General features: G+C 66.3%; 46 protein-coding genes (2 of these 46 only partly in view). 30 read left to right on the forward strand and 16 right to left on the reverse strand.

Annotated elements, in window-relative coordinates:
* Positions 1-8: the end of a 2-isopropylmalate synthase gene (leuA, locus tag WBG56_RS09320; protein WP_424267544.1), read on the forward strand. It extends 1696 nt beyond the left edge of the window; the window shows 8 of its 1704 coding nt (coding positions 1697-1704); its start codon lies beyond the left edge, outside the window; the stop codon is at positions 6-8.
* Between the two features lie 84 nt (positions 9-92).
* On the opposite strand, the gene WBG56_RS09325 is transcribed toward leuA, so the two are convergent.
* Positions 93-410 carry a hypothetical protein gene (locus tag WBG56_RS09325; RefSeq protein WP_424267546.1) on the reverse strand — a complete coding sequence of 106 codons (318 nt, stop codon included), beginning with the start codon at positions 408-410 and terminating at the stop codon, positions 93-95.
* Between the two features lie 12 nt (positions 411-422).
* Entirely contained in the window at positions 423-767 is a 345-nt protein-coding gene (locus tag WBG56_RS09330; protein WP_424267548.1) for a DUF1840 domain-containing protein, read from the reverse strand.
* A 93-nt stretch (positions 768-860) separates the two neighbouring features.
* Between WBG56_RS09330 and WBG56_RS09335 the strand changes: the two genes are divergently transcribed.
* From WBG56_RS09335 to WBG56_RS09350, 4 genes are all read left to right on the forward strand, one after another.
* Positions 861-4625 (forward strand): phospholipase effector Tle1 domain-containing protein, encoded by a 3765-nt coding sequence (locus WBG56_RS09335; RefSeq protein ID WP_424267550.1) that lies wholly within the window; start codon positions 861-863, stop codon positions 4623-4625.
* Positions 4626-4903: 278 nt separating this feature from the next.
* Positions 4904-6586: an arginine--tRNA ligase gene (gene argS / locus WBG56_RS09340; protein ID WP_424267860.1), complete on the forward strand. Its 1683-nt coding sequence runs from the start codon at positions 4904-4906 to the stop codon at positions 6584-6586.
* A gap of 2 nt (positions 6587-6588) precedes the next feature.
* Entirely contained in the window at positions 6589-7299 is a 711-nt protein-coding gene (locus tag WBG56_RS09345) for an SPOR domain-containing protein (protein WP_424267552.1), read from the forward strand.
* Positions 7300-7397: 98 nt separating this feature from the next.
* Entirely contained in the window at positions 7398-8024 is a 627-nt protein-coding gene (locus tag WBG56_RS09350) for a thiol:disulfide interchange protein DsbA/DsbL (RefSeq protein ID WP_424267862.1), read from the forward strand.
* A 676-nt stretch (positions 8025-8700) separates the two neighbouring features.
* Here the strand turns inward: WBG56_RS09350 and WBG56_RS09355 are convergent.
* Together WBG56_RS09355 and WBG56_RS09360 are read right to left on the reverse strand one after the other, a co-directional pair.
* A complete protein-coding gene (locus WBG56_RS09355; RefSeq protein WP_424267554.1) occupies positions 8701-9924 on the reverse strand; it encodes a trans-sulfuration enzyme family protein in 1224 nt (407 codons plus the stop codon).
* 59 nt (positions 9925-9983) lie between these two features.
* Complete coding sequence (locus WBG56_RS09360; RefSeq protein ID WP_424267556.1) at positions 9984-11060, reverse strand: MBL fold metallo-hydrolase; 1077 nt, start codon at positions 11058-11060, stop codon at positions 9984-9986.
* 163 nt (positions 11061-11223) lie between these two features.
* On the opposite strand from WBG56_RS09360, the gene WBG56_RS09365 reads away from it, so the two are divergent.
* The 6 genes from WBG56_RS09365 (at position 11224) to WBG56_RS09390 (ending at position 19706) form a co-directional block, all read left to right on the forward strand.
* A complete protein-coding gene (locus WBG56_RS09365; protein WP_424267558.1) occupies positions 11224-11655 on the forward strand; it encodes a MerR family transcriptional regulator in 432 nt (143 codons plus the stop codon).
* A 31-nt stretch (positions 11656-11686) separates the two neighbouring features.
* On the forward strand, positions 11687-12865 hold the full coding sequence (locus WBG56_RS09370; protein WP_424267560.1) for an isovaleryl-CoA dehydrogenase: 1179 nt from the start codon (positions 11687-11689) through the stop codon (positions 12863-12865).
* A 4-nt stretch (positions 12866-12869) separates the two neighbouring features.
* Positions 12870-14726, forward strand: coding sequence for a bifunctional isocitrate dehydrogenase kinase/phosphatase (aceK, locus tag WBG56_RS09375; RefSeq protein ID WP_424267562.1), 1857 nt, complete (start codon positions 12870-12872; stop codon positions 14724-14726).
* A 9-nt stretch (positions 14727-14735) separates the two neighbouring features.
* Positions 14736-15917, forward strand: a complete 1182-nt coding sequence (locus WBG56_RS09380; protein ID WP_424267564.1) for an acetyl-CoA C-acyltransferase — start codon at positions 14736-14738, stop codon at positions 15915-15917.
* A 107-nt stretch (positions 15918-16024) separates the two neighbouring features.
* Positions 16025-17626: a carboxyl transferase domain-containing protein gene (locus WBG56_RS09385; protein ID WP_424267566.1), complete on the forward strand. Its 1602-nt coding sequence runs from the start codon at positions 16025-16027 to the stop codon at positions 17624-17626.
* Positions 17627-17636: 10 nt separating this feature from the next.
* Positions 17637-19706 (forward strand): acetyl/propionyl/methylcrotonyl-CoA carboxylase subunit alpha, encoded by a 2070-nt coding sequence (locus WBG56_RS09390; RefSeq protein ID WP_424267568.1) that lies wholly within the window; start codon positions 17637-17639, stop codon positions 19704-19706.
* On the opposite strand, the gene WBG56_RS09395 is transcribed toward WBG56_RS09390, so the two are convergent.
* The 5 genes from WBG56_RS09395 to WBG56_RS09415 all read right to left on the reverse strand — a co-directional run bounded on the left by WBG56_RS09395 (position 19703) and on the right by WBG56_RS09415 (position 26317).
* Positions 19703-21853 carry a TIM-barrel domain-containing protein gene (locus WBG56_RS09395; RefSeq protein WP_424267570.1) on the reverse strand — a complete coding sequence of 717 codons (2151 nt, stop codon included), beginning with the start codon at positions 21851-21853 and terminating at the stop codon, positions 19703-19705. The two genes, WBG56_RS09390 and WBG56_RS09395, sit on opposite strands and share 4 nt — an antisense overlap.
* A 6-nt stretch (positions 21854-21859) precedes the next feature.
* Positions 21860-22891 (reverse strand): ABC transporter ATP-binding protein, encoded by a 1032-nt coding sequence (locus WBG56_RS09400; protein ID WP_424267572.1) that lies wholly within the window; start codon positions 22889-22891, stop codon positions 21860-21862.
* Between the two features lie 33 nt (positions 22892-22924).
* Positions 22925-23974, reverse strand: coding sequence for a carbohydrate ABC transporter permease (locus WBG56_RS09405; protein ID WP_424267574.1), 1050 nt, complete (start codon positions 23972-23974; stop codon positions 22925-22927).
* 3 nt (positions 23975-23977) lie between these two features.
* Positions 23978-24955, reverse strand: coding sequence for a carbohydrate ABC transporter permease (locus tag WBG56_RS09410; protein WP_424267576.1), 978 nt, complete (start codon positions 24953-24955; stop codon positions 23978-23980).
* A 90-nt stretch (positions 24956-25045) separates the two neighbouring features.
* Positions 25046-26317 (reverse strand): ABC transporter substrate-binding protein, encoded by a 1272-nt coding sequence (locus WBG56_RS09415; RefSeq protein ID WP_424267578.1) that lies wholly within the window; start codon positions 26315-26317, stop codon positions 25046-25048.
* Between the two features lie 288 nt (positions 26318-26605).
* Here WBG56_RS09415 and WBG56_RS09420 point away from each other — a divergent pair, with 288 nt between their 5' ends.
* Positions 26606-27073: a DUF494 family protein gene (locus WBG56_RS09420; RefSeq protein WP_424267864.1), complete on the forward strand. Its 468-nt coding sequence runs from the start codon at positions 26606-26608 to the stop codon at positions 27071-27073.
* A gap of 33 nt (positions 27074-27106) precedes the next feature.
* Complete coding sequence (gene gluQRS, locus WBG56_RS09425) at positions 27107-28018, forward strand: tRNA glutamyl-Q(34) synthetase GluQRS (protein ID WP_424267580.1); 912 nt, start codon at positions 27107-27109, stop codon at positions 28016-28018.
* Positions 28019-28081: 63 nt separating this feature from the next.
* Here the strand turns inward: gluQRS and WBG56_RS09430 are convergent, their stop codons facing one another.
* Positions 28082-30601 carry a GDYXXLXY domain-containing protein gene (locus WBG56_RS09430; protein ID WP_424267582.1) on the reverse strand — a complete coding sequence of 840 codons (2520 nt, stop codon included), beginning with the start codon at positions 30599-30601 and terminating at the stop codon, positions 28082-28084.
* Between the two features lie 64 nt (positions 30602-30665).
* Between WBG56_RS09430 and WBG56_RS09435 the strand changes: the two genes are divergently transcribed.
* On the forward strand, positions 30666-33320 hold the full coding sequence (locus WBG56_RS09435; protein ID WP_424267584.1) for a DNA topoisomerase III: 2655 nt from the start codon (positions 30666-30668) through the stop codon (positions 33318-33320).
* Positions 33321-33401: 81 nt separating this feature from the next.
* On the opposite strand, the gene WBG56_RS09440 is transcribed toward WBG56_RS09435, so the two are convergent.
* A complete protein-coding gene (locus WBG56_RS09440) occupies positions 33402-34460 on the reverse strand; it encodes a LacI family DNA-binding transcriptional regulator (RefSeq protein WP_424267586.1) in 1059 nt (352 codons plus the stop codon).
* Between the two features lie 108 nt (positions 34461-34568).
* Between WBG56_RS09440 and WBG56_RS09445 the strand changes: the two genes are divergently transcribed.
* Genes WBG56_RS09445 through WBG56_RS09460 form a run of 4 tightly spaced genes read left to right on the forward strand, consistent with a single transcriptional unit; the run spans position 34569 to position 37948 of the window.
* Positions 34569-35135 (forward strand): gluconokinase, encoded by a 567-nt coding sequence (locus tag WBG56_RS09445; protein ID WP_424267588.1) that lies wholly within the window; start codon positions 34569-34571, stop codon positions 35133-35135.
* Positions 35122-35592 carry a TRAP transporter small permease gene (locus WBG56_RS09450; protein WP_424267590.1) on the forward strand — a complete coding sequence of 157 codons (471 nt, stop codon included), beginning with the start codon at positions 35122-35124 and terminating at the stop codon, positions 35590-35592. Before WBG56_RS09445 ends, WBG56_RS09450 begins: the two co-directional genes overlap by 14 nt.
* A gap of 14 nt (positions 35593-35606) precedes the next feature.
* Positions 35607-36887 (forward strand): TRAP transporter large permease, encoded by a 1281-nt coding sequence (locus WBG56_RS09455; protein ID WP_424267592.1) that lies wholly within the window; start codon positions 35607-35609, stop codon positions 36885-36887.
* Positions 36888-36940: 53 nt separating this feature from the next.
* The gene (locus tag WBG56_RS09460) at positions 36941-37948 is read left to right on the forward strand and encodes a TRAP transporter substrate-binding protein (protein WP_424267594.1); all 1008 of its coding nucleotides are present in this window, start codon (positions 36941-36943) and stop codon (positions 37946-37948) included.
* 296 nt (positions 37949-38244) lie between these two features.
* Here the strand turns inward: WBG56_RS09460 and WBG56_RS09465 are convergent, their stop codons facing one another.
* From WBG56_RS09465 to WBG56_RS09480, 4 genes are all read right to left on the reverse strand, one after another.
* Positions 38245-39522, reverse strand: a complete 1278-nt coding sequence (locus WBG56_RS09465; RefSeq protein ID WP_424267596.1) for a TRAP transporter large permease — start codon at positions 39520-39522, stop codon at positions 38245-38247.
* Between the two features lie 8 nt (positions 39523-39530).
* On the reverse strand, positions 39531-40019 hold the full coding sequence (locus WBG56_RS09470) for a TRAP transporter small permease (RefSeq protein WP_424267598.1): 489 nt from the start codon (positions 40017-40019) through the stop codon (positions 39531-39533).
* A 224-nt stretch (positions 40020-40243) separates the two neighbouring features.
* Positions 40244-41224 carry a TRAP transporter substrate-binding protein gene (locus tag WBG56_RS09475; RefSeq protein WP_424267600.1) on the reverse strand — a complete coding sequence of 327 codons (981 nt, stop codon included), beginning with the start codon at positions 41222-41224 and terminating at the stop codon, positions 40244-40246.
* A 216-nt stretch (positions 41225-41440) separates the two neighbouring features.
* Positions 41441-42136, reverse strand: coding sequence for a GntR family transcriptional regulator (locus WBG56_RS09480; protein ID WP_424267602.1), 696 nt, complete (start codon positions 42134-42136; stop codon positions 41441-41443).
* 163 nt (positions 42137-42299) lie between these two features.
* Between WBG56_RS09480 and WBG56_RS09485 the strand changes: the two genes are divergently transcribed.
* From WBG56_RS09485 to WBG56_RS09520, 8 genes are all read left to right on the forward strand, one after another.
* Positions 42300-43571, forward strand: a complete 1272-nt coding sequence (locus tag WBG56_RS09485; protein ID WP_424267604.1) for a pyridoxal-phosphate-dependent aminotransferase family protein — start codon at positions 42300-42302, stop codon at positions 43569-43571.
* A gap of 69 nt (positions 43572-43640) precedes the next feature.
* The gene (locus WBG56_RS09490; protein WP_424267606.1) at positions 43641-44684 is read left to right on the forward strand and encodes a TRAP transporter substrate-binding protein; all 1044 of its coding nucleotides are present in this window, start codon (positions 43641-43643) and stop codon (positions 44682-44684) included.
* Positions 44681-45367: a TRAP transporter small permease subunit gene (locus tag WBG56_RS09495; protein ID WP_424267608.1), complete on the forward strand. Its 687-nt coding sequence runs from the start codon at positions 44681-44683 to the stop codon at positions 45365-45367. The genes WBG56_RS09490 and WBG56_RS09495 overlap by 4 nt, the downstream gene beginning before the upstream one ends.
* A complete protein-coding gene (locus tag WBG56_RS09500; protein ID WP_424267610.1) occupies positions 45364-46656 on the forward strand; it encodes a TRAP transporter large permease in 1293 nt (430 codons plus the stop codon). The genes WBG56_RS09495 and WBG56_RS09500 overlap by 4 nt, the downstream gene beginning before the upstream one ends.
* 16 nt (positions 46657-46672) lie before the next feature.
* Positions 46673-48082, forward strand: coding sequence for an amidase (locus WBG56_RS09505; protein ID WP_424267612.1), 1410 nt, complete (start codon positions 46673-46675; stop codon positions 48080-48082).
* Positions 48083-48139: 57 nt separating this feature from the next.
* Positions 48140-48934, forward strand: coding sequence for a fumarylacetoacetate hydrolase family protein (locus WBG56_RS09510; protein WP_424267614.1), 795 nt, complete (start codon positions 48140-48142; stop codon positions 48932-48934).
* 172 nt (positions 48935-49106) lie between these two features.
* Positions 49107-50564, forward strand: a complete 1458-nt coding sequence (locus WBG56_RS09515) for an aldehyde dehydrogenase family protein (protein ID WP_424267616.1) — start codon at positions 49107-49109, stop codon at positions 50562-50564.
* Positions 50565-50643: 79 nt separating this feature from the next.
* Positions 50644-51402, forward strand: a complete 759-nt coding sequence (locus tag WBG56_RS09520; RefSeq protein WP_424267618.1) for an SDR family oxidoreductase — start codon at positions 50644-50646, stop codon at positions 51400-51402.
* Positions 51403-51429: 27 nt separating this feature from the next.
* Here the strand turns inward: WBG56_RS09520 and ilvB are convergent, their stop codons facing one another.
* Positions 51430-53187 carry a biosynthetic-type acetolactate synthase large subunit gene (ilvB, locus tag WBG56_RS09525; protein ID WP_424267866.1) on the reverse strand — a complete coding sequence of 586 codons (1758 nt, stop codon included), beginning with the start codon at positions 53185-53187 and terminating at the stop codon, positions 51430-51432.
* Between the two features lie 295 nt (positions 53188-53482).
* On the opposite strand from ilvB, the gene WBG56_RS09530 reads away from it, so the two are divergent.
* The 4 genes from WBG56_RS09530 to WBG56_RS09545 all read left to right on the forward strand — a co-directional run.
* A complete protein-coding gene (locus WBG56_RS09530) occupies positions 53483-54010 on the forward strand; it encodes a TRAP transporter small permease (protein WP_424267620.1) in 528 nt (175 codons plus the stop codon).
* Positions 54007-55305: a TRAP transporter large permease gene (locus tag WBG56_RS09535; RefSeq protein ID WP_424267622.1), complete on the forward strand. Its 1299-nt coding sequence runs from the start codon at positions 54007-54009 to the stop codon at positions 55303-55305. The genes WBG56_RS09530 and WBG56_RS09535 overlap by 4 nt, the downstream gene beginning before the upstream one ends.
* 275 nt (positions 55306-55580) lie before the next feature.
* A complete protein-coding gene (locus WBG56_RS09540; RefSeq protein WP_424267624.1) occupies positions 55581-56606 on the forward strand; it encodes a DctP family TRAP transporter solute-binding subunit in 1026 nt (341 codons plus the stop codon).
* A gap of 526 nt (positions 56607-57132) precedes the next feature.
* Positions 57133-57671, forward strand: partial view of a TSUP family transporter gene (locus WBG56_RS09545; protein ID WP_424267626.1) — the 5' portion only. It continues 214 nt past the right edge of the window; 539 of the gene's 753 nt are visible here — the first part of the coding sequence; its start codon is at positions 57133-57135; its stop codon lies off the right edge, out of view.

Genomic DNA, 57671 nt, shown 5'->3' on the forward strand with positions numbered 1-57671 from the left:
CCGCCTGATCAAAAAGGGAACATCCGCCCGCACATCTTCGATCTGACGGGCGCCCCGGCCTATCCGGCGGGGGCCGCCGCGATCGACACCCATCAATACACGATGGCCAGCCCCGGAAGATCCACCGTGACCCGGGGCTTTTCCAATGCCTGCATGGCATGCGTGGCAAAATCCCGGGCCAGATCGGCCTGGGACGACAGCGCGCGGTAGCCCAGGGCATCCGCCACCCCCAGGATCTTGTCCAGCAGCAGGACTTTCCCGCTGACCCGCAAGGGTTCGCATCCCAGGGATTCCCACCGCTGTTCGAACCAATCGCGGGCCGCCTGCGCCAGAGGCGCATCGACCGGCGCATCGACTGTGACTTCCAGCGAACGATGCGCATCGAAAACAATGATCACATGACCCTGCATGGCGCGGCTTCCTTACCAGATGGGAGCGGGTCCCCAGGTGACGTCCTCGCCTTTTTCGCGGGACAGGCGCAGCATGGCCAGCAGCGGCCAGGCCCGCCGGCGCATGCCCACATGCTGGGCGATGGGGTGTTCGGTGGAGTCGTCGTGGTCGCCGGAGTGATCATCGTGACTGTCGTCGGTGGCCACCAGCGATTCGATGCCTGCGATGGCCGCATCCATCTGGTCGCGGGTGATGACCCCCCGTTCAGGCAGATCCGGCGTCTCGAATTTTTTGCCCGCTGCCAGCAGAATGGGTCTTGCGTGCTGGGCGAACATCAGGACTTCGGCGGCCGATTTGGACTGAAACAGTATGAGCATGGTGGGTTTTCCGCAATGGACATAAACATACACTAACCCAAGTTCGGCACCCTGCCAAGTCGGAAAATATCCGACATTGACAGGAGTCGAGCCATGCCCGAAACCCCCGGCCTGCGCCGCTTTCCCCGCATCCAAACGGCCCGGACGGGCCTGGCGTCCTGCCTGCTGGCGGCCCTGATGTTCCCGTGGCCGGGGCCGGCGGACGCAAGCCCGATCCTGACCTGCCCGACGCCGGCGACGGACCCCGGCAAGCTGCCGCCCTGCGGCGCCGGATCCGCCCTGGGCCCCGCCCGGGACGCGGACCTGGACACCGGCATCAGCAACCCCATCCATCGGATCACGGGTGAGAAATTCCTGCGGGAGATCGACCTGCCCGCTCCACTGGACGACGGCCACCCGGGCCTCACCCGCCTGTATCGATCCGGCGCCCGGTCGGCCGGCCCCCTGGGAGCGGGCTGGGCCAGTGAATACGAAGCGGCCCTGGTGCGAGGCCCGACGGGCTGGCAACTCCGGCTGGCCGACGGCCGGGTTGCACGCTACGACGCGGCGGGCAACCCGCTCCGTGCGGGAGACGGGCGCATTCTGGCGGCTCCGGCCCAGTCCCCCACCCCAGCCCCATCGCCGCGCCCAAGGCCATCCGACGACACGCTGGCCGCATGGCTGCCCGCCACCGGCCACCCGGCCCCCAGCCGCCACACGGCACGGCTCTGGTCGGCCCCCGGCGGGCAGCGGCTGGAGTTCGATGCGCGGGGCCGATTGCTGGCCATCCTCAAACCCGGGCGGGCCTCCACCCGGATCGACTACCACCCCGACGGACCGTTCCAGGGGCTCATCGCGCACATCCGGACGGGCGAAAGACACCTGACGCTGCGCTATGCCCGGCATGGAGACCATCGGCTGCTGCAATCGATGGAAACCCCGCTGGGAATCTTCCGCTACGAATACGACATCCCAACCGTTCCTTCGGGCGGCGGCGCGGCCCGTTCCGCCGCGCCGCGCCTGATCCGCGTCCACCGCCCGGACGGCATGCAGCGCCGCTACCACTACGAACCGTCGCGCCAGGCAGGCCGCCCGACCGCCATCACCGGCGTCACGCTGCAAGATCGCGCCGGGCGCACGCAGCGGATGCGCAGCTGGGCCTATGACGCCGACGGGAGAGTCATCCAGGCCATCCCCGGACCGCCGGGACAGACGGCTGGCCGGCTGGACCTGAACTACCCCCTGGAATCCCCTGCAGCGGTGGAACGGGATGCCCGAGGCCGCCTGACGGCCATCGGCGAGCTACGGATCGAGCGCGCCCCGGACGGCCCGCTGCGCCGCCTGAAACAGACGCGCGGCGGCTGGCCGGGCCTGGTCATGGACTACGATGCGCAAGGCCGCCGCAGCGCCTGGGACAGCGCGCTGACGGGACGGACGCAACTGCGCTACGACGTCCAGGGCCGCCTGCAGGCGCTGACCCACGCCAACGGCGATCACATGACCCTGCAACGGGATGCCGCCGGACGGCCGCGCCGCCTGCATTACGCGGGCAACGACAAGGCCGGCCTGCCGGTCGCGCTGGACTGGCACGGCCGGCACCTGCGGCGCCTGGACCATCCGGCGGAAACCGAGACTCTGGTGACCGGCCCGAACGGCCGGCTGCGTGCCCGGTCCATCCGGCGCCCCCACCCGTCCGGCCCGCTGTCCTACCAGGAAACCTTCGCCTACGACGACATGGGCCGCCTGCTGCGCCACAGCCTGCCCGAGGGCGGCGTCCTGCACACCGCCTGGTCCCCGGACGGACGGCTGAACAGCCTGACCTGGGAAGCTGCCGACGGGTCGCGGCATCCGGTGATCGGCACGACGACAGGCCAGGCCGGCTACCGCTACGGCAATGGCCTGCAGTTGCGCAGCGGCGCCGATGGCCGGGGACGCGCGGACCGGCTGATGGTCAGCGACGGCCCGCGCATCCTGTGGGCGGAACACCGCCTGCATGACACCGACGGCCGGGTCCTTCGACATACCGTGCAGGCTCCGGATCGCCATGCGCAACGCCGCTATGCATACGATGCCCGGCACCGCGTGATCGGCATTCAGGAAACGGACGGACCCGGCGGCGCCCGCATCCGGCATTGGCTGGCCTGGGCGCCGGACGGCAGCCTGATCGGGCGCGACACGCATGACGCGACACCGGAGCCCCCGGCCCACGCACGCTCTTTGCCCGGCCTGCCTGACCCGACACCGCTGCCGCCGATCCGCCGCGACGCGGCGGGACTGCCGCTGCGCATCGGCGACCGCGCCTTGCGCCACCAGGCGCAGCAGCGCCTGGCCGAGGTCCGACAAGGCGACCAAGTCCTGGTCCGCTACACCTATAACGCCCGGGGCCAGCAGATCCGCCAGCAGTCCGGCGGACAGGTCATCGAGCGCTACTACCTGGACAACCGGCTGGCGGCCCGCTGGACCCGCCCCGTCACGCCAGCGGGGACCGCGGCGCCGCGTTTCGGCATCAGCGAACGCTACCTGTATGCGCAGGACGTGCCGGTGGGGCTGCTGCGCACCGACCCCCAGGGCCGCACCCGCCTGTTCTTCATTCACGCCGACCTGCTGGGTGCCCCTGTCATGATCACCGACGGGACACGCGCCGTCCGCTGGCTGGCCGACTACGACACGCTGGGCCGGGCCACCCGCCTGGCCGGAGACCTGGATCTGCCGCTGCGCCGCCCCGGACAGGATGAAGACCCTTTCACAGGCTGGCACGACAACGTCTTTCGCACCTACCTGCCAAAACGCGGACACTATCTGGAACCCGACCCCCTGGGCCCGGCGCCGGGCCTGCAGGCCCTGGGCTACGCCGCCCAGCAGCCCCTGCGCCATATCGACCCGCTGGGCCTGATACTGCTGGCCTTCGACGGCACCCGCTACAGCCGCGCCAACCAGAGCAACGTCTGGAAGCTGGCCCAGGCCTATGCCGACGGTCCGGCCTACTACCACGCCGGCCCCGGCAGCAGCCTGTACGCGGACTGGGACGCCGTGACCGCCGCCAGCAGCGGCCAGATCCTGCGCAATCAATGGCAGTCGCTGATGAACGCCCTGCAGCGGGTGCAAGGGGCCGCCGCCCCGGTGCCGATCGATCTGCTGGGATATTCGCGCGGCGCGGCCCTGGCCCGCGAGTTCGCCAACCGCATCGCCCGCCAGACGCGCAACGGCTGGTTTTCCTACGATGATCCTTTGCGCGGGACCATCGGGCTGTGCGTGGATCTGCGTTTTCTGGGCCTGTTCGACACGGTAGCCCAGTTCGGCCTGCTGGGGGCCGCCAACGCGGGTTTCGACCTGTCCATCGCCGGGGCCTGGGGCTGGGTAGCGCACGCAGTGGCGCTGCACGAACTGCGCAGCCTGTTTCCGCTGGTGTCGGCCGACGAGGGGTCGCCCGCCAACACGGTGGAGGCCCCCTTCATCGGCGCCCACGCCGACATCGGCGGCGGCCTGCTGCTGGATGACCATGGACAGCCCCAGGCAGATGGAGATCTATCGGACGTGGCGCTGAACTGGATGCGCTGGCAGGCGCTGGCGGCCCTGGTGCCCATGAAGGACCTGACCGCCGGGGACCAGCAGGTATCGCGTCCCTGGCTGCACGACGAACGCAGCCCCGGCCAGCGCCTGCTTGGGGGCGACCGCGATCTGCAGGACGCCAGCACCCGATCCCGGGGCCCGCAAGGCGCCGACGCCCGGCTGGGGGCCGCCCAGCGTCAGGCCTTCGAAGCCTTCATCCAGCGCATCAGCCTCTGGGAGCTGAATGCCGGTGCCATCGTGGGCCAGGTGGATATGCAAGGCTACGGTGCCTGGCTGGAAGCCCAACTGGGCCTGCCCGGCATGCGATGACGCGCGGCTCGTCCACCTCACCGCTTGCAAGCGGTTCGGATTCGTCAGGCACCGGACAGTCCGCAGGGACTGCCCGACATGCGATGACGCGCGGCTCGTCCACCTCACCGCTTGCAAGCGGTTCGGATTCGTCAGGCACCGGGCAGTCCGCAGGGACTGCCCGGTGTCCGGACTCATCCTCACGAGCGCCGTGAAATCGGGCTATCATTTCGGGATATCTCTGGCGACAGGGCATGCGCGGCATGCCGGATGCCGCCATCACCGCTCATCATTCCGTCATGCTGCCACAGCACACTACCCAGATCATTTCCCTTCTGCGCACCGCCCTGGACACGCTGATTCCCGGCCACGCGCTGGACATCACCCTGGAACGCCCCAAGGTCGCCGCGCACGGCGACGTGGCCTGCAACATCGCCATGCAGGCCGCCCGCAGCGCGCGCCGCAACCCGCGCGAGCTGGCCCAGGCCATCGTCGACGCCGTCCTGGCCCAGCCGGCCGCCGCGAATCTGATCGCGCAGGCCGAGGTCGCCGGCCCCGGCTTCATCAATTTCCGCCTGTCGGCGGCGGCCCATCAGGCCGTGCTGGGCGTCATCCAGGAACAGGGGGACCGCTACGGTCACCGAGCCGCCCACGATGAACGCATCCTGGTGGAATTCGTCTCCGCCAATCCGACCGGCCCGCTGCACGTGGGTCATGCCCGCCAGGCAGCCCTGGGGGATTCCATCTGCCGGCTGTTCGCCACGCAGGGCGCCCAGGTCGCGCGCGAGTTCTACTACAACGACGCGGGCAACCAGATCCACAATCTGGCCATCAGCGTGCAGGCCCGCGCCCGCGGCATCGAAACCGACAGCCCCGACTTCCCCGAAGACGGCTACAAGGGCGAATACATCCTGGACATCGCCCGCGACTACCTGGCCCGCGCCACGGTGCAGGCCGGCGACGGCGCCCCCATCCAGGCCAGCGGCGATCTGGACGATCTGGACGCGATCCGCCGCTTCGCGGTGGCCTATCTGCGCCGCGAACAAGACCTGGATCTGCAGGCGTTCGACCTGCGCTTCGACAACTACTACCTGGAAAGCTCGCTGTACACCAGCGGCCGGGTGGAACGCACCGTGCAGGCCCTGATCGACGCTGGCCACACCTACGAACAAGGCGGCGCCCTCTGGCTGCGCACCACTGAACTGGGCACGGGCGACGACAAGGACCGCGTGATGCGCAAGTCCGAGGGCGGCTATACCTACTTCGTGCCCGACGTCGCCTATCACGTCGCCAAATGGGAACGCGGCTTTCACCACGCCATCAACATCCAGGGCACCGACCACCACGGCACGATCGCGCGGGTGCGCGCCGGCCTGCAGGGGCTGGGCCTGGGCATCCCGGCGGATTATCCGGCCTATGTGCTGCACAAGATGGTGCGCGTCATGCGCGACGGGGCGGAGGTCAAGATCTCCAAACGCGCAGGCAGCTATGTCACCTTGCGCGACCTGATCGACTGGGTGGGGCGCGACGCGGTGCGCTTTTTTCTGGCGCAGCGCCGGGCGGACTCGGAATTCGTCTTCGACATCGACCTGGCCCTGTCGCACAGCGAGGAAAACCCGGTCTACTACATCCAGTACGCGCACGCCCGCATCCATTCGCTGCTGCGCCAGCACGATACGGCGCAGCAGGCCCAATCGGCCGACCCATCCCTGCTGGCGGCGCCCACTGAAATCACCCTGCTGCAGCGCCTGGCGGAATACCCCAACGTGCTGACGCAGGCCGCCCATGAACTGGCCCCCCATCAACTGGCTTTCTGGTTGCGGGACTGCGCCGCCGATTTCCACGCCTGGTACAACGCCGAACGCATCCTGGTGGACGACCCCGCGCTGGGGGCCGCGCGCCTGCGTCTGGCGCGGGCGACAGCCCAGGTCATCGCCAACGGCCTGGGCTTACTGGGGGTCACTGCCCCCGAACGGATGTAAGCATGGCCTCACGCAAGAAAAAACCCGCAGGCGGCGCCTGGTTCGGCCTGGTGCTGGGCATGGTGCTGGGGGTCGCGGCCGCCGTGGCGGTCGCGCTGTTCGTCACCCAAGCGCCCATGCCCTTCAAGGACAAGGCCAGCCGCGACGCCCCCACTACGCTGTTGCCGGACGTCCAGAACGCGCCGGACCCGAACATCGCCCTGTACGGCAAGGACGGCCCGGCCGGGACCCGCACGCCGGCCCAGGGCGGCGGTTCCACGAACCCGCCGGGCGCCGCGCCGGAGCCCGGCCAGCCGGAAAACCCACTGTCCGACGCCATCGGCCAGCTCATCGCGGGGATGGATCCCTCCGACGCCAAATCGCAGGCCCCCGCCGCCAAAGCCCCGAACACGGCGGTCGCCATCGCCAAACCTTCCGCGCCGGCGGCCAACCTGCCATTCCCGCCGCCGGCGCCCCCCGCCAATAAACCCGCGGCCAATACGCAAACCACGTATTTCCTGCAGACCGGCGCCTTCCGCTCGAAGTCCGAAGCCCAGGCAATGCTGGCCCGCGTGGTGCTGCTGGGGCTGCCGGTGCGCATCGAGGCCGGGGAATCGAACGGCGCCGCGATCAACCGGGTCCGGGTCGGTCCTTTCAAGGGCATCGACGAGATGAACCGGGCGCGCAGCAAACTGGGCGACGAGAAAATCGAGTCCTCCGTCATCCGCCCCTGACCCGCAGCCGGCCGGGGCCCAGATTCACACAGCAGGGAACTGGATCTGGTTATAGTGGTCCTAGAGCACAGACCCTGTGGATTTTTTGGAGTTTCACGATCATGACCGCCTTGTTTTCCCGATTTGCTTCCGGCGCGCTGCTGGGTTTGGCCGCACTGGCTCTGTCACCGGCGCACGCCGCCTCATTCGATACGCTGGATCCGGTCCAGCCGTCGGACACTCCGGGCAAGGTCGAGGTGCTGGAATTCTTCGCCTACACGTGCCCGCACTGCGCGAAGATCGAACCGCTGGTGGTGAAATGGCGCAAGACGCTGCCGGATACGGTGGTGTTCAAGGGCGTCCCGGTGGCGTTCAACGCCAGCATGAAGGATCTGCAGAAGCTGTACTACGCGCTGGAAGCGGTGGGTCGTATGGATCTGCACGACGCGGTGTTCAAGGCGATCCACGAGGACAACAAGCAGTTGTTCAAGGCGGACGAGATCATCGACTGGGTGGCCGCCCAGGGGGTGGACCGCAAGGCGTTCACGGATGCGTTCAATTCGTTCGGGGTTCAGACAAAGGTCACCCGGGCGGACGAGCTGGCGAAGGCCTATCGCATCGATGGAACGCCGTCATTCGCGATCGGCGGAAAGTACGTGACGTCGCCTTCGCATACGGGCAGCTACCAGGGCGCGATCGACGAGACCGACAAGCTGGTGAAGCAGTTGCTGGCCCAGCAGAAATAAGCGGCTTCTTTTTCCGCTGGCAAAGCCATTGCCAGCATTGCTGGCCTCTTGCGCGCTGTGGGATGCCAGGCCTTCCGGCGCAGGCCTCACCCGGTTTCGGCTGCGCCGAAACTTCCCGGGAATAGGGCAGCCCTCGGGGCGCTCGCCAAACGCGTGGGGTGATCAGTCCCCCGGACTGATCACAAGCGTCCCGCTTGAACGGTGGCTCGCTTGCACCCCCGATGTCTACCCTATTCCCGGCGGGCTCGAAGCCTTTCCAGAAGGCCTGGCACCCCACATCGGACCACAGAGGATTGGGGTATTCTCAACCCGATCCTACCGGCAAAACGGGCCTATCCAGAAGGCGGTCAAAACCCTCGCACCGCGCGCCTATTGCATTCAACAATACCTGGCGACCATTGCATGGCGATGACTCGGCAGAGGCGTGCCGGCTGCCCGGCAAAGGCTTCGCGCCCGCCGGCCAGGAAGCCGCCAGCGGGGAGGCAAGAGAGCCACTGTTTGAGCGGGACGCTTGCGGTTCGTCCGGGGGACGAACCGCCCCGCGAGTTTGGCGAACGCCCCGATGGCGGCTGGATGGACGGGAAGTTTCGGCGCAGCCGAAACCGGGCAAGGCCTGCGGCCGGGCAGCCGGCACGCCTCGGCCGCGCAAGAGAACAGCCCCCGCATCAGCAAACAATCAACCCGCCGCTGCGAACGCCTGCGTCAGGTCGGCAATCAGATCCGCCGGGTCTTCCAGCCCGATGTGCAGGCGCAGGACCGTGCCGGCCTTGAGGCGATCGTCGGCGATCGACGCCCAGTAGCCGTGGGACGCCAGCGCGGACGGTTCCACCTGCGTCACCAGGCTTTCGTAGCCGCCCCAGGAATAGCCGATGCCGAACAGGCGCAGGGCGTCGATCACGCGACGCACCTGTTGCTCGTTGAAATCGACCGCCACGGCCAGCAGGCCGTTGGATCCTGTGGCATCGCGCTGCCACAGCGCATGGCCGGGGTCCTGCGGCCAGGCCGGAAAGAAAATGCGCGATACCTGCGGCTGGGCGGCCAGCCACTGGCACACGGTCAGGGCATGTTCGCCGCAGCCGCGCATGCGCAGTCCCAGGGTGCGGGCGCCGCGCAAGGCCAGCCAGGCATCGTCGGCGCTGACCGTATTGCCCAGCGCGTAGTGGGTTTCGTGCAGCTTGGCGACCAACGCGGGGGCCCGGGCCACGGCGGCGCCCAGCATCAGGTCGGAATGGCCGCCGATGTACTTGGTGGCCGCGATCACGGACAGATCCGCGCCCAGGGCCAGGGGTCGGTAGATGTAGCCGGACCCCCAGGTGTTGTCGGTCACGACCGTCAGGCCGTGATCGTGCGCCCAGCGCGACAGCGCGGGCAGGTCCAGCATTTCCATCAACAGCGATCCCGGCGACTCCAGGTACAGCACCCGGGTTTCGGGGCGCAGCGCGGCCTGCAGGCTGGCCAGGTCCGCCCGCACGAAATCCATGGCGATGCCCATGCGCGACAGTATGGTCTTGTGCAGATAGCGCACCGGGCCGTAGACACAATCCACGACCAGGGCGTGGTCGCCCTGGCTGAGGCAGGCCATCAGGGCCATGCTGATGGCCGCCATGCCCGAGGGCGCCAGGAAAGCCCGCTGGCCGTCTTCCAGGCGGCACAGCAGGGTTTCCAGGGCTTCGTGGGTCTGCAGACCGACCCGGCCGTAGGTAGGGACGCGTTCACCGCGCTGTTTCGCGGCCTGGGCGCGATCCAGCACGTCCATGGAGGCGAAGCGGACGGTGCTGGTGCGCATCGACGGCAGGGCGACCGGCCCGGAACCCGTCACAGGGTCCAGCGACGCCTGCCCGATATGCTGCAGCAAGGTGTCGATGCGGTCATCGGCGTGGCCAGTCGCGTCGCGAGTCATGGTGATCAGTATCCTGTGTTCGTCAATCAGTAATGGGGACGGCCCCCGGCTGCGGCCGATCAGGCCTGCTGGAAGCGGTAGATGTCATCGGCGCCCAGCGTGCGCGTCAGGGCGCCCTGAAAGTATAGGGCGTGCAGGTGCGCGATGGATTCGCCCATGGCAAAACTGAGCTGGTGCAGATCCAGCTTCCGGTGGAACAGCACGGGCAGCAGATCGTGGGCGCTCTGGGGACGGACGCAGGCGGCCAGGACTTCGGCCAGGCGTTCCGCGTGGTGAGTCTGCTGCTGGGCGATCCGCCGGTGCAGGCCCCGGAAGGGGCGCCCATGCGACGGCAGGACCAGGGCTTCGGCCGGCAGGCTGTCGTAGGCCTTCAGGGAATCCAGGTACAGCGGCAAGGGATTGGCTTCGGGTTCCAGGTCGAACACGCTGATGTTGGTGGAGATGCGCGGCAACACCATGTCGCCCGAGATCAGCGTGCCCAGGGTCGGACACCACAACGACGCATGTTCCGGCGCATGACCATAGCCGACGATCACCCGCCAGGGGCGCCCGCCGATCTGCACGTCCTGCCCATGCATCAGGCGATGGAAGCGCCGCGGCACGTCGGGCACCAGGCGGGCATAGTAATCATGACGCTGTCGGATCAGGGCCTGGGCTTCCGGGTCCACCAGGCCGTGGCGGGCGAAGTGGCGGGCGGCGGCATCCCCGGCCGGACCGCTGCCTTCCTGGGCGGTGTCGGCCGACGACGACCCTGCCCACAACCGTGCCACAGCATAGTCGGTCATGGACATCCACAGCGGCGCTTGCCAGCGTTGGCACAGCCAGTGCGCCAGTCCGACGTGGTCGGGATGCATGTGAGTGACGATCACGCGCAACACGGGCAGGCCGTCCAGCGCCTGGGCGAAGACGGCTTCCCAGGTGTCGCGGACTTCGCCGCGGTCGATGCCGCAATCCACCACGGTCCAGCCATCGCGGCCGTCGATGCGGTCCCGCAGCAGCCACAGATTGATGTGGTCCAGCGCAAAAGGCAGCGGCATGCGGATCCAGCGCACGCCATCGGCCACCGCCAGGGCATGACCGGCCTCTGGCAGCGTCTGGTCCCAGGGATATTGCAGTTCCTGTTCCTGCGGGTTCACGTGAGTCTCCTGTGCATGTCCGGCCACCCGCCGGGCAGATGTGCCCGGGCAGGCGGGGCCGGATGTTCTCGTTCCACGTATTATGGCAGAGTCCGCACTTTACGTTAACGTAAACTGCTAGCATAATAGGGCCTCCCCCGATCACTGATCACTGCACGAACCCATGAGCCAAGCCACCTGGACCATCTCCGAGCTTGCCCGAGAATTCGGCGTCACGCCGCGCACGATCCGCTTCTACGAGGATCAGGGCATCGTCAGCCCGGCCCGGTCGGGGCGCAACCGCATCTACGCGCCGCGCGACCGCACCCGATTGAAACTGGCGCTGCGCGGGCGTCGCCTGGGATTGCAGCTGGCGGAAATCGTCAACCTCATCAATCTGTACGATCACAGCCATGCCAGCAGCACGGCGCAACTTCAGCACTACGCCGACGTGCTGGACGCCCATCGCCAGAAACTGGAACAGCAGCAACGCGATCTGGACGAAACCCTGAAGGAACTGCGCCGCCAGCAGGCCGATTGCGCGGCGCTGCTGCGCCGTCGCCGCAGCGCCGCGCAGGCCCCGGCCGACGCCGCCCTCCACCCGATCACCGAATAAGGCGCCCGCGCCCCCCCCAAGGAGACTTCCCATGGATTTACCCGGCCTGAATTTCGAACTCGGCTCCGATCTGGACATGCTGCGCGATGCCGTGCGCGATTTTGCCCAAGCCGAGATCGCGCCCCGCGCAGCGGCGGCCGACCGCGACGACCAGTTCCCGATGGATCTATGGCGCAAATTCGGCGACCTGGGCCTGCTGGGGGTGACGGTGTCCGACGCCTATGGCGGCGCCAACCTGGGCTACCTGGCGCACATGATCGCGATGGAGGAAATCTCCCGGGCCAGCGCCTCGATCGCCCTGTCCTACGGGGCGCACTCGAATCTGTGCGTGAACCAGATCCACCGCAACGGGACCGAAGCCCAGAAACGCAAGTACCTGCCCGGACTGCTGTCGGGCGAACAGATCGGCGCGCTGGCCATGAGCGAACCCGGCGCCGGATCGGACGTGGTCAGCATGCGGTTGCGGGCGGAAAAGCGCGGCGACCGCTACATCCTGAACGGCACGAAAATGTGGATCACCAACGGGCCGGATGCCGATACGCTGGTGGTCTACGCCAAGACCGATCCCCAGGCCCATCAGCGCGGCATCACCGCCTTCATCGTCGAAAAATCCTTTCCCGGTTTTTCGGTGGCGCAGAAACTCGACAAGCTGGGTATGCGCGGCTCGCACACCGGCGAACTGGTCTTCCAGGACTGCGAAGTCCCGGCCGACAACGTTCTGGGCGAAGTCAACGGCGGGGTGCGCGTGCTGATGAGCGGCCTGGACTACGAGCGCGCCGTGCTCGCGGGCGGTCCGCTGGGCATCATGCAGGCCGTGATGGACGTGGTCGTGCCTTATGTGCACGAACGCCAGCAGTTCGGCCAGGCCATCGGCGAATTCCAGTTGATCCAGGGAAAGCTGGCCGACCTGTACACCACGCTGCAAGCCTGCCGCGCCTTTTGCTACACGGTGGGGAAAAACCTGGACCGGTTGGGCGCCCAGCACGCGCGCCAGGTGCGCAAGGACTGCGCCGGCGTCATCCTGTACTGCGCGGAAAAGGCCACCTGGATGGCGGGCGAAGGCATCCAGATCCTGGGGGGCAACGGCTACATCAACGACAACCCCACAGGCCGCCTGTGGCGCGATGCCAAGCTGTACGAAATCGGCGCCGGCACCAGCGAAATCCGCCGCATGCTGATCGGCCGCGAACTGTTCAACGAAACCGCCTGACGTCATGCGCAGCGACGGCGACCACCAACGCATCGAACCGGTCACGCCCCGGGGCCAATCCCCCGAGGCGGTCGCCCGCATCATCCTGGCGGGGTTCGATCGCCACTATTCGCTGTTCCGCTACAGCGCGCAACGGGCCAAATCGCTGTTCGAGTCCGGCGACTGGCACGGCATCCAGCAGCTATCGCGCGAGCGCATCGAATACTACGATACCCGGGTGCGCGAATGCGCCACGACTCTGGGCCAGGCGCTGCGCGGCACCACGCCGGCGCAGACCGCCCCGGACACGGCCCTGACCCCCGAACAGCTGGAATTCTGGCAGGCCGCCAAGACCAGCTATATCGGGTTGCTGTCCAGTCACTTGCAGCCCGAATGCGCGGAAACGTTCTTCAATTCGGTGTCCTGCCGCATTTTGCACCGCAATTATTTCAACAATGATTTCCTGTTCGTGCGCCCCGCCGTGGCCACCGAATACATCGACGGCGCCCTGTCCACCTACCGGTCGTACTATCCGCTGACCGAAGGCCTGCTGCCCTGCCTGGTGCGCCTGACGGCCGATTTCGGCCTGGCCGCGCCCTACCAGGACCTGCCTGCCGACGCCCGCCGGCTGGCCCGCATGGGCCTGCGCCACCTGCGCCGCGCCTTGCCGCGCGGCCTGGGCAAGCGCCTGGCGCCCGACTGCCAGATCCAGGTGCTGAACACGCTGTTCTTCCGCAACAAGGGCGCCTACATCGTCGGGCGGCTGATCAACCAGACGGCCATCCACCCCTTCGCCATCGCCCTGCTGCACACGCCGTCGGGTCACATCCAGCTCGATGCCCTGCTGCACACCAGCGACGACCTGAGCACGCTGTTCAGCTTCACCCGGGCGTATTTCCTGGTGGACATGGAGGCGCCGGCGGCCTACGTGGAATTCCTGTCGACGCTGTTTCCACGCAAGCCCAAGGCCGAGATCTACACCACCCTCGGCCTGCAGAAGCAGGGCAAGACCCTGTTCTATCGCGACTTCCTGCACCATCTGGCGCATTCGCGGGACAACTTCGACTACGCGCCCGGCATCCAGGGCATGGTCATGACGGTGTTCAACCAACCGTCCTATCCCTATGTCTTCAAGCTGATCCGCGACCGCATCGCCAAAGACGGCATGGACGAGGCCACGGTGCGGCGCAAATACCAGATGGTGAAAAAGCACGATCGCGCGGGCCGCATGGCCGATACCTGGGAATATTCCCTGGTGGCGCTGCCGCGCAGCCGCTTTTCCGCACGCCTGCTGGCGGGCCTGCGGGCCGAGGTTCCCAGCCTGCTCGAGGAAACCGACGACCTGGTGGTGCTGAAACACGTCTACATCGAACGGCGCATGACGCCGCTGAACATTTTCCTGGCCGGAGCGTCCGACGCCGCGCTGGAATCCGCCGTGCGCCAGTACGGGCAGGCGATCCGCGAACTGGCCGCAGCCAACATCTTCCCGGGCGACATGCTGTACAAGAACTTCGGCGTCACCCGGTTGGGGCGCGTGGTGTTCTATGACTACGACGAAATCCAGCGCATGACCGAGATGCATTTCCGTCGCATCCCGCCCGCCCCCAACGAAGAAGCCGAAATGTCCGGAGAGCCCTGGTACCCCGTGGGCGCCAACGATGTCTTCCCGGAAGAATTCAGGCATTTCCTGCTGGGCGACCCCCGGGTGCGCACGGCCTTTCTGAAACACCACGCCGAACTGCTGGATGCACAATGGTGGCAAGATTGCCGCACACGCGCATCCCAGGGCCGTATCGAAGACATCTTTCCCTACGATCCCGCACGGCGTCTGCAATCCCCGAAACCCGCCGCATCCAGCCAGGATCCGGCCCCGCAGCCATAGGAGCACACCATGTCCGATTCCATCGTCATCGTCTCTGCCGCCCGCACGCCCATGGGCGGCATGATGGGCAGCCTGTCCGGCCTGTCCGCCCATGAACTGGGCGCCATCGCCATTCGCGCCGCCGTCGAACGCGCCGGCATCGAAGGCGACGCCGTCCAGGAAGTCATCATGGGCAACGTGCTGCAGGCGGGCCAGGGCCAGGCCCCCGCGCGCCAGGCCGCCATCGGCGCCGGCCTGCCCAAGAGCGTGCCCTGCAGCACGCTGCACAAGGTCTGCGGCTCGGGCCTGAAGGCCGTCATGCTGGCGCACGACATCATCAAGGCCGAATCGGCCGACGTGGTGGTGGCCGGAGGCCAGGAAAGCATGAGCAACGCCCCCTATCTGCTGCTGCGCGGCCGCCAGGGCTACCGCTATGGGCATTCCACGGTCTACGACCACATGGCCCTGGACGGCCTGGAAGACGCCTATCAGCGCGGCACGGCCATGGGCGTGTTCGCCGAGGACTGCGTCTCGAAATATCACTTCACCCGCGAAGAGCAGGACGCCTTTTCCCTGGAATCCCTGAAGCGCGCCCGCAAGGCCTCCGAGGACGGCAGCTTCAAATGGGAAATCACCCCCGTCACGATTGCCGGGCGCAAGGGCGACACGGTGGTCGACACCGACGAGGCCCCCTTCAAAGCCATCCCTGAAAAGATCCCGACCCTGAAGCCCGCCTTCAAGAAGGACGGCACGGTCACGGCGGCCAACTCCTCGTCCATTTCCGACGGCGCCTCGGCGCTGGTGGTGATGCGTGGTTCCAAGGCCCAGGAACTGGGCGCCAAGCCGCTGGCCCGCATCGTGGCTCACACCCAGCATGCCCAGGAGCCCCAGTGGTTCACCACCGCGCCGGTCGGCGCCATCCAGAAGCTGCTGGCCAAGACGGGCTGGAAAGCCGAAGACGTCGATCTCTACGAGATCAACGAAGCCTTCGCCGTCGTCACCATGGCCGCCATGAAGGAACTGAACCTGCCGCATGACCGGGTCAACATCCATGGCGGCGCCACCGCCCTGGGTCACCCCATCGGGGCATCCGGAGCGCGCCTGCTGACCACGCTGATCGGCGCCCTGCGCAAGACCGGCGGCAAACGCGGCATCGCATCCCTGTGCATCGGCGGCGGCGAAGCCGTGGCCCTGGCCATCGAGATGCTGTAAACCTTCCCCCGCAGGCAGGCCGCCACCCGCCGCCGGCCTGCCTGCGGCGTCGCGCCGGCCATCCCGTCGCCGCGCCAGCGACCCGATTTCTCTTCCCAGGAAACGACATGCCGGTCATCGAATCCCGCATCAACCCGCGATCACAGGAATTCCAGGACAACGCCCGCGCCATGCGCGCCCAGATCGACGACCTGCGCGCCCAGATCGCCCGCACCGGGCAAGGCGGCAGCGAATCGGCCCGAGCCCGGCATCTGGCGCGCGGCAAGCTGCTGCCGCGCGAGCGGGTCGAACGCCTGCTGGACCCCGGCACGCCATTCCTGGAACTGTCCCCCCTGGCGGCGCACGACGTCTACGACAACGCCTCTCCGGGAGCCGGCCTGATCACCGGCATCGGCCGCGTGAGCGGCACCGAATGCGTCATCGTCTGCAACGACGCCACTGTCAAGGGCGGCACTTACTACCCCCTGACCGTCAAGAAGCACCTGCGGGCGCAGGAAATCGCCCAGCAGAACCATCTGCCCTGCGTCTACCTGGTGGATTCGGGCGGGGCGAACCTGCCCAACCAGGACGAAGTCTTTCCGGACCGCGATCACTTCGGGCGCATCTTCTACAACCAGGCCGTCATGTCGTCCATGGGCATCGCCCAACTGGCCGTGGTCATGGGGTCCTGCACGGCGGGCGGCGCCTACGTGCCGGCCATGAGCGACGAATCGATCATCGTGCGCAACCAGGGCACGATCTTCCTGGGCGGCCCGCCCCTGGTGAAAGCCGCCACTGGCGAAGAGGTGTCCGCCGAGGACCTGGGCGGCGGCGACGTGCACACCCGGCTGTCGGGCGTGGCCGATTATCTGGCAGAGAACGACACTCACGCCCTGCGTCTGGCCCGCGACATGGTCGCCCGCCTGAACCGCCCGGTTCCGCCGGGCACCGGATCCTGGACCGAACCGCTGTACGATCCCACTGAACTGGACGGCATCATCCCGCAGGACACCCGCAAGCCCTACGACGTGCGCGAAGTCATCGCCCGCATCGTGGACGGGTCCGACTTCGAGGAATTCAAGGCGCGGTTCGGCACCACGCTGGTCACGGGCTTCGCCAAAATCTACGGCATGCCGGTGGGCATCATCGCCAATAACGGCATCCTGTTTTCCGAAGCCGCGCAAAAGGGCACGCACTTCATCGAACTTTGCTGCCAGCGCAACATCCCCCTGGTGTTCCTGCAGAACATCAGCGGCTTCATGGTGGGGCGCAAATACGAAAACGAAGGCATCGCCCGCCACGGCGCGAAAATGGTCACCGCCGTGTCCACCGCCGCCGTGCCGAAATTCACGGTGCTGATCGGCGGGTCGTTCGGCGCCGGCAACTACGGCATGTGCGGCCGCGCCTTCAGCCCCCGGCTGCTGTTCCTGTGGCCCAATGCCCGGATTTCCGTCATGGGCGGCGAGCAGGCCGCCAGTGTGCTGGCCACGGTGCGCCGCGACAACATCGAACGCAAGGGCGGGCAGTGGTCCGCCGAAGAGGAAGCCGCCTTCAAGGCGCCCATCCGCGACCAATACGAACACGAGGGCCACCCCTACTATTCCACGGCGCGCCTGTGGGACGACGGCATCATCGCCCCGTCCGACACGCGGCGGGTGCTGGGCCTGGGCCTGGCCGCCGCCCGTCACGCCCCGGCCGAAGCCACGCGCTTTGGCGTGTTCAGAATGTAAGGAAACCGCCATGTTCGATACCATCCTGATTGCCAACCGGGGCGAAATCGCCTGCCGCATCGCCGCCACCGCCCGCCGCATGGGCATCCGCACCGTCGCGGTCTATTCCGAGGCCGACGCCCGGGCCCGCCACGTGCAGGCCTGCGACGTCGCCGTCCCCATCGGCGGTCCCGAGCCCAAAGCCAGCTATCTGCGGGCCGACGCCATCCTGGACGCCGCCCGGCGCACGGGCGCCCAGGCCATCCACCCCGGCTACGGCTTTCTATCGGAAAACGCCGAATTCGCCCAGGCCTGCGCCGAGGCGGGGCTGGTGTTCATCGGCCCCCCGGCGAAATCCATCGCCGCCATGGGCAGCAAATCGGCTGCCAAGACCCTGATGGCGGGCGCCGACGTGCCCCTGGTCCCTGGGTACTACGGGGATCGCCAGGAAGCCGATTTCCTGCAGGAACAGGCCCGCGCCATCGGCTACCCGGTCCTGATCAAGGCCAGCGCCGGCGGCGGCGGCAAGGGCATGCGCATCGTCGAATCCGATGCCGAATTCGCCGCCGCGCTGGCGTCCTGCCAGCGCGAGGCGGCCAGCAGCTTCGGCAATCCGCAGGTGCTGATCGAACGCTATCTGCTAAAGCCGCGCCACATTGAAATCCAGATATTCGCCGATACGCACGGGCAGTGCGTCTACCTGTTCGAGCGCGACTGCTCCGTGCAACGGCGCTTCCAGAAAGTCATCGAGGAAGCCCCCGCGCCCGGCATGACGCCCGAACGGCGCGCCGCCATGGGCCAGGCCGCCGTGGCCGCCGCCCAGGCCGTGGGTTACACCGGCGCCGGCACGGTGGAATTCATCGCCGAACCCGACGGGCGCTTCTATTTCATGGAAATGAACACCCGGCTGCAGGTGGAGCACCCCGTCACGGAAGCCATCACCGGACAGGACCTGGTCGAATGGCAGCTGCGCGTGGCCGCGGGCGAACCCCTGCCGCTGTCCCAGGACCAGTTGCGCATCCAGGGCCATGCCATCGAGGCCCGCGTATACGCGGAAAATCCGGACAAGGACTTCCTGCCCAGCATCGGCCGCCTGGACGTGCTGCAATGGCCGGCCCACGTCGGTTTCCAGGTCGGCCCCGTGCGGGTGGACGGCGGGGTGCGCGAGGGCGACACGATCACGCCCTACTACGACCCCATGATCGCCAAGCTGATCGTGCACGGCAAAGACCGGGAACAGGCCCGCCGGCGCATGCTGCACGCCCTGGCGGCCGTGCGTTCCACAGGACTGCACACCAACATCGCCTTTCTGAGCCGATTGATGGACAACCCCGCCTTCGTGGCGGCAGACCTGGATACCGGGCTGATCCCCCGCGAACACGACCGACTGTTCCCGGCGGCTGCCGAGACGCCGGATGCCGTCCTGGCCCTGGCTGCGGCCGCTGTGCTGCACCAAGGCGGGCTGTCCGGATCCGATCCCCAGCCCGCCCCGGACCCCGGGCATGCATCCGGCGCCCAGGCGCCCTCGCATCCCGCCGGCCCCTGGCAATCGGCCGACGGCTGGCGGGTGGGCGACGCCTACGAGCGCACCCTGCCACTGCAGGACGCCCAGGGCGACCATACGGCGCGCCTGCGCCGCCTGGGTGGCGACTGGCTGCTGTCCACCGGCGACGACGGGGCTTTCCAAGCTTTTCAGTGGCAAGCCGAGGGCCGCCATCCCTGCCGCCTGCGCATTCGCCTGGGCGACACGGAAACCCGCGCCGAGACCTATTTGCAGGGTCGCCGGCTGGACATCTTCACCGAGGGTCGGCGCCATACCCTGGACTGGCAGGATCCGATCGCCCTGGCGACCGGCCAGGCCGACGACACGGGCGGCGGCCTGACCGCCCCCATGCCCGGCAAGATCCTGTCCGTGGCGGTGGCGACCGGCGACGCCGTCAAGCAAGGCCAGCCTCTGGTGGTGATGGAAGCCATGAAGATGGAACACACCATCGAGGCGCCCCACGACGGGGTGATCCAGGAGGTGTTCTACGCCGTAGGGGACCAGGTGACGGAAGGTGTGACGCTGATCGCACTGGAAACGGCGCCCGCCGAGTCCTAGAACGCCAGGACACCGCTGGCAGGATCGTCATGGGCCGCGACCTTGCCCGGTCGGGGGCTGGATACGGGGATGCGCGCGCCCTGGCGAGCGAAGATCGGCAAATGCGCCAGCGGCGCGGGCACCTCGTGATGCCGCCCTCCTTCATACCTCTCCCGGCTCTCCAGGGCGAACCAGCATTTGCCGCTCGGGAGCTTGGGCAAATAGACGCGCCGCCGGACCAGCCCTTCCTCGACGACCGGGGCCACCAGCAGCCAGTCTCCCAGCATGAAATCATCACAATCCTCGAAGCACTGATCGTCATCGGGAAAATTGAAGAATGTGGGCCGGATGATCGGGACGCCGTCCCGGCACGCCTGCTCGACGCACTGCCAGAGATAAGGCATCAGGCGGTAGCGCAGCGTGATGGCGTCACGCACGGCATCCTCGACTTCCGGATGCATCCAGGGCAGATTGGTCACCCCGTTGGTCTTCCAGGAATTCATCACCATGCGCGGATTCAGGCTGCACGCCTGCACCCAGCGCAATAACAATTCCGGACTCGGCACGGGGCCGGAGAACCCGCCCACATCGTGGCCGATGTTGAACATGCCCGACAGACTCATCTGCAGGCCGGTCCTGATGTTCCATTTCAACGTTTTCCAGCTCGTCGAGTTATCGCCAGACCACGTTTGCGCGTAACGCTGCAGCCCCGGAGGCCCGGCCCGGGTCACGGTATAGACCGGCTGCTCGTCGCCCTGCGTGCTCGCGTGGCTCTGCTGCGCCTCGAAGGTGGCCCGGGTCATCAGCAGGCTGTGCAGGGGGCGGCTTCTATGCATCGGAATCGGCTGTCCCCTCCCGTCCGAATAGGCATCTTCGGCCTGGATGGCATATTCATTGTTGTCGTTCCACCCCACGTCGATACCTCGATCCAGGATCTCCCGTTTCAACTGCTGCTGCCACCAGGAGACCGCCCGCTGGCGCGTGAAATCCAAATGCGAGCCCTGGCCATCCCAGAAGGGTTCCAGAACCGGCCGACCACTGCCCTCATGCTGGATGAACGCGCCGTCCCTGGCCAGTTCTTCGTAGGCGGGATGATCGTCCAGCAGGCACGGCTTCAAATTGGCCACCAGGCGGATGCCGGCGGCATGGAACTTGTCGTTGATGGCCTGCGGGTCGGGAAATTTGCTGCGATTCCAGGTAAACACATAGCGCTGCTTCCCCCGGCTCGAATAGCCCGACCCATAGTGAAAGGATGAAATCGGCATCCGATGTTCGACGCACTGATCCACGAACGCATCCAGCCGCTGCTGCGCATCGGGCGCATCCGGCAAGCCCATCGCGGTCTGCGCGTATCCCAGCGACCATCGCGGCGGCAAATGCGTGCCGCCGATCAAACGGACGAACTGGGCCACGACAGCCGCAGGCGTATCGCCGACCATGATGTAGTAGTCCAGGTCGCCGTCGTCGATCTCGACCGTGCGGAACAGGCCATGATAGTTGTCATGCTCGCAGCCCAGGTCGAAGGTGCAGGCGGACAAAGTATCGTAGTAGACCCCGACCCAGAGGCCATCCGCCGTGCGCTCCAGGAGAAACGGCCAATGCTTGTAGAGCGGGTCGCCGCTCATGGCGTCATAGCCCAACGAATCCTGGCCCATGCACCGCAAGCGCCGTCCATGAAGGTTCAATGGGCCGGTCTTGTCGCCCAGGCCGAAATACTGCTCGGCCGTATCCCGCGCGACGCAATGCCGCAGCAGGCTCGTGCGCTTCTCCGTCAGGTAGGCGCTGGTCGCGCGGTCCGACTGATAGACGCGGCCGGTCCGAGGGTCGCTCCATTCCAGCCCGACCGGTCGATCGGCGGCGCCGAGCAACCGGACCGCCAGGCGTTCCGTGGCAAGCTGCGACGGCATCTGCGAGAGGGACGATGGCCGCTCGAACCCCTCCAGGCTGGCGCGCAGGCGCCCATCCCAAGGGACATCGCGCCCGGTCACAGGGCTGATCGCCCAGGTGCGAGGCTCCTTGAAGCCTTGCGCGGGTTGCCAGCTGACGCGCGCCATCGTGGGAGACAGGAACACCAGGCGCAGCTCGCCGCCATCCGCCAGCGGCGCCCGGGCATCCGCATCCGCAGCGCCCGCCTCGATGCGCCAACCTGTTGTATTCAACGGAGTCATAAGGTCTCAGGTCCTCTCAATTCGTTGGTCGTTCTGGTCAAACACATGGATATTCTGCGGCGCGGCGCTCATGTGAATCACGGATTGCCGCTCCAGGCCCGTACCGCCGGCCATGAGGATTTCCACACGGGCGCCATCGGAAAGCCGCGCCTGCACGAGCCACTGCGCTCCCAGGTACTCCCGGCCGATGACCGTCATGGGCAGCCCGGCGCCAGGGGCGGGCGTCCAGTGTTCCGGGCGGATGCCCACCCGGTGCGCACCGGCGGGGATCCGGGACGCCAGGGCGGGATCCTCCTGGAGGCATGCCACTGGCAGCAGGTTCATGCGCGGGCTGCCGATAAAACCCGCCACAAAAGTATTGCAGGGTCGATCGTAGAGTTGTTCCGGCGTCCCGACCTGCTCGATCCGCCCCGCTCGCAGCACGACGATCTTGTCGGCCATGGACATGGCCTCGACCTGGTCGTGCGTGACGTAGATCATGGTCGCCTGCAGCCGCTGGTGCAGGTCCCGCAGCTCGGAGCGCATCGACACCCGCAACTCGGCATCCAGATTGGACAACGGTTCATCGAACAGGAAAATCTTGGGATTGCGCACGATGGCGCGGCCGATCGCCACGCGCTGCCGCTGCCCGCCCGACAATTGCGTAGGCTTGCGCTCCAACAACTGATCCAGGCGCAGCAAGGCGGCGACCTGCTGCACTTTCTGGCGGATCTCGTCCCGGGGAACATGCGCGTTTTCCAGACCGAATGCCATATTGGCGTAGACGGTCATGTGCGGATACAGGGCATAGGACTGGAAGACCATGGCGCAGCCGCGATCCGCCGCGCCGATCTCGTTGACGGGTTCATCGTCGATCAGGATATCGCCGCTGCTGGGCTTGTCCAGGCCGGCGATCAGGCGCAGCAAGGTGGATTTTCCACAGCCCGACGGCCCCACGAAGACGACGAATTCCCCATGAGCGACCTGCAGGTCGACGCCGGGTATCACAGTGGTCTGATCGAAGGACTTCTGGATCGACCGGAGTTCAAGAGTGGACACGCGGGAGTTCCTTAAAAAAGACCAGGGCCGGATTCACTTGACGCCGGCGCTGGCAATCCCCGCAGCGATGTAGCGCTGCAGGAACGCAAAGACCAGGGTCACCGGAATCAGCGTGATGACCGTCATCGCCAACAGGTAATGCCACTGGGTATTGAGTTCTCCCTGGAAGGAATTGAGCGCCAATTGCAGGGTGAACACTTCGTTCTTGGACAGCACGATCAAGGGCAGCAGGAAGTCGTTCCAGCGCCACATCACGGAGAATATCGCCAGGACAGCCAGCGCCGGCGCGGACAACGGCAGGATGATCCGCCAATAGATCCGCCATTCGCTGGCATGGTCCATACGGGCGGCCTCGATCAATTCATCGGGAATGGTCAGCATGTACTGCCGCAGCAGGAATACTCCCGTCGGGCTGGCCACGGCGGGCAGGATCACTCCCCAGAGGTTGTTCAGCAGGCCGACTTGATCGATCACCAGAAAGACCGGCACCAGGATGATGGTCGGCGGCACCATCAGCGTGGCGATAATCAGCAGGAAGACCGCTTTCCGCCCCCTGAAGCGGTACTTCGAAAGCGCGAAGGCAGCCATCGAATTCAGCAACAGCGTCAGGATGGTCGCCACGACGGTGATGAAGACGCTGTTCCACAAATAAGTGCCGAACGTGAACTTCCCGAATATGTCGGCATAGTTGCGCCAGGCGAACGTCAATTTGCTGACCGGAGACCGGTCCTTGACGTTGACCCGGATCGTCTTGCCCGGCGCTTGCGGGTCCACCATCGTCGCCATCAGGCCGATGCGCCGCACCTGCGCCAATGGCCTCACACTGCCGTCCGCCTGTTTCACGTCGAAAACAGGTAGAGGCTTGTCGTGCCCCGGAACCTGCACGACCTGTTGCGCGTACGGCAGGAACGTAGGCGGAAACTGGCCGATGGAGGCCTCCGTCTTCAACGAAGACATCACGAGCCAGACCACTGGCCCGAACATCACCAGCACGCCGGCAAGCAAGTAGACATAGCTGAGAACGTCGGTCCAGTGCAGGCGCCCGCGCCCCCGGGTCTTCAAAAGGAATCCAGAGATGCTCATGGCTCAATCTCCCCCGCCCGCATGCCCGCCGGACCGGCTCAAACGCAACTGGAGCAGCGTCAACACCACCAGGAAGGCGGCCAGCGCCAGCGATGCGGCAGCCGCCAGACCATACAAGTGGATCTGCTCGGCAAAGCCGGTCTGGTAGATGAACTGCACAATGAATGTCGTGGCCGAGCCGGGGCCGCCCCCCGTCAGGACGAAGACCTCGTCGAAGATCTGGACGGCGCGGATGGCCGCCAGCACAAGCACCACGACCAGATTGGGCATGAGCAAGGGCAAAGTGATGCGCGTCAGCGTGCGCCACGGGCTGGCATGGTCCATCTCGGCCGCCTCGTAGATATCTCGCGGAATGGCCTGCAATCCCGCCAGCAAGATCAAGGTATAGAACCCCATGTGGGCCCAGATCGACACAAAGATCGTCCAGGAAAAGGCCCACCCGGCATCGGACAGCCAATTGATCGGAGCCAGATCCGCCGCCGCAAGCCCGGCGTTCAAGACGCCCTGACTCTGCAACATCCACTTCCACAGTAGCGCAACGACCACGGGCGATAACAGCACCGGGTAGAAAAACACGCCACGCCAGAAACCGCGCCCTATGATCTTCCGATTGAGCACCACCGCCGTCAGGACGGAAAACACCAGCATCAGCACCACCTGCACCACACTGAATTCCAGCGTATTCAGAATCGCCCGCCAGAAAATATCGCGATTGCAGGTGGACAGGTCCAGATAGTTGCCGCACTGGAAGAGCGTCTGGAAGTTTTCGCCGCCGGTGAAGGGCCGGTCGAACGGCAGCAGCTTGACCCCGCCGGTTGTTGCGTAGACGAAGTTGATCGCGATCGGCACGAAGGTAAATATGCCGAACAGGAGCAGATTCGGCCCCACGAACAACCATCCCAGCCGAGACAGGCCCAAGCGTCGCTGGAAGAACCTGAAGACGGGCTCAAGCAGATTGAAAAACAGGGAAAGGACGCTCATCGGAAACCTCTGCGGCAAGAGACTGTGCCGGCCCCGCCAACCTTCCGGCGGGGCCCGGCGCTCATGGCTCGGACGCCTGGGGCCGGCAGCCTATTGCCTGGCCTGGCGCAAGGCCTCCTTCATGTCGGACCGGATACGTTCAATGGCTTCGTCAACCGTCAATTCGCCGACAATCGCCTGCGTCACGCGAGTGACGGTCGGCAGCATGATCGCCCGGTTGTACTTATAGCCCTGCAGACGGTAGGCGGCCGGCGCCACGCTCGGCGCAGTCGCGCTGATGGCTTTCAGAGCGTCGCTGGCCTCACGATCGGCACCGGGGTATGCGACCCCTTTGGCCACCAGCCCCGCATGCGCGGGAATATTGTTGGTCCGGCTCGTAAATTCCGCATACGCGGGTTCGGACGCCATGAAATCAAGGAACGCCGCCGCTTCCTTATGCGACTTGCCGACCTTCAAAGGCACCCAGGCCGCCCCGCCCGGCATGCCGCTGCAGGCGGCGGTACCGCACGGATTGGGCACCGCGACCCAATCGAAGGCATCGCCGATATTTTTCTGAAGGCGACTGATCTGCCAACTGCCAGACAACACCATGACCACATTGCCATTGATGAACTCGTCCAGCGAATCTGCGTACGTCGACCCGCCGGAGCCGACCCAGACGTCGCGCAGCATCGTGCCGTCCTTGTTCCAGCCCACAAACTTCCTGACCGTGGTGGCATAGCCGTCGTCGATTGTCAGCTCGCCCTGTTTGTCGAAAATCGCCGCCCCATAGCTGATCGCCGGGCCCGCAAACCGGTGTCCGGAGCGATCCCAGGCCATGGCGGCCTTCACCTTCGTAACCTCAGCCACCTTGCGGGTGGCTTGCACCCAGTCATCCCAGGTCGCCTTCGGTCCCGGCAAGGCGACATTGGCCTGCTCGAACAAGGTCTTGTTGACGAAAGGAGCAGTGAGCGTCAACTGAGACATGAAGCCGTAAATCCCCTTGGCATCCGGAGAGGGGCGCAGCCACGACGCCGTGGAGGCGAAATTCGTATCCCAGTATTGTCGATCCTTGATGTACGGAGAAATGTCCAGATAGTATTTGGACAGGCCATTCAGATCGGTCACACGAGCAATATCCGGCCCGCGACCCGCCGCCAGCTGCACTGGCAACTGCTCGAGTATCGTTCGAAAGGGCACGGTATCGACAATGATATGAACACCCGGATTCTTCGCCTCGAACTGCTTCGCCAGATCGGCGGTGACTTCGCACTCGATGCCGTCCTGGTAACACATCACACGAACATCTGCTGCGGCCGCCGCGCCCGAAAACGCCAGCAGCAGCCCGGCCCCCACGGCAGAACAGTTAAAGGAATGTCTCATCAGAGTCTCCTGTAGCGATATCGCTATTCGTCCGGATCGAATGAAGATCCGTCATAAACAAACAAAAACGAATCAAAAATTTTTCGTTTCTGTAATATTCAAGCTTTTTTATCACGACATCGGACGTATGACCACTATCGAAATCCCCTAGAGATCTCAGTCGCAAAACCGCAAAGATCGCCGCTCCTCGCCCGAGTTCCCGAACATCGGAGTTCAGGACAACAAATGAAAGGCCTCCCGACTCCCAAGCCAAGTACACTATCGGGGAACACCGCCTTGCCCATCACCATGTACGACATCCTGGTCTATCTATTTGAGAACTACTACACGCCGCAGGCCTGCCCGCGCGCCGAGATCCTGGCCAACAAGCTTGCGGCCGTCGGTTTCGAACACGAGGACATCGACGACGCGCTGAAATGGCTGCGCGATCTGGCCAGCACGACCGAGCGCTGCCTGCCGCTGGCGATCCCGCGCGACGCGCAGCACCTCGCCGCCCGCATCTATACCGATGCGGAATATGCCGCCCTGGGCACCGAAGCCATCGGTTTCATCAGTTTCCTGGAAAATTCCGGCAGTCTGCCACCCGCCCTGCGGGAAATCCTGATCGAGGCGGCCCAGGCGGCGGATCATTCCCCGCTGTCCCTGGCCGAAATCAAAGTCCTGGCGCTGATGGTGCTCTGGAGCCAGGAAGCCGAAGTCGATCATCTGGTGTTCGAGGAACTGCTGACCGACGACGAAGGCCGGCTGTCGCACTAGGCTTGCCGACACGATGCCGCATCGATCGCGTTGATGCCCAGCCAGACCCACTCCCATCCGCGTGAAGACGGACGCCGGCCCCCTGGCAGCCAGGGCTACGTGGGCCGCTTCGCTCCCAGCCCAAGCGGCCCGTTGCATGCGGGATCCCTGGTGGCGGCGCTGGCCAGCTACCTGGATGCCCGCGCCCATGGCGGCCGCTGGCTGCTGCGCATCGAGGACATCGACGAACCGCGCACCGTGCCCGACGCCGATCGGGTGATCCTGCACCAGTTGCAATCCCTGGGCATGCAGTGGGATGAGCCCCCCGTCTGGCAGACCCGGCGCCACCCCCTGTACGAACACGCCTTCGGGCGCTTGCAGGCGGCGGGGCGCGTCTACGCCTGTCACTGCACCCGGCGCGAAGTGCCGCCGGGTCCATACCCGGGGACTTGCCGGCCCCGGGCCGGCGCACCCCGACCGGAATCGGCCGCCTCCCGCCGGACGCCACCATCCTGGCGGTTTCTGGTGGAGCCCGGGACCGAGACCTTCCAGGATCGTTGGCAGGGGGCGCAAACTCAGGATGTCGCCCGGGAAGTGGGCGACTTCATCATCCGCCGCGCCGACGGCCTATGGGCGTACCAGTTGGCCGTCGTCGTGGATGATGGCCTGCAAGACGTGACCGACGTGGTGCGCGGCGTCGACCTGCTGGATTCCACGGCCCGCCAGCGGCAGTTGGCGCGCGCGCTGGGCCTGCCCTGTCCACGCACGCTGCACGTGCCGCTGATGCTCGACTCGCAGGGGCGCAAGCTGTCCAAGCAGAATCACGCCCCCGCCCTGGACCTGGAACAGCCGCTGAGCGCCTTGCAGCAGGCCTGGGCGGCGCTGGGCTTCACCCGGCTGCCTGTGGCCGCCCTGGACGATTTCTGGCCGCTGGCGACCCTGCAGTGGGCGCGGCGGTTCCCGTGATTTCCGGCACGCCCCGCGCCGGATAACGCCGCCGCGCGGACGCGATCGTCCGCAATCGGCTCGTCATAAGGGCTGCTGCTGCGCATCCAGCAAGCCGGCCAGCAACGCGGCACCATCGGGAGCAATCCGCAACACGCCATACCGGGCGCCGGCGAACCGTTCGCCCTGGCCCTCGGGAAAGAACCAACTGTCCGCGCCGAAATCCGGGCGGCCCGCCCGCCACCGAAAGGCCAGCGCAACGGTCTCGGGCGTAGCGGCCGGCGGCTGCGCGGCCGTGATCCCCTGCAACTGCCAGACGCCTTGCCCATCCTGCCGCAACAGCAACCAGCCGCGTCCTTCGCGTCGCACCGCCCACTCATCGGACTCATGCGTCCGCAACCAATCATCGGCCGCACGGCGCACGGCATAGTCCAGCGCCATATAGTCCCCCTGCATCAGGGATCGGGGGTCGACCGGCGCCAGAGCCAGCACTACCGGCCGGCCCTGGGACAGGATGGTTTCATACTGACGGACCTGCGCCTGAGCAAGCCCCAGCACCAACACGCCCCCGGCCAGCACCCCCGCCGGCAGCCAGCGGCCCCCGGTCAGCCGGCTGCCACCATGCCGCTGGCGCGCCGCCAGGACCGCAACCGCGACCGCCAGCCAGGCTGCCGTCAGTCCCAGAATCAAGGCCTTGTCCGCCAGGCTGATGCCGGCCTGCGTGTCCAGGCCATAGAGCAACAGGCCCAGCAGGCCCAGGGGCACGGCCAGCACCTGCAGGACCCGCCCGCCGGACAATCTCCCCAGGACCAGCCAGACCAGCGCCACCGACAAAGCCGGAATCGCCACCCAGCCCAAACCCGCGACGCATGCGACCAGCGGCACGCCCATGCGCAGCCCCGCAGGCAGGACAGGGCGGGCCGCCGCCATCCAGGCCGCCAGCAACAGCCCCGGCAGCAAGGCGCACAGCAACATGGCCAATTGGCCGAACCAGGGCCATTCCCGCACCGGGACCGGCATCGACTGCGCAACCAGCAGGGCAACCCCCGCCGCCATCGCCATCAGCGCCCAGGCCAGGGGACGCCAGTTCATCCGGCGCGCCGCCCGGACAGACCAGATCCACAACCCCGACCCGGCGGCCAGGAACACCCATAGACGCCACGCCAGATGCGAGGCCCAGATCCCTTGCGCATCCGCCGGCCCGCCGAAAGAGGACATATCCGGGCCGGTCAGCCAGAACCCGATCCCCAGGACAAGGCCCGCCGCCACCAGGCGCACCGAAAATTGCCGGATGCAGACATAGACGGCACCGCCCGCGACCATCAGGATCGACAGGCGCGCCGCCACATCCCCATCCATCATGAATGCCACACCGCCCGCGCACAGCAGCAGGCCCAACACCCCCAGCACCCCGCCGACTTCCCGCCAGACACTGCGGCGGGCCAGCCGGTCCATGAACAGGCCAGGGCACATCAGCATCACCCCGGCCGCCAGGGCATCGGCGGCGGACTCCAGCTCCAGGCTGGCAACCACCCAGATTCCCAGCAACAGCAGGACCGGAATCAGCGCCCCGACCCGCAGCACCGTGAGGTACCAAGGCGGTGCGGCATCCCGGTCCGGCGCCCCGGCGTCCGGGCCCACCCCGACGCCCATTCCCGGGGAAGACGCCGAGGCCTTCGCCGCAGCGGGCGATCCGGCCACGCCGGCGGCCTGCCGAAGATGCAGCAGGTGATTCGCCGCCAGCCAGGTCAGCGCCAGCAGCAGCACTGCCAGGCCCAGGACGCCGTCCATGGAATCCAGCATCTGGACCCACAGGGCGCCGACCTGCCCGATCCCCGTCAGCAGGGCCAGCGCCACCACGGCCAGATCCCGACGCCCATAGCCGTACACCGCATATAAGACCGCAACCGGCATCAAACCCAGCAGCAGACCCCGCGCCAACTGCGAGTAGCCGCCGAATCCCATGGGTTGCAGCACCCCTGCCTCAAAAGCCCACCCGAGCACGGCCACCGCCAATACCCGGCGCGCCAGATGCCAGGGGTCCCGCAGGAAACGCCGCCCGCACTCGACCAGCGCCAGCAATGCGCCGTTGAGCCCCACCAGCCAAACGCCGGAAGAGCCCGGGCTGCCGCCCGCCCAGGCCCAGAAATCCGGCGCGCCCCCAGAGCTGGCCGACAGCCACACCGCCAGATTCAGCAAAACCGCCCACAGCAACACCAGGAACACGGAGCGCACCAGCAGCAGCCAGGGCGTGATCAATGCCGCCCATAACAGAAACAATTGCCAGCGATCAGCACCAGTTTGATATATTTGACCGACGAGAGCCAGCAATACGCCGGTCGCCAAGGCCGCCAGTCCGGTCAGCATGCCGGCCCAGCGGCTGCCGCGCCAGGCCAGGCCGGCCGCCAGAACGACGGACAGGGCCAACACCCCCTGGACCAGGGCCAGGCGCGCCTGCGGCCCCATCCTGGGCCAGTTGGCAGCCACCCAGGACACCAGGGCGGACCCTGCCAGAACAGCGGCCAGCAGCCCGATGCCCAGGGCCAGTATCCGGCGCCACCAGAGCGGGTTGCCGGCTGCCTGCCAGGGTGTGGTGACTTGCATGGTGCGGTGCCCCCTCGTATGATCCGCGCTATCGTGGTCGCAAAACGACCGCCAATGGAACCACATGACTAAAACTCTGATTATTGCTGAAAAGCCGTCGGTTGCTCTTGATATCTCCCGCGCCCTGGGCGGTTTCACCCGCGAGGGCGACTACTTCGAGAGCGAGCAGTTCGTGCTGTCGTCCAGCGTCGGCCACCTGCTCAGTCTGGTCGCGCCCAACGACCCCGTGCGCGGCAAATGGAGTTTTGCGCATCTGCCGGTGATCCCGCCGCAATTCGAGCTCGGGCCGACCGACAAGCGTTCCTCCGAGCGCCTGAAGCTGCTGGTCAAGCTTCTAAAGCGCAAGGACGTCGGCGCCGTGATCAACGCCTGCGACGCGGGCCGGGAAGGCGAGCTGATCTTTCGCTATATCGTCCAGTATGCGGGCGTGAAGAAGCCCATTCAGCGACTGTGGCTGCGGTCCATGACCCAGGCGGCCATTCGCGACGCATTCGCCAATCTGCGCGACGACGACACCATGAAGCCGCTGGAAGCGGCGGCACGCTCGCGCGCCGAGGCCGACTGGCTGGTGGGCATCAATGGCACCCGCGCCATGACGGCCTTCAACAGCAAGGACGGCGGCTTCTTCAAGACTCCCGTGGGCCGCGTGCAGACACCGACCCTGGCGATCGTCATGGAACGCGAAGACCGCATCCGCAGCTTCGTCAGCCGGGACTACTGGGAAGTCCACGCCACCTTCGTCGCCGCCGCGGGCCTGTACGAAGGCCGTTGGTTCGATCCCGCCTTCAAGAAGAACGAACAGGACCCGGACGCCCGCGACTCGCGCCTGTGGTCGGCCAGCGCAGCCCAGAGCGTGGTCAGCGCCTGCCGCGAACAGCCCGGCACCGTGACCGAGGAATCCAAGCCCAGCACCCAGCAGTCCCCAGCCCTGTTCGACCTGACCACGCTGCAGCGCGAGGCCAATTCCCGCTTCGGCTTTTCGGCCAAAACCACGCTGGCCCTGGCCCAGACCCTGTACGAACGCCACAAGGCCCTGACCTATCCTCGGACGGACTCCCGCTACCTGCCCCAGGACTATGTCAGCACCGTGCAACACACCATGCAGGCGCTGTCGGACAGCGAATCGGGGGTAGCCCGGTCCGTCCGACCCTTCGCCGCCCAGGCCGTGGCGCAGCAGTTGGTCAAGCCCAACCGGCGCATCTTCGACGACAAGAAGGTCTCGGACCACTTCGCCATCATCCCCACGCTGCAGATTCCGCGTGAACTCAGCGACGCCGAGTTCAAGATTTACGAACTGATCGCCCGACGCTTCCTGGCGGTGTTCTTTCCGGCGGCCGAATTCCGTCTCACCACACGCATCACCCAGGTCTCGGGCCATCACTTCAAGACCGAGGGCAAGGTCCTGGTATCGCCCGGCTGGCTGGCCATTTACGGCCGCGAATCACAGGGCGACGAGGCATCCCTGGTGGCGGTCGCCGACAATGAACGCGTGCGCACCGAGGACATCGAAGCCCGCCCGCTGGCCACCAAGCCGCCCGCCCGCTTCAACGAAGCCACGCTGCTGTCGGCCATGGAAGGCGCAGGCAAGCTGGTGGACGACGAGGCCTTGCGCGAAGCCATGTCCGAACGCGGCCTGGGCACCCCGGCCACCCGGGCGTCCATCATCGAAGGCCTGATCAACGAGACCTATCTGCGCCGCGAAGGCCGCGACCTGGTGCCCAGCGCCAAGGCCCGCCAGTTGATGACGCTGTTGTCCGGCCTGGGGGTCAACGAACTGACCTCGCCCGAACTGACCGGCGAATGGGAACACCAGCTCAAGCTGATCGAGCAACGCCAGCTGGACCGAGAATCCTTCATGCGCGAAATCGCGCAGATGACGCAGGTGATCGTCAAACGGGCCAAGGAGTACGAGCGCGACACCGTCCCCGGCGACTATGCCACCCTGCAGACCCCTTGTCCCAAATGCGGCGGCCTGGTCAAGGAAAACTACCGCCGCTATGCCTGCACGGCCTGCGACTTCTCCATCGGCAAACACCCCGGCGGGCGCACCTTCGAAGTGCCCGAGGTCGAGGAACTGCTGGAAAAGCGCACACTGGGACCGTTGACCGGATTCATCAGCAAGATGGGCCGCCCCTTTGCCGCCGTCTTGCGCATCACCGACGAATTCAAGCTGGAATTCGATTTCGGCCAGAAGGAAGACGAAGACGCCGAGGCCGTGGACTTTTCCGGACAGACGCCGCTGGGCGCCTGCCCGAAATGCGGCGGCCAGGTCTACGAACACGGCATGAACTATGTCTGCGAACATTCCGTGGGACCGGACAAGAACTGCACTTTCCGCAGCGGCAAGGTCATCCTGCAGCAGGAAATCCCCGCCGACCAAATGACGCAGCTGCTGTCCACCGGCAAGACCAAACTGTTCGACGGATTCGTGTCCAGCCGCACCAACCGCAAGTTCAAGGCTTACCTGGTGCGCCAGGACGACGGCAAGATCGGTTTCGAGTTCGAGGCCCGGGCGCCCAAGGCGGGGGCGAAGGCGGCTTCGGCTGGCAAGACGGCTGCCAAGGCCAGCCCCGCCAAGGCCAAGGCCGCCGCGAAAGCGCCCGCCAAGAAAACGGCAAAACCGGCGAAAGCCCCGGCCAAACCTGCAGCCAAGACCGGCAAGACGGCCGCCCGCAAAAGCGCGGCCTCTTCGCCAGACGACGACAGCCCGGCCTTCTGAGCCCCGACCCGAGGCGATCCAGCCGAAGGTCGGCTTGCATGCCGCGCTCGCGGGCGCGGCATGCAAGCCGCGCCGAACCCGTCAACTGCTGGCCCGGACCTTCAATTCAAAGCCCAGGTCGAGCACGGGGGTCTCCACCGTCTCGCCGCGAATCAGCCGCAGCAACATCCGGGCCGCGGCCTCGCCGACTTCCCGGCGCGGGGTGCGCAAGCTGGTCAGCGCCGGCAGCATCTGCTCGTTGCCGGGCAAGTCGTTGAACCCCACGACGCTGACGCGCCCTGGCACCGGAACGCCCATCCGCAAAGCCTCCAGCAGCGCGCCATGCGCCAGGTCGTCATTGCAAAAAAACACCCCATCCAGATCGGGATGCTCCGTGACCAGGCGGCGGAACGCCTCCGCCCCCAACGCGGCCGACGAAGGCCTCGCGTCCAGGAACTCCAGGCGGGGATCATGGCAGCCCGCCGCCGACAGGGCGCTGCGAAAGCCTTCGGCGCGCTCCAGGGTGCGCGGATCCAGCTGAGCGCCCACGAAGGCGATCCTGCGCCGTCCCCGATCCAGCAGATGCCGGGCGACGGTCCGCGCCGCCTCTTTCTGGGAAAGACCGACGCAATACAGCGTCGGATCCGCGCTCAGCTCCATCACATGCACGCACGGCGTGCGACTGTCCGCAATCAAGCGCCGCTGCGCCTCGCTGCGGTCGAACCCCGTCAGGATCAGACCGGCGGGCCGATGGGACAGATAGCTTTCCAGCAGCGCGGCTTCGCGCGCCGGCTGGTACTGGGTGATGCCGACGAAGATCGGATACCCTGCGTCCCACATGACGCTCTGGACGGATTCCAGCAATTCCGTGAACAAGGTGTTGGACAGCAGCGGAATCAACACGACGACGTGGCCGCTCTTGGCCGATGCCAGCGCCCGGGCGGACGGGTCCGGCCGGTAACCCAATTGCGTCACGGCGGCTCTCACCCGCTCGGCCAGTTCCGATCGCACCGAGGCCTTGCCCGCCACGACCCGCGAAGCGGTGATGGGGCTGACTCCGGCCAGGGCGGCGACGTCGGCCAGCGTCACCCGGCCCGTCGCGCGGGTACGGCTGCGAGACGCCGGGATTTGTCGCGGCTTGGCGGGCACATCATCGTTCATACAGGAATTCCCTAATGTCGAGGCCATAAAGATAGCGCTATCTTTGCGCTTCATCACCCTCAGCGCCGATTGTCGGACACAATTTTACGGAAGAGTTCTTTTTTTTCAATGAAGAAGATAGCGCTATCTCAGTCGTCGCCGCGCCCCTTGCCGCCTCCACCCAAGCAGGCCGTCGTCGTCATGGGCGTCTCGGGCAGCGGCAAATCCACGGTCGGCGAGATCCTGGCTCGACGGCACGGCTGGATGTTCATCGAGGGAGACACATTCCACAGCGCCCAGAACCACGCCAAGATGCGGTCGGGGATCCCCCTGACCGACGAAGACCGCTTGTCGTGGCTGGAGGCCCTGGGCCGGGAACTCGCGCGCCACGCCACCCACGGCGTGGTCCTGAGCTGCTCCGCGCTGAAGCGCGCCTACCGGCAATCCCTGCGCGCCCACGTCCCGGACCTGATGTTCATCTGGCTGGAAGTCGGACGCGAGGCTGCGGCGCAGCGGGTCGCCGGCCGCGGGGCCAGCCATTTTTTCCCCGCCTCGCTGATCGACAGCCAGTTCGCCGCGCTGGAACCCCCGCACGACGAAGCCGGCCTGCTGCATCTGGACAGCGAACGCCCCCTGGACGATATCCTGCATATCGCCACCGACTGGCTGCAAAGGAAGCCCCATGCCCTCCCCTGAACGCAAACCCCTCATCCGCAAGGCGGCGGAGGCCTTCATGGCCATCACGCTGGCCCTGATGGTCATCGCCGTCTTCAGCAACGTCGTGCTGCGCTACGCCTTCGGCACCGGACTGGTGGTCTACGAAGAACTGTCCCGCCTGCTGTTCGTCTGGCTGGTATGCATGGGCACCGTCGTCACCGCCTACGACAAGCGGCACCTGAGCTTCGACCTGGTCATCGACCGCGTCGGCCCGCGCACGCGCCTCATCCTGGACGCGCTGGCCGGCATCATCAGCGCGATCGTCCTGGGCATGGTCGTCAAGGGCGCCTGGGATCAGGTGATCGCCGGCCTGCACAGCCACAGCCCGGTCATCGGCTATCCCCTGTCGATCGCGGCCGCCGCCACGCTGTTCATGGCCGCCGCCATGGAAGTCCTGCTCTTCAAGCAGGCCATTCTGGACCGCCTGCGCGGCTGAACGAGGATCCACTCATGGAAACCACCCTGCTGTTCCTTGCCGTCCTGTTCGCCTCCATGGCCATCGGCATCCCCATCGCCGTCGCGCTGCTGGTGTCCGGCGTGGCCCTGATGTGGCAACTGGATTTTTTCAACACGCAACTGCTGGCGCAGAACCTGCAGGCCGGATTCGACAATTTCCCGCTGCTGGCGGTGCCGTTCTTCGTGCTGGCGGGCGAACTGATGAACGCCGGCGGCCTGAGCCAGCGCATCATCGACATGGCGCGCGCCTTCGTCGGCCATATCCCCGGCGGGCTGGGCTACGTGACCATCTTCGCCGCCGTGCTGCTGGCTTCGATGAGCGGATCGGCCATCGCCGACACGGCCGCCCTGGCCACGATCCTGGTGCCCATGATGCGCCAGCAGAACTACCCGATGGACTACAGCACGGGCCTGATGGCCTCGGGCGGCATCATCGGTCCCATCATCCCGCCCTCGCTGCCGTTCATCATCTACGGCGTCACCACCAACACGTCCATCAGCAAGCTGTTCGTCAGCGGCGTCGTGCCGGGCATCCTGATGGGCGGCGCGCTGCTGATCGCCTGGCGGATCGTGGCCCGCCGCAACAAACTGCCCGCGGCCACCCGCGCCACCGCCGTCGAGCGCCGCCAGGTCATTGTCGACAGCACCTGGGCCATCTTCATGCCGGTGATCATCCTGGGCGGCATCCGCTTCGGGGTCTTCACCCCGACCGAGGCCGCCGTGGTCGCCGCCGTCTACGCCTTCCTGGTGTCCCGCTTCATCTACAAAGCCTTGTCCTGGAAGGCCGCCTACGAAGTCCTGGTGGCCTCCAGCATCACGACCGCCGTCGTGATGTTCCTGTGCGGCGCCGCGACCGTGGCCGCCTACATGATCACACTGGCCGACCTGCCCAATCAGCTCGCGGAGCTGTTCCAGCCGCTGCTGGCCCATCCCACGCTGTTCATGGTCTGCATGATGGTCTTCCTGCTGCTGGTCGGCACTTCCATGGACCTGACGCCCATCATTCTGATCTTCGCGCCGGTCTGCCTGCCCCTGGCCATGAAAGCGCACATCGACCCGATCTATTTCGGCTTCATGTTCGTCTTCACCGGCTGCCTGGGCCTGATCACGCCGCCCGTGGGCACGGTGCTGAACGTGGTCGCGGGCGTGGGTGGCGTGCGAATGGAATCCGTCGTCAAGGGCGTCGCGCCGTTCCTGCTGGTCTACGTGCTGCTGCTGGCCCTGCTCATTGCATTCCCCCAGATCGTCATCGCCCCGGTCCGCTGGCTGGGCTGAAGCGATCAAAACCGCCCCCAAACGGCAATCCATCCCCACCAAGGAGACTCCCCATGAAACTGAAAACCGTGTTCCTCGCCGCCACCCTGGCGGCCGGCGCGCTGGGCCTGTCGGCCCACGCCGCCGATACCCGCCTGATCCGCTTCGGCTACGGCCTGAACCAGGATTCCAACCAGGGCCGCGCCGTCCAGGTGTTTGCCGACGAAGTCGCCAAGCTGTCCGGCGGCAAGATGAAAGTCCGCGCCATCGGGGCGGCCGCCCTGGGTTCGGACATCCAGATGCAGCAGGCCCTGATCGGCGGCGCCCAGGAAATGATGGTCGGTTCCACCGCCACGCTGGTGGGCATTACACCCGAAATGGCTCTCTGGGACACACCGTTCCTGTTCAATTCCGGAGCCGAGGCGGACCAGGTCCTGGACGGCAAGACCGGCCAGCAGATCATCGACAAGCTGAGCGACAAGGGCATGATCGGCCTGGTCTACTGGGAAAACGGTTTCCGCAACCTGACCAACAGCAAGAAGCCCGTGGAAAGCGCCGAGGACTTCAAGGGCCTGAAGCTGCGGGTGATGCAGAACAATGTGTTCCTGGATACGTTCCAGCGCCTGGGCGCCAACGCCGTGCCGCTGCCGTTCTCGGAACTGTTCACCGCGCTGGAAACCAAGACCGTCGACGGCCAGGAAAATCCCTACAACACCATCCTGTCGAGCAAGTTCTACGAAGTGCAGAAATACCTGAGCGTCACCAATCACGTCTACAGCCCCTGGATCGTCACGGCCAGCAAGAAATGGTGGGACGGCCTGAGCGCCGACGAGCGCGGCATCCTGATGCAGGCGGCCAAGGTCAGCCGCGACTTCGAGCGCAAGGACACCCGCGCGGAAGCCGACAAGGCCCTGGCGCAATTGAAGGCCGACGGCATGCAGGTCAATACCGTCAGCGCGGACGAAGTCCAGCAGATGCGCGGCGCCATCGCCCCGGTCAACGAGCAGATCAAGAAGGAAGTCGGCCCCGAACTGTGGCAGGCGGTCCAGGATCAGCTGAAGGAAATCCGCAAGGCAAGCTGAGGGAGTCCCACGCTACGCAGCCTGCGGCCGCTTGCTGTCCACCTCGCAGCCTGCATGCTGCTCGGATTCGCCAGGCGCAGGCCAGTCCTCAAGGACTGCCCTGCGTCCGAGCTCATCCCCCGAGGGGGGCTTTTTCCTTGGGGCGGCCCGGCGGCAAAAGGGAGCCCCCACGCCACGCAGCCTGCGGCCGCTTGCTGCCCCCCGAAGGGGGGCTTTTGCCTTGGGGCGGCCCGGCGGCAAAAGACCCTCTACTGGAGACTTTCAGTCCGGCCCCGGAAACGGGGCCGGACTGCTTTCTAGCGATACACCAGATCGCGGAAATACAGCGACAGGTCCGGCCAGTAGGTGATGACCATCAGGCAGGCCAGCACCACGCCCACGAAGGGCAGCAGGGGCCGGATCAGGCGTTCGATGGGGACTTTGGCCACTGTGCAGGCGGCGAACAGGTTCACGCCGAAGGGCGGCGTCACCATGCCCAGCGCCAGGTTCACCACCATGATCACGCCGAAATGCGCCGGGTCCACCCCGAACTGGGTGGCCACCGGCAGCAGCAGCGGGGCCAGCACCACGATGGACGCGGATGTTTCGATGAACATGCCGATGATGAACAAGGCCACGTTCACGCCCAGCAGGAAGGTGACTTCGCTGCCGAACAGGTGGCTGAGCCATTCGCCCAGGGCCATCGGCACCCCCGCCCGGTTCAGCAGGAAGCCGAACACCCCCGCGTTGGCGATGATGAACATGATGATGGCCGTGGACACCACGGAACGGTGAAAGGTGCGCCCCAGCGTGGCGAACGTCAGGCGGCGATAGATGAAGACGCCCACGAACAGGGCGTAGACCACCGCCACTGCGGAGGCTTCCGTGGGCGTGAAGACGCCGCCGTAGATGCCGCCCAGGATGATGACGGGCATCAGCAGCGCCCACCACGCTTTCTTGAACGAAGTCCAGACCGGCAGGCGGTTTTCGCCGTCGCGCTTGCCCAGGCCATTGCGCCGCGCATACAGCCAGACGTAGAACATCAGGCCGACCACGATCAGCAGGCCCGGCCCGATCCCGGAAATGAAGACCTCGCCCACGGACGTATCCGTGGACACGGCGTACAGGATCATGGGGATGGAGGGCGGGATGATGACCCCGAGTTCCGCTGCCGAAGCCTGCAGGGACGCCGCGAAGGGAGCCGGATAGCCGTGTTTCACCATGGCGGGGATCAGGATGGCGCCCACGGCAAACGTCGTGGCGACACTGGACCCGGCCACCGCCGCGAAAATCATGCAGGTCAGCACGCAGCTGCAGGCCAGCCCGCCCTGCACCCCGCCGACCACGCTCTTGGCGAATTCCACCATGCGCTCGGAAATGCCGCCCTCTTCCATGAGATTGCCGGCCAGGATGAAGAACGGCACGGCCACCAGCGGGTATTTATCCAGGGCGGCGTACAGCTGCTGGGCGATCACCAGCCAGGTCATGTGCCCGTCGAAGCCCACGCCGACCATGGTGGCCAGCCCGATGGACACCGCGACCGGCACCGTCAGGCCGAAGAACAGCAGCATGGAGACAACCATCAATTGCGACATGGCGGCTCCTAGACAGTTTCAACGTAGGGAACGCGGACGTCCTCGGCCCAATACGCCAGGGCGCCGAACAGCCCCAGCAAGGCCCCGACCGGGATGGACAGATAGATCCAGGAAATCGACACCCCCAGGCTGGGCGTCATCTGGAAACGCACCCGCCAGGTCATGTCGGCCCCGATCCAGACCAGGAAGCCCAGGAAACCCACCACGATCAGCAGCACCAGATGTTCCAGTAGCCGCGCCTTGCGCGGAGCCAGGAGGTTATGCAGCAGATCGACGCCCAGCATGGCGCCCTGGCGAAAAGCCAGGGCCATGCCCAGCATGACGGCCCAGATGATCGAAGCGCGCGTCCAGGCTTCCGACCAGGCCGATGGGGATTCCAGCACGAAACGCGCCAGGACCTGATAGAAGCCTGCCGCGACGGAGGACCACAACAGGCCCTGAGCCACCCAGGACACCAGCCGGGACAAGCCCCGGTCAATCAAACCCAGCGCGGTCATGATGCCCCCTTGGCGCTACGCGCCGTCCCCCCAAGGGGGAATTCGCGCTTGGGGCGGCCCGGCGCGCTCATGATGCCCCCTTGGCGCTACGCGCTATCCACCTCGCGGCCTGCATGCCGCTCCGATTCATCAGGCGCAGGCCAGTCCGCAGGGACTGACCTGCGCCCAGACTCATCCCCCCAGGGAGGAATTCGCGCGTGGGGCGGCCCGGCGCGCTCATGGATTTACTGCGTATCACGAATGGATTCGACAAGCTCCTTGCCGAACTGCTTGTAGTACTGCGGATAAACCGGTTGGACAGCCTTGACGAACGCGGCATGGTCCACCGTGTTGACCTGCATGCCGTTGGCCTTCAGAGTCTCGATGCCTTCTTTTTCGACCTGATCGACGAACTGGCGCATGGCCTGGGCGCTGGCCACGCCGGCCGCCTTGAACTTGGCCTTGTCGGCATCGGACAGGCCGTCATAGACCGACGGCGACATCAGCACCAGCGCCGGCCCATACACGTGCGCAGTCAGCGACAGGTACTTCTGCAGCTGCCACATTTTCACGGACACGATCACCGACAGCGGATTTTCCTGGCCGTCGATGGTGCCCTGCTGCAAGGCGGTAGCGACTTCCGGCCACGCCATGGGGGTAGCCAGCACGCCCAGCTGGCGGAACGCGGCGATGTGGATCGGGTTTTCCGTCGTGCGGATCTTCAGGCCCTTGATGTCGGCGGGTTCCTTGACCGGGCGGACGTTGTTGGTCAGGTGGCGAAAGCCCTGCTCGCCCCAGGCCAGAGCAACCAGGCCGCGCTTGGGGAATTCAGCCAGCATGTCCTGGCCGATCTTGCCATCCAGCACCTTGCGGGCGTGGGCCAGATCGCGGAACAGGAAAGGGATGTCGAACACCCCGGTCTGCGGCACGAAATTCAAGGTAGCGCCCGTGGACACGATGGCCAGGTCGATGGTGCCCAGCTGCAGGCCCTCGATCACTTCCCGTTCACCGCCCAGCTGGCTGTTGGGAAACTGCTGGATCTTGAAATCCGGCGCGCTGGCTTCCAGCGTCTTGGCAAAAGCCGCCGCGCCCGCCCCGTAGTGCGAGTTTTCCGACAGGGCATAGGCCATTTTCAGAGTGGTCTGTGCCAGGACCGGCGTGGCCGCGGTCATGCCGACCAGACTCGCAGCCGCGAACCACCGCGCTAATTTTTTACCATGGAACATGTATCGTCTCCCAAATCCGATATCGATTTTCTTCCAGCCCCCGCGACCACGCGGAGCCGCGCCACGCACAACACATGGGCCCTAGGTGTTCTAACACGAAGTTCCGACGGGTCGCAACGAAAACTCTTGGCACTCAGGGTTATCACAGGGCTGCGGCCGCCATGACACGCCGCGGGGCTGCGACAACGCCGCGGCGCCCCGCGCCTGGCCGCCGCGCTATTGCGCCGCTGTCTTGGGATAAACCGTAGCCAGGTGCTCGAGCACCGCGTCGCGCTTGCGGCGCAGATGCTGCTCCAGCAATTGCCGCGCGGCCACGGCGTCGTGCTTTTGCAGCGCGGCCAGGATCTGCGCGTGTTCATTGAGCGCATGCATCCACTTTGTTTCGTCCTGGTTGGAGCGAAAGCGCAATGCATGCATGCGGCTGTTCAACTGGCCCCAGATCTCGCGCAGGACGGGATTGCGGGCCGCCTGGCTGAACAGGTCGTGCGCACGCGCATTGAGCCCGTAGTAGGTCGGCAGGTCGCGACGCTCGAACGCCGCCTGCATTTCATGCTGGAGCGCGCGCAGCTCGGCCAGTTCTTCATCCGTGATGCGCTGTGCAGCCTGTTCGCCTGCCAGGCCCTCGAGCGAGGCCAGGACGTCGAACGCGCCCGCGATGTCCTCCCGGGTCAGCACGGGCACGAACGCCCCCCGCCCCGCCTCCAGGACGACCATCCCTTCGGCGGCCAGCAGGCGGATGGCTTCCCGGAGCGGCGTGCGCGACACCCCAAGAATTTCGCAGAGTTCGCGTTCATTGAGCTTGGCGCCCGGCTGGAGCGTGCCCTGGATCAGCAGTTCACGCAGGCGGGCGGCGACACGTTGGTGGAGCGTGTCACGGGTCACGCTCAGATCGCTGAGAGAAAGTGTGTTCATTTTTTGAATTATATATTCAAAATTACATTCCTAGGGTAATCACTTACTAACAGATCCGCTGATCTTTCTGGTATTGTATTTTGTATAACGTATAACGACGTTGAGGACTCATCCGAATCCTCGCCCTTCACCCCCCTGATTCCCTTACCAGGAGATGCTCGCAATGCCTAATCTGAATTTCCACCCCGCCGGACGCCATTACCTCCAGATTCCCGGGCCAAGCCCGGTCCCCGACCGCATCCTGCGAGCCATCAGTTATCCCACCATCGACCATCGCGGTCCGGAATTCGGCGTGCTGGGCCGCAAAGTCCTGGGTGACATCGGCAAGATCTTCAAGACCCGCCATCCGGTCGTCATCTACCCGGCATCGGGCACCGGCGCATGGGAAGCCGCGCTCAGCAACACCGTGAACAAAGGCGACACCGTACTGATGTACGAAACCGGTCACTTCGCCGCCTTGTGGAAGAAGATGGCCGAGCGCCTGGGGCTCAAGCCCGAGTTCCTGGGCCTGCCGGGCATCGAAGGGTGGCGCCGAGGGGTGCAGGCCGACATGATCGAAGCACGCCTGAAGCAGGACGCCGGGCATGACATCAAGGCGGTCTGCGTGGTGCACAACGAAACCTCCACCGGCGTCACCTCGGATATCGCGGCGGTGCGGCGGGCCATCGACGCGGCCGGTCACCCGGCGCTGCTCATGGTCGACACGATTTCGGGGCTGGCCTCGGCCGACTACCGCCACGACGAGTGGGGCGTGGACGTGACCATCAGCGGATCACAGAAGGGCCTGATGCTGCCGCCCGGCATCAGTTTCAATGCGCTCTCGCCCAAGGCCCTGGCAGCCAGCGAGCGCGCCACGCTGGGCCGCTCGTTCTGGGCCTGGGACGAAATCGTGGAAATGAACAAGACCGGCTACTGGCCCTACACGCCCAATACCAACCTGCTGTACGGCCTGTCCGAGGCGCTGGACATGATCCAGGAAGAAGGGCTGGATCATGTGTTCGCGCGCCACCAGCGCCTGGCCGCCGCGTGCCGCGCCGCCGTCAACGCCTGGGGTCTGGAGACCCAATGCGTGGAGGAAGCCTGCCATTCCCCGGTGCTGACCGGCGTGATGATGCCTCAGGGCGTGGACGCCGACCAGGTCCGCCGGCTGATCTACGAGCACTTCAACATGTCCCTGGGCGCCGGACTGGGCAAACTCAAGGGCCGGATGTTCCGCATCGGCCATCTGGGCGAAGCCAACGACCTGACGCTGATCGCCACCCTGGGCGGCTGCCAGATGGGCCTGGAAATGTCCGGCGTGAAGCTCAAGGCCGACGGTGTGGGCGCTGCGCTCAAGCACCTGCGAACGACCGCGAAGCCACAGGCGCGGCACCCGCGGGAATCGGCGCCGGCCGCCGCGCCGCGCCGGGAAGAAGCGCTGGAAAGCACGCAGTAACCCTGCGAACCACCTCCTATATACAGAAATAACGATAAACGCCACAATCCCATCCCCGAGGAGACAAAGATGAAAACATATGCACGCATCATGGCGGCGGCCTCTCTGGCTGCGGGACTTTGCGCGGGCGCCTCCGCCGCCGAAGCCCTGAAGTTCCGGGTCATCGGCCAGCCGCTGGCGACCGGCCTGATCCAATCCAAGCAAGAGCAGCCATTCTTTGAAAATTTCGGCAAAACCACCGGACTGCCGGTCGAGATGGACTACAAGCCCATCGACACGCTGGGCATCAAGGACACCGAAGAGCTGCGGGTGCTGAAGTCCGGTCTGTTCGAAGTCGCATCGCTGCGCTTTCCCCAGAATGCGCGCGACGAGCCGACACTGCTGGGGTTCGATCTGGTGGGCCTGAACCCCGACTACGCCACCGCGCGCAAAGTCGTGGATGCTTTCTACCCGCAGGCCGATGAACGCCTGCAGAAGCAGTTCGGCGTCAAGCTGCTGGGCGTCTTTCCATTCGGGCCGCAGATCCTGTTCTGCAACAAGCCCATCAAGCAGCTGGCGGACATCAAGGGCCTGAAGGTCCGCGTGTATGACCAGAACCTGGCCAAATTCATCGACACCATCGGCGGCACGCCCGTGCCCATCTCGTTCGCCGACACGCACCAGTCCCTGTCGCTGGGGGTCGTCGACTGCGCCATCACCGGCCCCAGCTCCGCCAATTCTTCCGGCTGGCCCGAAGTCGCCACGCACCAGATGGCGATCGGTTTCCAGATGGCCATCAACGGCTACGCCATGACCCTGAAGGCCTGGAAGAAACTGTCGCCGGATCAGCAGGCGACGCTGCAAAAGGCGGTGACCCACTTGACGGACAACATCTGGGTCTACTCTGAAACCCTGTTCAAGGATGCCGTCAACTGCAACGCCGGCAGAGCCTGCGAAACCGGCAAGCAATACAAGCTGGTTGACGTGCCGATCTCCGATGCCGACCGGGCGCTGCTCAAGGACGCCGTCACCAAGGTGTCTCTGCCCGCCTGGTCCGAAGTCTGCGACAAGGTCAACAAGGGCTGCATCGAGCGCTGGAAAACGGCCGTCGGCCCGGTCGTGGGGATCCAATGATGAGCGCCGCCCCATCCAAAAACCTGCCGCAATTCGTGGCCACGGACCGCAACGCTCATGCGCAGGGACCGGCGGCCGGCGCGGCCCCCCCTCAGCCGCGCGCCCTGCGCATGGAGCGCGTCGAGGCCGCGCTCGGCACGCTGTTCGGGATCATCTTCCTGGCGCTGTCCGTGATCGTGACCATCGAGACCATCTCCAGAAAGGTCTTCAATTTCTCGCTCCAGGGAGCGGATGAACTGGGAGGCTACGCGCTGGCTGTCGGTTCCACGCTGGCCTTCAGCCTCGCCCTGATCGGCCGCACCCACATCCGCGTCGACGTATTCCACGACTTCTTTCCCAAGCGCATGCAGTCCTGGCTCAATGCCCTCTCGATCCTCAGCCTGTCCGCCTTCGGCCTTTTCATCGGCTGGACCGCGATCCAGGTGCTGATCGACACGACGACCTACGGCAGCACCGCGCCCACGCCCTGGGCCACGCCGCTGATCTACCCGCAGACGGCCTGGCTCATCTCATTGGGGGCGTTCGCAGCCATCAGCACCGTGTACGGCTTGCGCGCCCTCCGGATGCTGCTGTGCGGCGACGAGGCCAGGCTGCTGCGCGAGTTCTCGCCCAAGAGCGTGAAAGAAGAGGTGAAGGAAGAGCTGGACGATCTGGCCAAGCGCCAGCAGGAGGCCTCATCATGAGTATTGCCATGATTGCACTGGGATTCGCCGCCATGCTGGCGATGATGCTGCTGGGCCTGCCCATCGTCACATCGATGGCCGCAGTAGGCATCGTGGGCGGCATCGCCGCCTACGGCGCGCCGTTCCTGGATTCCATCGCGCCCGTGGTGTGGGGCGTCCAGAACGACAACCTGCTCACCTGCATCCCGCTGTTCGTGCTGCTGGGCGAACTGCTGCTGCGCTCGGGCATCGCGGACCGCATGTACACCACGCTGGCCGCCTGGCTGGGCCGCCTGCCCGGCGGCCTGCTGCACACCAACATCGGCAGCAGCGCCCTGTTCGCCGCCACATCGGGGTCTTCGGTGGCCACGGCCGCCACGGTCGGCACGGTCGCGCTGCCCTCGCTTCAGGCGCGCGGCTATTCCATGCGCTCGTCGCTTGGGTCGCTGGCCGCCGGCGGCACGCTGGGCATTCTCATCCCGCCCAGTCTCAACATGATCGTCTATGGGTCCCTGACCAGCAACTCCATCGGCAAGCTGTTCATCGCCGGCATCATCCCCGGCATCCTGCTGACCCTGATTTTCATGCTCTACATCGCCGGCTCCGCGCTGTGGAACAAGGAAACCATGCGGGAAGAAAAAGTGCCCCTGGGCGAACGCATCCGCCTGCTGCGCCACTTCATCCCGCCCGCGATCGTCTTCGGCGTGGTCATGGGCAGCCTGTATCTGGGGATCGCCACGACCACGGAAAGCGCGGCGCTCGGCGTCATCGCCGCGTTGTTCTTCGTCTGGCAATCCGGCAAGATGAGCTGGGAACTGATGCGCAACTGCTTCATTTCCAGCGCGCGCATCAGCGGCATGATCCTGCTGATCATGGTCGCCGCCTTCATCCTGAACCTGACCATCAGCCTGACGGGCGTGGCCGAATCCATGACCAAGTGGGTGGTGGGCCTGGGCTTCTCCGCCACCGGCCTGATCCTGGCGCTGCTGGTGTTCTACCTGATCCTGGGCATGTTCATGGACGTGCTGTCCATGCAGGTGGCCACGATCCCCATCACCTATCCGATCGCGATGGCGCTGGGCGTGGATCCCATCTGGTACGGCATCTTCATCGTGCTGGTGTGCGAGCTGGGCATGATCACTCCGCCGGTCGGCATGAACCTGTTCGTCGTCCACGGCATCCGCCCGGACAATGGCGGGATTCAGGATGCAATCTACGGCGCGGTGCCCTATGCCGTCATCATGATCCTGTTCACGCTGCTGCTGCTGGCCGTCCCCGGACTGGCCACCTGGCTGCCGGCGCACATGTAGCACCCAGGAGGCATATATGAACGAACCGTCCGAAATCTGGCGCCTGTCGGCGGTGGAACTCAGCCGGCGATATCGCCAGGGCACGCTGACGCCTGCCGAGGCGGCCAGGGCATGCCTGCAGCGCCTGGACGCCGTGAACCCCCGTCTGAACGCCGTCATTGCCCGCCGCGACGAGGCCATGCTGCGCGAGGCGCAGGCCGCCACGGAACGCCACGCGGCGGGCCGTCCGTTGTCGGCCTTGGACGGCATTCCCGTCACCATCAAGGACAATCTGCAGACAGGCGACCAGCCGACGACGTGGGGCTCTCCCGCGCTGCGGGATCACCGGCCGGATGCCGATGAAATGCCCGTGGCGCGCCTGCGGGAAGCCGGCGCCCTGTTCGTCGGCAAGACCAATCTGCCGGAATTCGCCCTCGAAGGCTATACCGACAACCCCTTGTTCGGCGCGACGGTCAACCCCTGGAACACAGCGCTCACGCCCGGCGGCTCCAGCGGCGGCGCGGTCGCGGGCGTGGCGGCGGGCGTGACGCCGCTCGCGCTGGGCACCGACGGCGGCGGGTCCATCCGCAGGCCCGCATCCCACTGCGGGCTGGTGGGACTGAAACCATCCATCGGCTCCATCGCGCGCGGCGGGGGCCTGCCCTCCTTGCTGCTCGATCTGGAGGTTGCGGGCCCGCTGGCCCGCACAGTGGCCGATGCGCGCGCCATGTTCGAAGTGCTGCGCGGGCCGAGGGCCTCGGACCGGAGCTCCCTGAGCGCCGCCGAGGCGGGCCGCCAGATGGCGCGCCGCAAAACCCTGCGCATCCTGTACGTGCCGACCCTGGACGACGCGCCCGTCGACCCGGAAATCGCCAGCCATTGCCGCCGCGCGATGGACGTGCTAAGCGGGCTGGGGCACGATGTCGGCGAAGGCGCCATGCCGCTGGATCTGACGTTCATGACCCAAGCCTGGCCGATCATCGGACAGGCGGGCGTGGCGCGCCTGTTCGAGCGCTTTCCGCAATGGCGCGCGCGGGCCTCGACGAAATATCACACCCTGGCCGACCAGGGCGCGCGGCTCAGCGCGGCGCGCCTGTGGGCGGTGCTGGAAGACATCGAAACCCTGCGGCGCGATTGCATCCGGGCATTTGAGCAGTACGATGTACTGATCACGCCCGCTGCCGCCGCCCTGCCCTGGCCCGCCCGGGAAGCCTACCCCGCCGTCATCGACGGCCGGGAAGTCGGCCCGCGCGGCCATGCGGTCTTCACGGGCTGGGTCAATGCGGCCGGGCTGCCGGCGCTGGCCGTGCCGGCAGCCCCCTCGGCGAGCGGACTGCCCATCGGCATCCAGATGATCGGGCGGTTCGGCGCCGACGACCAGCTTCTGGACCTGGGCGAAGCCTACGAGGCCGCTGCCCCCTGGGCGCACCGCTGGCCGGATCTCTGACAGCGATGTGAATCGCCTTCCCGTTTTCCCGTTTCTCACTCCGGAACCCTTAGCCATATGCCTTCCACAACGCTTTCCCCCTCATCGCGAACATCCCTGCAACCCGTCATCGACGCGATTATCCTGGCGCGGCGCCAGGGCCAGGCCGCCGCTGCCGCCGGATACGACGGCGCGCTCTCCACGACGGACCAGGCCTATGCCGTGCAGGCCGCCGTCGCTCACGAATTCGACTGGTTCGGCGCCAACGTCCCGGGCTGCTGGAAATCCGGCGGTCCCAACCGCGAAACCGCGCTGACGCACGCGCCGCTGCCGCCGGCCGGCGTCTGGAACAGCCCGGCCGCGGCGGGCGCGTTTCCCTTTCACCAGCGGGGCATCGAGGCGGAGGTGGCATTGCGCCTTGGCCGGGACATCGACCAGGCCACCGCCGAGACGCTGGACGAAACCAGCGCGAGCGCGCTGCTTGACGCCATGACCGTGTCCATCGAAATCGTGGACTCGCGCTGGCAGGAATGCATGAAGGCCCCCGCGCTCATGCGCCTGGCCGACCTGCAATGCCACGGCGCCCTGGTGTTGGGGGAATGGCGTCCCTGGCAGGCCCTCGACTGGGCGCGGCAAGCCTGCCGCGTGGAAATCGGCGACCGGCCCGCGGTCGACCGGCGCGGCACCCACCCGATGGGATCGCCTGCCTGGTGCCTGCCTGCGTGGCTGCGCCACGCCACCCGGCATGGCCAGGTCGTGCCGGCGGGCACCGTCGTCACCACCGGCACCTGGGTGGGCATTCTGGAGGCCCAAGCGGGCGAGCGCGTGCTCGTCACCTTCGAGGGCATCGGTTCGGCGCAAGTGCAGTTGTAAAGCACGGCAGGATCGTATCCGGCGGCATGGCGCCCACGCGCCGCCGCCACGCCCGGGCGACTGTTCCCGCACTACCGCATGGCCCAAAAATCCGCTAGGCTAGAGCCATGGCCGCAGACCCGCACCGGGGCCGCCGCCCGCGCATCTGATCCTTCTTTCACGGAATGCCGCCATGCCCGCTCATCACTTCATCGCCAACGCCCCGGCCCCCGCCACCGACGGGCAGACCATCCCGGTCATCGATCCTTCGGACGGGCTGGTCTACGATCAGGTCGCGCGAGGCACGGCGGACGACATCGACCGCGCGGTTCGGGCTGCGCACACCGCCATGGGAGAGCACCTGGACGGCCCATGGGCGCGTACTTGCGCCCGCGACCGGGGGCGGCTGCTGGCCGATTGGGGCCGCGCCGTGCTGGAGCACGCCGACGAACTGGCCGGCATCGAGGCCCGCGACACCGGCAAGACGCTGCATACCGCCCGCAACGACGTGCTGGCCCTGGCCCGCTATTTCGAGTTCTACGCCGGGGCCTGCGACAAGCTGCACGGCGACACCCTGCCCTATGAAACCGGCTATACGGTCATGACCGTGCGCGAACCCCACGGCGTGACGGGCCACATCATCCCCTGGAACTACCCCGTGCAGATCTTCGGGCGCAGCGTGGGGGCCTCCCTGGCGGCGGGCAACGCCTGCGTGGTGAAACCCGCCGAAGACGCCAGCCTGTCCACCCTGTACCTGGCGGAACTGGCCGCCCGCACCGGCTTTCCGGCCGGGGCGCTGAACGTCGTCACCGGCTACGGGCACGAGGCGGGCGCCGCCCTCTGCGCCCATCCCGGCATCCATCACATTTCCTTTACCGGTTCCACCGTGACCGGGCAGCGCGTGGCGGAAGCCGCCGCCCGCCACCACTGTCCGGCGGTCCTGGAACTGGGCGGCAAATCGCCGCAGATCGTCTTTGACGACGCCGACCTGAACGCCGCCCTGCCCGTCATCGTCAACGCCATCATCCAGAACAGCGGCCAGACCTGTTCCGCCGGCAGCCGTCTGCTGGTGCAGGAAGGCTGCTACGAAACCCTGTTGTCCCGCCTGGCGGAACGCTTCCGCAGCCTGCGGGCGGGGCCGGCCTCCAGCAGCCCAGACCTGGGGCCGCTGGTGAATCAGAAGCAGTTCGAGCGCGTCCGCCAGATCCTGGCCGCCGCCCAGGCGGAAGGCCTGACCGAGGCCGCCCGAGGCCAGATCGCGCCAGGCGCCCCGGCCCAGGGCTATTACCAGGCTCCCGTGCTGTTTCGGGACGTCCCCCGGGACAGCACGCTGGTGCAGGAAGAAATCTTCGGGCCGATCCTGGTCGCGCAGTCCTTCCGCACCGAATCCGAGGCCCTGGCGCTGGCCAACGACACCCCCTACGGTCTGGTCGCGGGGGTCTGGACGCGCGACGGGGCCCGCCAGCTACGGCTGGCGCGGCAACTGCGCTGCGGTCAGGTGTTCATCAACAATTACGGCGCCGGCGGCGGCGTGGAACTACCGTTCGGCGGGGTCAAATCCAGCGGCTACGGCCGGGAAAAAGGCTTCGAGGCCCTGCTGGGGTTTACCGCCCTGAAAACCATCGCCATCCGCCACGGCGTGGTCGAATAGGCCGCCACTCATTGCAACCGGGCAGCCCCGGCGCGTGCGCCTGGGCCGCCACCCTATGGACACCCCCCAAGGAGACACCATGCGCCTGGATCAGAAAACCGCCATCGTGACCGGAGCCGGATCCGGATTCGGGCGCGGCATCGCCACCACTTTCGCCCGCGAAGGCGCCCGGGTCATCGTCGCCGACATCAATGATCGCGCCGGCCAGGAAACGGTCGAACTGATCCGCGCCGATCAGGGCCAGGCCCAGTTCGTCCACGTGGACGTGGCCAGCGCCGCCAGCATGCGGGATCTGTTGACGACGACCCTGGGCCACTACGACGGCGTGGACATCGTGGTCAACAATGCCGGCGCCACTCACCGCAACCGGCCCATGCTGGAAGTCCCGGAAGCGGAATTCGACCGCATCTACGCCATCAACGTCAAAAGCATATTCCTGAGCGCCCAGACCTTCGTTCCGCATTTCCGCCAGCGCGGCGGCGGCGTCTTCGTGAACATCGCATCCACCGCGGCCATCCGGCCGCGTCCAGGCCTGACCTGGTACAACGGCACCAAGGGCGCTGTCGTCACTACCAGCCGGTCCATGGCGGCCGAACTGGGGCCTGACCGCATCCGCGTCAATTGCGTCAATCCGGTGGTCGGCGCCACAGGGCTGCTGGGCGAATTCATGGGTGTGCCGGACACCCCCGAAAACCGGGCCAAATTCACGGCCGGCATCCCCCTGGGGCGGTTTTCCACCCCCGAAGACGTGGCCAATGCCTGCCTGTATCTGGCCTCGGACGAGGCCTCGTTCATCACGGGCGCCTGCCTGGAAGTGGACGGCGGGCGCTGCGTATAAAGGCCCGGACGGCCCGGCAGAGCGACCTTATTCTTCCACGTACCAGGTGTCTTCGGACAGCATGACCTGCTGGTGGCCGTAGCCGGCCGGCATCATGGGAAAGCAGTTCTGCAGCGGCACGACGGCGACGTCCAGGAAGTACGGCCCGTCGTGCGCCATGCAGGCCGCCAGCGCCGCATCCAGGTCGCGTGGATGGTCTACCCGGGCGGCGCCCCAGCCAAAGGCCTTGGCCAGGGCGACGAAATCGGGAATCGAGGCGTTATAGCTGTGGCTGTAGCGCCCTTCGTGAATGAGTTCCTGCCACTGGCGCACCATGCCCATGTGGCCGTTGTTGCACAGGACCAGTTTCACCGGCGCCCGATGCTGCATGGCGGTGGCCAGTTCCTGGATGTTCATCAGCACCGAGGCATCCCCGCTGATGCAGACCACGGGCTTGTCCGGATGAGCAACCTGCGCCCCGATGGCCGCCGGCAGACCGTAGCCCATGGTGCCCGCCCCGCCCGAGGTCAACCAACGATTCGGGCGATCCAGCTGGATGTACTGCGCCGCCCACATCTGGTGCTGGCCCACGTCGGTGGACACGACCGCGTCGCGCCCCGCCAGCAGGCGGTTGACACGCTGCATCAGGTCCTGGGGCAGGATCACGTCGTCGGACGGCTCGACCCGCAGGCAGTCGCGGGCCTGCCAGACCCCGATGCGCTGCCACCATTCATCCAGGCGCGCGGATTCCAGCGGGTAGCGGCCCAATTCCTTGTGCAAAGCGCGCAACAGGGGATAGCAATCGCCCACCAGCGCCACATCGGCGCGCACGACCTTGTTGATGGACGCCGGATCGATGTCCAGATGGATTTTGTCGGCGTGCGGGCAGAAGTCCGACAGGCGCCCGGTAATGCGGTCATCGAACCGCGCCCCCACGCAGATGATCAGGTCGGCGTGGTGCATGGCCAGATTGGCCTGCAGCGTGCCATGCATGCCCAGCATGCCCAGGAACTGCGCGTCGCCGGCCGGATAGGCGCCCAGTCCCATCAGGGTCAGCGTGCAAGGGGCTCCGGCTTCCTGCACCAGGGACCGGAAGGCATGGCAGGCGTCCACACCGGAATTGATCAGGCCGCCCCCCCCATAGAATACCGGCCGGCGGGCCTTGGCGATCAGGGCGGCGGCCCGCTTGATGGCAGCCTCGGTGGCGGGCGACAAGGTCTCCACGCCCGCATCAGGTTCGGCCTCCGGCGCCGTATGGTCCGGCGGCACCAAAGCCATCTGCAGATCTTTGGGGAAATCCAGCAGGACCGGCCCGGGGCGTCCTGATTTCGTCAGGCGCAGGGCCTTGGCCGCCAGGTCGGCCACATCCTCGATGCGCCGCACCTGGGCATTCCATTTGGTGACCGGGCGGGAAATACCCACCGCATCGCACTCCTGGAAGGCATCGGTGCCGATGGCGCTGGTGGCCACCTGACCGCTGATGCACAGCACGGGGATGGAGTCGCACAGCGCATCCAGCAATCCCGTGGTGGTATTGGACATGCCCGGCCCGGAGGTTACGAAGACCACGCCCGGACGCCCGGTGGACCGCGCGTAACCCTCGGCGGCATGCATGGCCGCCTGTTCGTGGCGCACCAGCACGTGGTGGATGCGCGGTTCCGCATACAGCGCGTCGTACAGCGGCAGCACCGCCCCGCCGGGGTAGCCGAAGACCGTGTCCACCCCCAGGGAAATCAGCGTATCCAGCAAGACCTCCGCGCCATTGCGGCCGGCGGCGGATCGGGGAGCGGGGGCGGTAGCGTGCAGGGGCGCAGGGCTTGGAGCATTCACGAGAGGGCCTGAACGAAAGAATCGGGAACAATCTTCGAGTGTATCCCTTTTCATGCGCCGGCCCGCCGCCCGCCCAGGTTCTGTACACTCTAGGCCCTGCATGGCATGGCCTACCCCGCCATCCCTCCGACAGACCGGCACCACGGGATGTCCCGGACTGGCAAACCCGCCATTCCGCTGTAGGATGCAGAGGTATCTGTGATCCAGACAACCTGGCGACGCGCCATTGCGCGTCGCGGCTTGTTCGACTTCCATCACATCCTCTGATCTCATGCCCGACGATCCCGTACCCGTCCCGTCCTCTTTCTCTCCCGACACGGCGCCGGCCGACCCGCCCACCCGCATTTCCCTGCGCTTCGAAGACTGGCTCACGGTGCTCAGCCTGGGCGCGCTGGCCTGCATCACGATGGCCAACGTGATCGTGCGCTACCTGACCGATGAATCTTTCGCCTGGACCGAGGAAATCTCCATTTTCCTGCTGGTGGTGCTGACCATGAGCGCGGGATCTTCCGCCTTCGTGCGCCGCCTGCACATCCGCATCGAACTGCTGGCCGATGGCGGCTCACCCGCCCGCCAGCGGCGTTTCGCCTTGGCCACGGACAGTATCTGCCTGCTGTTTTTCACCGGACTGACCGTCATGCTGGGGCGCATGGCCCTGGACGAGTTCAACTGGGGCGACACATCGCCGGCCATCGGCGTGCCGACATGGTGGTATTCGATGTGGCTGCCGTTCCTGTCCGCCATCATCACCCTGCGCCTGGCGGGCATGGTGCGCCGCACCTGGGAAACCATCCGATGATCGCCACCCTGTTGTTCGCGCTGTTCGTCATCCTGATGGCGGTGGGCGTGCCGGTGGGCGTCGCCCTGGGTGGCGCCGGCACCCTGGCCATCGCGCTGGCCAACCCCGACACCCACTGGTTCGGCCTGATGGCGGTGTCGCAAAGCTTCTACGCGGGGCTGGCCAAATACCCCCTGCTGGCCATCCCCATGTTCGTGCTGGTGGGCTCGATTTTCGACCGGTCGGGCGTGGCCGCGCGCCTGGTGCGCCTGGCGCAGTCGATCACCGGCAACGGCCCCGGCATGCTGGCCCTGGTGGCCATCACCGTGGCCATGTTCCTGGGCGGGATCTCCGGGTCCGGCCCGGCCTGCGCCGCCGCCGTGGGCGCCATCATGATCGGCGCCATGAACCGCGCCGGCTACCCGCCCGCTTATTCGGCCAGCGTGGTCGCGGCCGGCGCCGCCACCGATATCCTGATCCCGCCGTCGATCGCCATGATCGTGTATTCGGTGCTGGTGCCGCAGGCGTCCGTCCCGGCGCTGTTCGCCGCCGGCATGCTGCCCGGCATCCTGGCCGGCATCGGGCTGATCATTCCTTCCGTCTGGCTGGCGCGGCGCCACAACATGGGGGCCGCAGCCCGCAGGGAACCGCGCCCGCCCTTCTGGCGCAGCCTGTTCGAGGCCATCCCCGGCCTGGCGGCCCCGGTCATCATCCTAGGCGGCATGCGCATGGGCTATTTCACGCCCACGGAAGCCGCCGTGGTCGCCGTGTTCTACGGGCTGTTCATCGGCACGTTCATCCATCGGACCATGCACTGGCGCGATCTGTTCCCGATCCTCCGCGAGGCGGGCGAGCTGTCGGCGGTCATCATGATGATCGTGACGCTGGCGGGGATTTTCGCCTGGTCGCTGTCCACGCTGTCGATCATCGACCCGATCACCAACGCGATCGTGCATTCGGGGTTGGGGCAGTACGGGGTGCTGACGCTGCTGATTCTGCTGCTGATCGTGGCGGGCATGTTCCTGGACGGCATTTCGATCTTCCTGATCTTCGTGCCGCTGATCCAGCCGGTGGCCATGGCGTTCCAGTGGGATCTGGTCTGGCTGGGGGTGGTGCTGACGCTGATGGTGGCTGTGGGGCAATTCACGCCGCCTGTGGCCGTCAATCTGATGGTGTCCAGCAAGATCGCCCGGATTCCGATGGAAAGCACGGTGCCGTGGGTGCTGTGGCTGGTCGGCGGCATGCTGTGCACCCTGGTTCTGGTCGTGCTGTTCCCGCAGATTGCGCTGTGGCTGCCGCATTATCTGGGGTATTGATTTCACGGGGACCAATGCGCACGGGTTGGAACATCTCGCAGGAACGTGCAGGGGGCCGGGGGCACAGGTCGCGACTCGGCGGCTGCGCCGGAAGTGGACGAGTAAGCTCCAACAGTGCCCCCGGCCCCCTGCACGTTCCTGCCGACGAAGAGACATGCGGTGTACCCCGGAAATCGCGGCGGCCGCTTCGCTCTGGCGGGGAACGTAAATCAGAGACACGGATATCATGAATGGTCCGGGAGGACCGCGGATTTTTCAGGAGAGGAGAACCAACCATGCATTTCACACGACTGATCGGCGCCGCCGCCCTGGCCGTCACGGCCCTGGCCACGACGCTGCCGGCCCAGGCGGCCGACTACAAATCGGAATACAAGCTGTCCATCGTGGTGGGCACGAATTTCCCCTGGGGCCAGGGGGCGGTGATCTGGTCCGACCTGGTGCGCCAGCGCACCGACGGGCGCATCAACATCAAGGTCTACCCGGGCACGTCGCTGGTGCAGGGCGACCAGACGCGCGAATTCACGGCCATCCGCCAGGGTGTGATCGACATGGCCATCGGGTCCACGATCAACTGGTCTCCGCAGGTCAAGGAACTGAACATCTTTTCCCTGCCGTTCCTGATGCCGGACTACCCGGCCATCGACGCGCTGACGCAGGGCAAGGTCGGCGAGCAACTGTTCGACATCCTGTCGAAAAAGGGCGTGGTGCCGCTGGCCTGGGGTGAAAATGGCTACCGCCAGTTGTCCAATTCGGTGCGTGAAGTCAAATCCCCGGACGACATCAAAGGGATGAAGCTGCGCGTGGTGGGTTCGCCGCTTTACATCGACACGTTCACGGCGCTGGGCGCCAACCCGACGCAAATGAGCTGGGCCGACGCCCAGCCGGCCCTGGCCAGCGGCGCGGTGGACGGCCAGGAAAATCCCCTGTCGATCTATGCGGGGGCCAAGCTGTACGACGTGGGCCAGAAGTTCCTCAGCCTGTGGAACTATGTGGCTGACCCGCTGGTGTTCGTGGTGAACAAGGATGTCTGGGCATCCTGGTCGCCGGCGGATCAGAAGATCGTGCGCGAAGCCGCCATCGAGGCCGGCCGTCAGGAACTCGTGATCGCCCGCAAAGGCGTGACGAACACGGACGATTCCCTGCTGAAGGAAATCGAGGGTCACGGGGTGAAGGTGACGGTGCTGTCGCCGGAGCAGATCGGCGTGTTCGCGAAGACGACACAGCCGGTGTTCGACAAGTGGGCGAAACAGATCGGTCCCGATCTGGTGAAGCAGGCGCAAGCAGACATCGCGAAGCGCTGATCCCGATCGGGGCGGCATGTTCCGGCGGCGCATAGCCCTGCCGGAACATGCCGCCCCATTCCTTTGATGCCGGGAGTCCCGCTGCTGAGAGGGCGGGAGGGGACATGCCCCTTCAGGAGGTTTACTTGGAGCCCGCCGACCGGAAGGCCATCAGCGGGGAGGCAAGTGAGCCACTGTTTGAGCGGGACGCTTGCGGCCAGTCCGGGGGACTGGCCGCCCCGCGAGTTTGGCGAACGCCCCGATGACGGCCTGAAGGGAGGGCAGTCCCGGCAAAGCCGGGACCGGGCGACGTAAACCGGATGAAGGGGGTATGCCCCCGCCCGCCCGGGTTCTTGAGAAGACCGCCCCGACACAGCCCAGCCCGCGACAGATTCCGCTTCCCCCCGATTTTCAGCAAGCCAAACACCAGACACCCGCGTATGATGTGACCGCCTGATCACACGGCCCGGTCATCTGCTGACGCCAGCATGCTGGCGTTGCACCGCACCGGCGGCTCTCCCCTTCACGGGTTTTTCATCCGGCCATCATGGAAATCACCTTCGACGTCGTCGCCCTGCTGTTCATTGTCGCCCTGGTCGCGGGCACCATCGATGCCATTGCGGGCGGCGGCGGACTGATCACGATCCCCGCGCTGCTGGCCGTCGGACTGCCGCCGGGAGCGGCGATCGCCACCAACAAGATCGGCGGGATTGCCGGGTCCACGGCGGCGACCCTGCACTTCCTGCGCATGCGGCAGATCGACCTGAAGCGCAGCCGGTGGATGATGCTGGGAACGTTCCTGGGGTCGCTGGCGGGCGGCATCGCGCTGACGCGAGTCGACAGCAGCATCCTGAAGCAGGTCATCCCCGTGCTGCTGATCGGCTTCGCCCTGTACTTTCTGCTGTCGCCCAGGGTCGGGGCGCAGGATCGGACACAACGCATCACGGTCGCCCTCTATGCCGCCACCCTGGCGCCGCTGATCGGCTTCTACGACGGATTCTTCGGGCCCGGCACCGGCACGTTCCTGGCGATTTCCTTCGTGACGCTGCTGGGCATGAACCTGGTCAAAGCCACGGCGCACGCCAA

The organism is Castellaniella sp. (genome assembly GCF_049671645.1).
Classification (GTDB): domain Bacteria; phylum Pseudomonadota; class Gammaproteobacteria; order Burkholderiales; family Burkholderiaceae_B; genus Castellaniella.

Excerpts from the sequence above, each read along its gene's own strand:
- WBG56_RS09500 (WP_424267610.1), top strand. The coding sequence starts at position 45,364 with ATGAGTATTGCCATGATTGCACTGGGATTCGCCGCCATGCTGGCGATG.
- WBG56_RS09540 (WP_424267624.1), top strand. The coding sequence starts at position 55,581 with ATGCATTTCACACGACTGATCGGCGCCGCCGCCCTGGCCGTCACGGCC.
- WBG56_RS09415 (WP_424267578.1), bottom strand. The coding sequence starts at position 26,317 with ATGAGACATTCCTTTAACTGTTCTGCCGTGGGGGCCGGGCTGCTGCTG.
- WBG56_RS09460 (WP_424267594.1), top strand. The coding sequence starts at position 36,941 with ATGAAACTGAAAACCGTGTTCCTCGCCGCCACCCTGGCGGCCGGCGCG.
- WBG56_RS09325 (WP_424267546.1), bottom strand. The coding sequence starts at position 410 with ATGCAGGGTCATGTGATCATTGTTTTCGATGCGCATCGTTCGCTGGAA.
- WBG56_RS09395 (WP_424267570.1), bottom strand. The coding sequence starts at position 21,853 with ATGACTCCGTTGAATACAACAGGTTGGCGCATCGAGGCGGGCGCTGCG.
- WBG56_RS09480 (WP_424267602.1), bottom strand. The coding sequence starts at position 42,136 with ATGAACACACTTTCTCTCAGCGATCTGAGCGTGACCCGTGACACGCTC.
- WBG56_RS09410 (WP_424267576.1), bottom strand. The coding sequence starts at position 24,955 with ATGAGCGTCCTTTCCCTGTTTTTCAATCTGCTTGAGCCCGTCTTCAGG.
- WBG56_RS09420 (WP_424267864.1), top strand. The coding sequence starts at position 26,606 with ATGTACGACATCCTGGTCTATCTATTTGAGAACTACTACACGCCGCAG.
- WBG56_RS09465 (WP_424267596.1), bottom strand. The coding sequence starts at position 39,522 with ATGTCGCAATTGATGGTTGTCTCCATGCTGCTGTTCTTCGGCCTGACG.
- WBG56_RS09345 (WP_424267552.1), top strand. The coding sequence starts at position 6,589 with ATGGCCTCACGCAAGAAAAAACCCGCAGGCGGCGCCTGGTTCGGCCTG.
- WBG56_RS09445 (WP_424267588.1), top strand. The coding sequence starts at position 34,569 with ATGAAGAAGATAGCGCTATCTCAGTCGTCGCCGCGCCCCTTGCCGCCT.
- WBG56_RS09370 (WP_424267560.1), top strand. The coding sequence starts at position 11,687 with ATGGATTTACCCGGCCTGAATTTCGAACTCGGCTCCGATCTGGACATG.
- WBG56_RS09335 (WP_424267550.1), top strand. The coding sequence starts at position 861 with ATGCCCGAAACCCCCGGCCTGCGCCGCTTTCCCCGCATCCAAACGGCC.
- WBG56_RS09520 (WP_424267618.1), top strand. The coding sequence starts at position 50,644 with ATGCGCCTGGATCAGAAAACCGCCATCGTGACCGGAGCCGGATCCGGA.
- WBG56_RS09510 (WP_424267614.1), top strand. The coding sequence starts at position 48,140 with ATGCCTTCCACAACGCTTTCCCCCTCATCGCGAACATCCCTGCAACCC.
- WBG56_RS09475 (WP_424267600.1), bottom strand. The coding sequence starts at position 41,224 with ATGTTCCATGGTAAAAAATTAGCGCGGTGGTTCGCGGCTGCGAGTCTG.
- WBG56_RS09430 (WP_424267582.1), bottom strand. The coding sequence starts at position 30,601 with ATGCAAGTCACCACACCCTGGCAGGCAGCCGGCAACCCGCTCTGGTGG.
- WBG56_RS09435 (WP_424267584.1), top strand. The coding sequence starts at position 30,666 with ATGACTAAAACTCTGATTATTGCTGAAAAGCCGTCGGTTGCTCTTGAT.
- WBG56_RS09490 (WP_424267606.1), top strand. The coding sequence starts at position 43,641 with ATGAAAACATATGCACGCATCATGGCGGCGGCCTCTCTGGCTGCGGGA.
- argS (WP_424267860.1), top strand. The coding sequence starts at position 4,904 with ATGCTGCCACAGCACACTACCCAGATCATTTCCCTTCTGCGCACCGCC.
- WBG56_RS09535 (WP_424267622.1), top strand. The coding sequence starts at position 54,007 with ATGATCGCCACCCTGTTGTTCGCGCTGTTCGTCATCCTGATGGCGGTG.
- gluQRS (WP_424267580.1), top strand. The coding sequence starts at position 27,107 with ATGCCCAGCCAGACCCACTCCCATCCGCGTGAAGACGGACGCCGGCCC.
- WBG56_RS09515 (WP_424267616.1), top strand. The coding sequence starts at position 49,107 with ATGCCCGCTCATCACTTCATCGCCAACGCCCCGGCCCCCGCCACCGAC.
- WBG56_RS09390 (WP_424267568.1), top strand. The coding sequence starts at position 17,637 with ATGTTCGATACCATCCTGATTGCCAACCGGGGCGAAATCGCCTGCCGC.
- WBG56_RS09455 (WP_424267592.1), top strand. The coding sequence starts at position 35,607 with ATGGAAACCACCCTGCTGTTCCTTGCCGTCCTGTTCGCCTCCATGGCC.
- WBG56_RS09380 (WP_424267564.1), top strand. The coding sequence starts at position 14,736 with ATGTCCGATTCCATCGTCATCGTCTCTGCCGCCCGCACGCCCATGGGC.
- WBG56_RS09470 (WP_424267598.1), bottom strand. The coding sequence starts at position 40,019 with ATGACCGCGCTGGGTTTGATTGACCGGGGCTTGTCCCGGCTGGTGTCC.
- WBG56_RS09450 (WP_424267590.1), top strand. The coding sequence starts at position 35,122 with ATGCCCTCCCCTGAACGCAAACCCCTCATCCGCAAGGCGGCGGAGGCC.
- WBG56_RS09385 (WP_424267566.1), top strand. The coding sequence starts at position 16,025 with ATGCCGGTCATCGAATCCCGCATCAACCCGCGATCACAGGAATTCCAG.
- WBG56_RS09440 (WP_424267586.1), bottom strand. The coding sequence starts at position 34,460 with ATGAACGATGATGTGCCCGCCAAGCCGCGACAAATCCCGGCGTCTCGC.
- WBG56_RS09355 (WP_424267554.1), bottom strand. The coding sequence starts at position 9,924 with ATGACTCGCGACGCGACTGGCCACGCCGATGACCGCATCGACACCTTG.
- WBG56_RS09530 (WP_424267620.1), top strand. The coding sequence starts at position 53,483 with ATGCCCGACGATCCCGTACCCGTCCCGTCCTCTTTCTCTCCCGACACG.
- WBG56_RS09405 (WP_424267574.1), bottom strand. The coding sequence starts at position 23,974 with ATGAGCATCTCTGGATTCCTTTTGAAGACCCGGGGGCGCGGGCGCCTG.
- WBG56_RS09505 (WP_424267612.1), top strand. The coding sequence starts at position 46,673 with ATGAACGAACCGTCCGAAATCTGGCGCCTGTCGGCGGTGGAACTCAGC.
- WBG56_RS09330 (WP_424267548.1), bottom strand. The coding sequence starts at position 767 with ATGCTCATACTGTTTCAGTCCAAATCGGCCGCCGAAGTCCTGATGTTC.
- WBG56_RS09365 (WP_424267558.1), top strand. The coding sequence starts at position 11,224 with ATGAGCCAAGCCACCTGGACCATCTCCGAGCTTGCCCGAGAATTCGGC.
- aceK (WP_424267562.1), top strand. The coding sequence starts at position 12,870 with ATGCGCAGCGACGGCGACCACCAACGCATCGAACCGGTCACGCCCCGG.
- WBG56_RS09495 (WP_424267608.1), top strand. The coding sequence starts at position 44,681 with ATGATGAGCGCCGCCCCATCCAAAAACCTGCCGCAATTCGTGGCCACG.
- WBG56_RS09485 (WP_424267604.1), top strand. The coding sequence starts at position 42,300 with ATGCCTAATCTGAATTTCCACCCCGCCGGACGCCATTACCTCCAGATT.